Origin of the sequence: Faecalibacterium sp. OF04-11AC, assembly GCF_003460645.1 — a bacterium.
Classification (GTDB): Bacteria; Bacillota; Clostridia; order Oscillospirales; family Ruminococcaceae; genus Faecalibacterium; species Faecalibacterium prausnitzii_I.
Map to the genome: position 1 here is coordinate 1 of NZ_QTVP01000008.1, position 56,681 is coordinate 56,681.

The 56,681-nt window shown below is 52.4% G+C and carries 55 protein-coding genes, 1 tRNA gene and 8 pseudogenes (1 of these 64 running past the window's edge); 20 read left to right on the forward strand and 44 right to left on the reverse strand.

Going from position 1 to position 56,681, the window contains the following annotated elements:
* Positions 1-206: pseudogene (locus DXA70_RS05585) on the reverse strand (mobilization protein); the annotation flags it as partial.
* Between the two features lie 597 nt (positions 207-803).
* Here DXA70_RS05585 and DXA70_RS13590 point away from each other — a divergent pair.
* Positions 804-953 carry a hypothetical protein gene (locus DXA70_RS13590; protein ID WP_158565137.1) on the forward strand — a complete coding sequence of 50 codons (150 nt, stop codon included), beginning with the start codon at positions 804-806 and terminating at the stop codon, positions 951-953.
* A 99-nt stretch (positions 954-1,052) separates the two neighbouring features.
* Here the strand turns inward: DXA70_RS13590 and DXA70_RS05595 are convergent.
* The 6 genes and pseudogenes from DXA70_RS05595 to DXA70_RS05620 all read right to left on the reverse strand — a co-directional run.
* A pseudogene (locus tag DXA70_RS05595) lies at positions 1,053-1,301 on the reverse strand (DUF3847 domain-containing protein); the annotation flags it as partial.
* A 57-nt stretch (positions 1,302-1,358) separates the two neighbouring features.
* Complete coding sequence (locus DXA70_RS05600) at positions 1,359-2,720, reverse strand: GH1 family beta-glucosidase (RefSeq protein ID WP_128117849.1); 1,362 nt, start codon at positions 2,718-2,720, stop codon at positions 1,359-1,361.
* A gap of 180 nt (positions 2,721-2,900) precedes the next feature.
* Positions 2,901-3,767, reverse strand: a complete 867-nt coding sequence (locus DXA70_RS05605) for a carbohydrate ABC transporter permease (RefSeq protein WP_128117850.1) — start codon at positions 3,765-3,767, stop codon at positions 2,901-2,903.
* A 2-nt stretch (positions 3,768-3,769) separates the two neighbouring features.
* On the reverse strand, positions 3,770-4,747 hold the full coding sequence (locus DXA70_RS05610; RefSeq protein ID WP_128117851.1) for a sugar ABC transporter permease: 978 nt from the start codon (positions 4,745-4,747) through the stop codon (positions 3,770-3,772).
* 98 nt (positions 4,748-4,845) lie between these two features.
* Entirely contained in the window at positions 4,846-6,291 is a 1,446-nt protein-coding gene (locus tag DXA70_RS05615) for a twin-arginine translocation signal domain-containing protein (protein ID WP_128117852.1), read from the reverse strand.
* An 80-nt stretch (positions 6,292-6,371) separates the two neighbouring features.
* A complete protein-coding gene (locus DXA70_RS05620) occupies positions 6,372-7,379 on the reverse strand; it encodes a LacI family DNA-binding transcriptional regulator (RefSeq protein WP_117529997.1) in 1,008 nt (335 codons plus the stop codon).
* A gap of 528 nt (positions 7,380-7,907) precedes the next feature.
* On the opposite strand from DXA70_RS05620, the pseudogene DXA70_RS05625 reads away from it, so the two are divergent.
* Positions 7,908-10,340, forward strand: a pseudogene (locus DXA70_RS05625) (glycosyl transferase).
* 314 nt (positions 10,341-10,654) lie between these two features.
* On the opposite strand, the gene DXA70_RS05630 reads toward DXA70_RS05625, so the two are convergent.
* Positions 10,655-10,849 (reverse strand): hypothetical protein, encoded by a 195-nt coding sequence (locus tag DXA70_RS05630; protein ID WP_243001133.1) that lies wholly within the window; start codon positions 10,847-10,849, stop codon positions 10,655-10,657.
* A gap of 43 nt (positions 10,850-10,892) precedes the next feature.
* Between DXA70_RS05630 and DXA70_RS05635 the strand changes: the two are divergent.
* The 4 genes and pseudogenes from DXA70_RS05635 to DXA70_RS05650 all read left to right on the forward strand — a co-directional run.
* A pseudogene (locus tag DXA70_RS05635) lies at positions 10,893-12,599 on the forward strand (type I restriction enzyme endonuclease domain-containing protein); the annotation flags it as partial.
* 99 nt (positions 12,600-12,698) lie between these two features.
* Complete coding sequence (locus DXA70_RS05640; RefSeq protein WP_243001135.1) at positions 12,699-13,229, forward strand: DUF6036 family nucleotidyltransferase; 531 nt, start codon at positions 12,699-12,701, stop codon at positions 13,227-13,229.
* Positions 13,226-13,765, forward strand: coding sequence for a transcriptional regulator (locus tag DXA70_RS05645; RefSeq protein ID WP_128117854.1), 540 nt, complete (start codon positions 13,226-13,228; stop codon positions 13,763-13,765). The genes DXA70_RS05640 and DXA70_RS05645 overlap by 4 nt, the downstream gene beginning before the upstream one ends.
* An 18-nt stretch (positions 13,766-13,783) precedes the next feature.
* Positions 13,784-15,265, forward strand: coding sequence for a recombinase family protein (locus DXA70_RS05650; protein WP_128117855.1), 1,482 nt, complete (start codon positions 13,784-13,786; stop codon positions 15,263-15,265).
* Positions 15,266-15,396: 131 nt separating this feature from the next.
* On the opposite strand, the gene DXA70_RS05655 is transcribed toward DXA70_RS05650, so the two are convergent.
* The 6 genes from DXA70_RS05655 to DXA70_RS05680 all read right to left on the reverse strand — a co-directional run bounded on the left by DXA70_RS05655 (position 15,397) and on the right by DXA70_RS05680 (position 19,522).
* Positions 15,397-16,305 carry a site-specific integrase gene (locus tag DXA70_RS05655; RefSeq protein ID WP_243001136.1) on the reverse strand — a complete coding sequence of 303 codons (909 nt, stop codon included), beginning with the start codon at positions 16,303-16,305 and terminating at the stop codon, positions 15,397-15,399.
* Between the two features lie 263 nt (positions 16,306-16,568).
* Positions 16,569-16,769 (reverse strand): helix-turn-helix domain-containing protein, encoded by a 201-nt coding sequence (locus tag DXA70_RS05660; protein WP_005927005.1) that lies wholly within the window; start codon positions 16,767-16,769, stop codon positions 16,569-16,571.
* A 132-nt stretch (positions 16,770-16,901) separates the two neighbouring features.
* Positions 16,902-17,714, reverse strand: a complete 813-nt coding sequence (locus DXA70_RS05665; RefSeq protein WP_128117856.1) for a DUF6551 family protein — start codon at positions 17,712-17,714, stop codon at positions 16,902-16,904.
* A complete protein-coding gene (locus DXA70_RS05670) occupies positions 17,705-18,379 on the reverse strand; it encodes a type II toxin-antitoxin system PemK/MazF family toxin (RefSeq protein WP_055186330.1) in 675 nt (224 codons plus the stop codon). The genes DXA70_RS05665 and DXA70_RS05670 overlap by 10 nt, the downstream gene beginning before the upstream one ends.
* A 68-nt stretch (positions 18,380-18,447) precedes the next feature.
* On the reverse strand, positions 18,448-18,675 hold the full coding sequence (locus tag DXA70_RS05675; RefSeq protein ID WP_015538297.1) for a hypothetical protein: 228 nt from the start codon (positions 18,673-18,675) through the stop codon (positions 18,448-18,450).
* Between the two features lie 358 nt (positions 18,676-19,033).
* Positions 19,034-19,522, reverse strand: a complete 489-nt coding sequence (locus DXA70_RS05680; protein WP_117527342.1) for a sigma-70 family RNA polymerase sigma factor — start codon at positions 19,520-19,522, stop codon at positions 19,034-19,036.
* Positions 19,523-20,406: 884 nt separating this feature from the next.
* On the opposite strand from DXA70_RS05680, the gene DXA70_RS05685 reads away from it, so the two are divergent.
* The gene (locus tag DXA70_RS05685; RefSeq protein ID WP_055186315.1) at positions 20,407-20,769 is read left to right on the forward strand and encodes a helix-turn-helix transcriptional regulator; all 363 of its coding nucleotides are present in this window, start codon (positions 20,407-20,409) and stop codon (positions 20,767-20,769) included.
* 122 nt (positions 20,770-20,891) lie between these two features.
* On the opposite strand, the gene DXA70_RS05690 is transcribed toward DXA70_RS05685, so the two are convergent.
* The 10 genes from DXA70_RS05690 to DXA70_RS05735 form a co-directional block, all read right to left on the reverse strand.
* On the reverse strand, positions 20,892-21,113 hold the full coding sequence (locus tag DXA70_RS05690; RefSeq protein ID WP_015564162.1) for a hypothetical protein: 222 nt from the start codon (positions 21,111-21,113) through the stop codon (positions 20,892-20,894).
* A 138-nt stretch (positions 21,114-21,251) separates the two neighbouring features.
* The gene (locus DXA70_RS05695; RefSeq protein ID WP_117527344.1) at positions 21,252-21,677 is read right to left on the reverse strand and encodes a response regulator transcription factor; all 426 of its coding nucleotides are present in this window, start codon (positions 21,675-21,677) and stop codon (positions 21,252-21,254) included.
* 502 nt (positions 21,678-22,179) lie between these two features.
* Positions 22,180-22,911 (reverse strand): ABC transporter permease, encoded by a 732-nt coding sequence (locus DXA70_RS05700; protein ID WP_179148991.1) that lies wholly within the window; start codon positions 22,909-22,911, stop codon positions 22,180-22,182.
* A gap of 13 nt (positions 22,912-22,924) precedes the next feature.
* Positions 22,925-23,656, reverse strand: a complete 732-nt coding sequence (locus tag DXA70_RS05705; protein WP_117527346.1) for an ABC transporter permease — start codon at positions 23,654-23,656, stop codon at positions 22,925-22,927.
* On the reverse strand, positions 23,649-24,572 hold the full coding sequence (locus tag DXA70_RS05710) for an ABC transporter ATP-binding protein (RefSeq protein ID WP_117527436.1): 924 nt from the start codon (positions 24,570-24,572) through the stop codon (positions 23,649-23,651). The genes DXA70_RS05705 and DXA70_RS05710 overlap by 8 nt, the downstream gene beginning before the upstream one ends.
* 17 nt (positions 24,573-24,589) lie before the next feature.
* Entirely contained in the window at positions 24,590-25,015 is a 426-nt protein-coding gene (locus DXA70_RS05715; RefSeq protein ID WP_117522863.1) for a DUF3887 domain-containing protein, read from the reverse strand.
* Between the two features lie 12 nt (positions 25,016-25,027).
* Positions 25,028-25,795, reverse strand: coding sequence for an ABC transporter permease (locus tag DXA70_RS05720; protein WP_128117858.1), 768 nt, complete (start codon positions 25,793-25,795; stop codon positions 25,028-25,030).
* 92 nt (positions 25,796-25,887) lie between these two features.
* Positions 25,888-26,811, reverse strand: coding sequence for a HAMP domain-containing sensor histidine kinase (locus tag DXA70_RS05725; protein WP_118697709.1), 924 nt, complete (start codon positions 26,809-26,811; stop codon positions 25,888-25,890).
* Between the two features lie 2 nt (positions 26,812-26,813).
* Positions 26,814-27,515 (reverse strand): response regulator transcription factor, encoded by a 702-nt coding sequence (locus DXA70_RS05730; protein ID WP_128117859.1) that lies wholly within the window; start codon positions 27,513-27,515, stop codon positions 26,814-26,816.
* Positions 27,508-27,696, reverse strand: coding sequence for a helix-turn-helix domain-containing protein (locus DXA70_RS05735; protein ID WP_117527352.1), 189 nt, complete (start codon positions 27,694-27,696; stop codon positions 27,508-27,510). The genes DXA70_RS05730 and DXA70_RS05735 overlap by 8 nt, the downstream gene beginning before the upstream one ends.
* A 147-nt stretch (positions 27,697-27,843) precedes the next feature.
* Here DXA70_RS05735 and DXA70_RS05740 point away from each other — a divergent pair, with 147 nt between their 5' ends.
* Positions 27,844-28,209 (forward strand): helix-turn-helix transcriptional regulator, encoded by a 366-nt coding sequence (locus tag DXA70_RS05740; protein ID WP_199522854.1) that lies wholly within the window; start codon positions 27,844-27,846, stop codon positions 28,207-28,209.
* A 230-nt stretch (positions 28,210-28,439) separates the two neighbouring features.
* Here DXA70_RS05740 and DXA70_RS05745 read toward each other — a convergent pair whose 3' ends face one another.
* The 11 genes and pseudogenes from DXA70_RS05745 to DXA70_RS05800 form a co-directional block, all read right to left on the reverse strand.
* On the reverse strand, positions 28,440-29,825 hold the full coding sequence (locus tag DXA70_RS05745; protein ID WP_128117861.1) for a relaxase/mobilization nuclease domain-containing protein: 1,386 nt from the start codon (positions 29,823-29,825) through the stop codon (positions 28,440-28,442).
* Positions 29,826-29,886: 61 nt separating this feature from the next.
* On the reverse strand, positions 29,887-30,165 hold the full coding sequence (locus tag DXA70_RS05750; RefSeq protein ID WP_128117862.1) for a hypothetical protein: 279 nt from the start codon (positions 30,163-30,165) through the stop codon (positions 29,887-29,889).
* A gap of 108 nt (positions 30,166-30,273) precedes the next feature.
* Positions 30,274-30,606, reverse strand: a complete 333-nt coding sequence (locus tag DXA70_RS05755) for a plasmid mobilization relaxosome protein MobC (RefSeq protein WP_128117863.1) — start codon at positions 30,604-30,606, stop codon at positions 30,274-30,276.
* A pseudogene (locus tag DXA70_RS05760) lies at positions 30,603-33,511 on the reverse strand (SNF2-related protein); the annotation flags it as partial. The pseudogene DXA70_RS05760 and the gene DXA70_RS05755, both read right to left, overlap by 4 nt.
* A pseudogene (locus DXA70_RS15345) lies at positions 33,511-34,032 on the reverse strand (type IV secretory system conjugative DNA transfer family protein); the annotation flags it as partial. The pseudogenes DXA70_RS15345 and DXA70_RS05760, both read right to left, overlap by 1 nt.
* A complete protein-coding gene (locus tag DXA70_RS05770) occupies positions 34,029-34,493 on the reverse strand; it encodes a PcfB family protein (RefSeq protein ID WP_128117864.1) in 465 nt (154 codons plus the stop codon). The gene DXA70_RS05770 and the pseudogene DXA70_RS15345, both read right to left, overlap by 4 nt.
* A 24-nt stretch (positions 34,494-34,517) precedes the next feature.
* Positions 34,518-34,955: a DUF3846 domain-containing protein gene (locus DXA70_RS05775; RefSeq protein ID WP_128117865.1), complete on the reverse strand. Its 438-nt coding sequence runs from the start codon at positions 34,953-34,955 to the stop codon at positions 34,518-34,520.
* Between the two features lie 135 nt (positions 34,956-35,090).
* A complete protein-coding gene (locus DXA70_RS05785) occupies positions 35,091-35,516 on the reverse strand; it encodes a hypothetical protein (RefSeq protein ID WP_128117867.1) in 426 nt (141 codons plus the stop codon).
* Between the two features lie 62 nt (positions 35,517-35,578).
* Entirely contained in the window at positions 35,579-36,505 is a 927-nt protein-coding gene (locus DXA70_RS05790; RefSeq protein ID WP_128117868.1) for a ParB/RepB/Spo0J family partition protein, read from the reverse strand.
* A pseudogene (locus DXA70_RS05795) lies at positions 36,462-37,294 on the reverse strand (ParA family protein). The gene DXA70_RS05790 and the pseudogene DXA70_RS05795 overlap by 44 nt, the downstream one beginning before the upstream one ends.
* Entirely contained in the window at positions 37,294-38,163 is an 870-nt protein-coding gene (locus tag DXA70_RS05800; RefSeq protein WP_128117869.1) for a DUF6017 domain-containing protein, read from the reverse strand. The pseudogene DXA70_RS05795 and the gene DXA70_RS05800 overlap by 1 nt, the downstream one beginning before the upstream one ends.
* A 399-nt stretch (positions 38,164-38,562) precedes the next feature.
* On the opposite strand from DXA70_RS05800, the gene DXA70_RS05805 reads away from it, so the two are divergent.
* Positions 38,563-38,635: transfer RNA gene (locus DXA70_RS05805), tRNA-Ala, on the forward strand.
* A 508-nt stretch (positions 38,636-39,143) separates the two neighbouring features.
* Positions 39,144-40,136 (forward strand): TRAP transporter substrate-binding protein, encoded by a 993-nt coding sequence (locus DXA70_RS05810; RefSeq protein ID WP_022257395.1) that lies wholly within the window; start codon positions 39,144-39,146, stop codon positions 40,134-40,136.
* A gap of 50 nt (positions 40,137-40,186) precedes the next feature.
* Here DXA70_RS05810 and DXA70_RS05815 read toward each other — a convergent pair whose 3' ends face one another.
* Complete coding sequence (locus tag DXA70_RS05815) at positions 40,187-40,495, reverse strand: hypothetical protein (protein WP_128117870.1); 309 nt, start codon at positions 40,493-40,495, stop codon at positions 40,187-40,189.
* 267 nt (positions 40,496-40,762) lie between these two features.
* Here DXA70_RS05815 and guaA point away from each other — a divergent pair, with 267 nt between their 5' ends.
* Positions 40,763-42,313, forward strand: coding sequence for a glutamine-hydrolyzing GMP synthase (gene guaA / locus DXA70_RS05820; protein WP_112147765.1), 1,551 nt, complete (start codon positions 40,763-40,765; stop codon positions 42,311-42,313).
* A gap of 135 nt (positions 42,314-42,448) precedes the next feature.
* Here the strand turns inward: guaA and DXA70_RS05825 are convergent, their stop codons facing one another.
* Positions 42,449-42,973 carry a helix-turn-helix transcriptional regulator gene (locus DXA70_RS05825; protein ID WP_347553501.1) on the reverse strand — a complete coding sequence of 175 codons (525 nt, stop codon included), beginning with the start codon at positions 42,971-42,973 and terminating at the stop codon, positions 42,449-42,451.
* 425 nt (positions 42,974-43,398) lie between these two features.
* Here DXA70_RS05825 and DXA70_RS05830 point away from each other — a divergent pair, with 425 nt between their 5' ends.
* The 6 genes from DXA70_RS05830 to DXA70_RS05860 all read left to right on the forward strand — a co-directional run bounded on the left by DXA70_RS05830 (position 43,399) and on the right by DXA70_RS05860 (position 47,885).
* Positions 43,399-43,584: a hypothetical protein gene (locus DXA70_RS05830; protein ID WP_055184318.1), complete on the forward strand. Its 186-nt coding sequence runs from the start codon at positions 43,399-43,401 to the stop codon at positions 43,582-43,584.
* 4 nt (positions 43,585-43,588) lie between these two features.
* Positions 43,589-44,665, forward strand: a complete 1,077-nt coding sequence (locus tag DXA70_RS05835) for a site-specific integrase (protein ID WP_128117871.1) — start codon at positions 43,589-43,591, stop codon at positions 44,663-44,665.
* Positions 44,662-44,991 carry a hypothetical protein gene (locus tag DXA70_RS05840; RefSeq protein WP_128117872.1) on the forward strand — a complete coding sequence of 110 codons (330 nt, stop codon included), beginning with the start codon at positions 44,662-44,664 and terminating at the stop codon, positions 44,989-44,991. The genes DXA70_RS05835 and DXA70_RS05840 overlap by 4 nt, the downstream gene beginning before the upstream one ends.
* Positions 44,988-46,112: a helicase RepA family protein gene (locus DXA70_RS05845; protein ID WP_128117873.1), complete on the forward strand. Its 1,125-nt coding sequence runs from the start codon at positions 44,988-44,990 to the stop codon at positions 46,110-46,112. The genes DXA70_RS05840 and DXA70_RS05845 overlap by 4 nt, the downstream gene beginning before the upstream one ends.
* Positions 46,113-46,197: 85 nt before the next feature.
* Positions 46,198-46,431, forward strand: a complete 234-nt coding sequence (locus DXA70_RS05850) for a complexin-2 (RefSeq protein WP_097778380.1) — start codon at positions 46,198-46,200, stop codon at positions 46,429-46,431.
* A 251-nt stretch (positions 46,432-46,682) separates the two neighbouring features.
* A complete protein-coding gene (locus tag DXA70_RS05860; protein WP_243001138.1) occupies positions 46,683-47,885 on the forward strand; it encodes a plasmid recombination protein in 1,203 nt (400 codons plus the stop codon).
* 299 nt (positions 47,886-48,184) lie between these two features.
* Here DXA70_RS05860 and DXA70_RS05865 read toward each other — a convergent pair whose 3' ends face one another.
* A complete protein-coding gene (locus DXA70_RS05865; RefSeq protein ID WP_128117875.1) occupies positions 48,185-48,712 on the reverse strand; it encodes a nitroreductase family protein in 528 nt (175 codons plus the stop codon).
* Between the two features lie 151 nt (positions 48,713-48,863).
* On the opposite strand from DXA70_RS05865, the gene DXA70_RS05870 reads away from it, so the two are divergent.
* Positions 48,864-49,193, forward strand: a complete 330-nt coding sequence (locus DXA70_RS05870) for a helix-turn-helix domain-containing protein (RefSeq protein ID WP_128117876.1) — start codon at positions 48,864-48,866, stop codon at positions 49,191-49,193.
* Between the two features lie 310 nt (positions 49,194-49,503).
* Here DXA70_RS05870 and DXA70_RS05875 read toward each other — a convergent pair whose 3' ends face one another.
* The 6 genes and pseudogenes from DXA70_RS05875 to sufC all read right to left on the reverse strand — a co-directional run bounded on the left by DXA70_RS05875 (position 49,504) and on the right by sufC (position 54,716).
* The gene (locus tag DXA70_RS05875; RefSeq protein ID WP_128117877.1) at positions 49,504-49,776 is read right to left on the reverse strand and encodes a hypothetical protein; all 273 of its coding nucleotides are present in this window, start codon (positions 49,774-49,776) and stop codon (positions 49,504-49,506) included.
* 17 nt (positions 49,777-49,793) lie between these two features.
* The gene (sufU, locus tag DXA70_RS05880) at positions 49,794-50,228 is read right to left on the reverse strand and encodes a Fe-S cluster assembly sulfur transfer protein SufU (protein ID WP_022256556.1); all 435 of its coding nucleotides are present in this window, start codon (positions 50,226-50,228) and stop codon (positions 49,794-49,796) included.
* Positions 50,225-51,454, reverse strand: coding sequence for a SufS family cysteine desulfurase (locus tag DXA70_RS05885; RefSeq protein ID WP_128117878.1), 1,230 nt, complete (start codon positions 51,452-51,454; stop codon positions 50,225-50,227). The genes sufU and DXA70_RS05885 overlap by 4 nt, the downstream gene beginning before the upstream one ends.
* A complete protein-coding gene (locus DXA70_RS05890; protein WP_128117879.1) occupies positions 51,448-52,527 on the reverse strand; it encodes a SufD family Fe-S cluster assembly protein in 1,080 nt (359 codons plus the stop codon). Before DXA70_RS05890 ends, DXA70_RS05885 begins: the two co-directional genes overlap by 7 nt.
* 16 nt (positions 52,528-52,543) lie before the next feature.
* Positions 52,544-53,961 (reverse strand): annotated as a pseudogene (gene sufB / locus DXA70_RS05895) (Fe-S cluster assembly protein SufB).
* The gene (gene sufC / locus DXA70_RS05900; protein WP_022256552.1) at positions 53,958-54,716 is read right to left on the reverse strand and encodes a Fe-S cluster assembly ATPase SufC; all 759 of its coding nucleotides are present in this window, start codon (positions 54,714-54,716) and stop codon (positions 53,958-53,960) included. Before sufC ends, sufB begins: the two are co-directional and overlap by 4 nt.
* 189 nt (positions 54,717-54,905) lie before the next feature.
* Here sufC and DXA70_RS05905 point away from each other — a divergent pair, with 189 nt between their 5' ends.
* On the forward strand, positions 54,906-55,193 hold the full coding sequence (locus DXA70_RS05905; protein ID WP_128117880.1) for a hypothetical protein: 288 nt from the start codon (positions 54,906-54,908) through the stop codon (positions 55,191-55,193).
* Positions 55,190-56,681 carry the 5' portion of an MMPL family transporter gene (locus DXA70_RS05910; protein WP_128117881.1) on the forward strand. 986 nt of this gene lie beyond the right edge of the window, so the window shows 1,492 of its 2,478 coding nt (coding positions 1-1,492); the start codon lies at positions 55,190-55,192; its stop codon lies beyond the right edge, outside the window. The genes DXA70_RS05905 and DXA70_RS05910 overlap by 4 nt, the downstream gene beginning before the upstream one ends.

A 56,681-nucleotide genomic window follows, 5' to 3' on the forward strand; every position in this document is an offset into this window, starting at 1 on the left:
GCAACGATGACCGTTTTCTCGATCTTGACGTTGTGGATGGCGCGGCGGATAAAAGTGGAGAGGGAGAGATTCAGGAGTTTGCAAGTGAGTTCCAGTGACGCTTTTTCCTCCGCTGTCACACGGAACTTGATGACGTGCGTTTTGTTGTTCGGCGTGTCGTGGCGCTGGGAATTGCTAGGAATCGGTTGAACATTCGTTTTGGTCATTGTACCTCCTGTCTGTTCGATAACTCCTCGGTGAAGTTATGTAAAGCACGACACGCCGTTGCTGTTCGCACCGTCAGGTGCGAACCATGAGCAGGGTTTGGGGCAGGCACGCCCCAACAAGATCACTTGGAAAACTCGCAAGAGTTTGAGAAGTGAAGTCCCGGATGGACAGAACATTTTCAAGAATTGAAAATTTGTGGCCACGGGACGGTTCTTGCCCTCTACCGCTACGCTCAAAACGTATTTTTAACAAACGTTTCCGAATTGTTAAGACGCAAAAATAAGTAGAGAGTTCCGCTGCTCGTGTATGTTGATCACCGTTTGCTCCGAACGAAGTTCCTGCCCCTGTTTGTACAGCGGCGTTGTCTGGCTCGCTCACGGAAAGTGTGAGGTCATGGCACGGTATCACGTTCAGACGGCTTATGAAGGATTCAAGGTACAGTATGAAGAAAGCCGGACGCAGTGCGGACACTATAACCTGCTTCTTTCAAGCACAAGAATAACACTTTGCGGTTGTGCAGTCAACAACCAAAAACAAATTTTGGAAGATTGAACAACTACATAAGATTTTATTTGTGAAAAAGAAAAATACCGCCCATGCAGCGCAGCGATGGATTTTGTCGGGTGAATCGGCGGCAAAATGAATCGGGTGTGTTGCGGGGCGGTACGTTCTTTCTGGGCAATCATCCGCTGAAAGTGGTGGTTATCACGGTGAGAACCACCACTTTTCGGCAGGATTTGGAATAAAGGGTATCATGGAAGCGTAGGTGCGTCAATATGGTTTTGCAAAATTTATCACGGTAAAGTGGCGATAGTAGGTGGTGTATAATTGCGCCCTTGTCTCCGTCAAGGGTTTTCGCCCTCGTCCGCTTCCTGCGTTTCTCTCCGGCTCTCAATCAGCAGATTCAGCTTCTTTTGAACCGCTTCGCTCTGGAAGATGAAGGTCAGCGGCTCCATCACATCCTCATCGGTCAGGACGGTCGGCTCTTTCAAAAAGATCTCCAACATTCCGGCACGAGTGCAAAGCCGATGGGTTCTCTCGCTTCTGGTCAACCGTTTCAGCTCGCTCTGCAATCGCTTCTCCTTGTGCTTGGCTACCCAACACAATTCCCGGACAGTGAAATACCGTCCGGGAATTTCTGCGTTTACGGCTCAGATGGACTGTCCATTGGTGGCGGCAACTTCACCGTACCAGAATGCGCTGTCTTTCGGGATGCGCTGCCCGGTGGCGTAATCCACATACACCAGACCGAACCGCTCCCGGTAGCCGCTGTGCCACTCGAAGTTGTCCAGCAGACTCCACTGGAAATATCCCCGCACATCTGCACCGGCATGGATGCCCTCCGACAGCTTTTCCAGATACCGTGCCAGAAAATCGATGCGGTCTGCATCGTGCACCTTGCCGTCCCGGTAGACCTTATCCGTACAGGACAAGCCGTTTTCGGTGATGAACATGGGCAGACCGTACCGCTCCTGCATCTGGCGGGGACCCCAGTTCAGGCATTCCGGCTCCACCGGCCAGTTCATGGCGGTATGGGCGTACCCGGCGGGGCGCTCTACATAGCTGGGACCGTTTTCGCCCATCTGCGCCGGGGCAGCGTTGTAGATGTTCAGCCCCACCATGTCCGGCTTGCCCAGAGGCAGGGCATCGTTGATGTACTGCGGCACAGCGGCGATGCTGGCGGCAAGTCTCGGTCCGCAGATGTCCGGTTCCGGCCAACGGCCCAGACAGACCGGGTCCAGTGCCATGGTGTGGGTGAAGGCCCAGTCGTCATCCGGGCAGGCGAAGGTCAGGACCCGGGCAGCGTCCACGTCTGTTTTTGCCTCCGACACCGGATAGCAGATGCGGCCGGTGGAAACAAAGCCCACCTTGTTTTCCGGGTCTGCATGGCGCAGCTCCTGTGCGGCAAGGCAGTGGGCGTAGATAACGTTCCGCCAGCAGGTAAACTGACCTTCCAGCGGCAGTTTCAGACCCGGGGCGTGCTCTCCGGTGCCGTAGCCCATTTTTACGATGCAGGCAGGCTCGTTGAAGGTGAACCACTGATGTACCCGGCCTTTGAAGTGCTCTGCCATCTTTGCGGCATAGCTTGCAAACGCGCGTGCCGTTTCCTCACTGCGCCAGCCGCCCTTTTCTTCCAGCGCCTGGGGCAGGTCCCAGTGATACAAAGTTACATAAGGCTCGATCCCGGCTTCCAGCAAGGCATCCACAAGGGTATCGTAATAGGCAAAGCCTTCCTCGTTCCAGTCTGTGCCGCCGTTGGGGGCAATGCGGGTCCATGCCACGGAAAAGCGGTAGGCTTTCAGGTGCATGGACTGCAGCAGTGCAAGGTCCTCTTTCCAGCGGTGGTAGCTGTCGCAGGCAACGTCACTGGTCTCGCCCCGGTAGGTGCAGCCCGGTGTGTGGGAAAAAACATCCCAGATGCTCAGTCCCTTACCGCCCTCTGTGGCACCGCCTTCGATCTGATAGGCCGCTGTTGCAGCACCCCAGACAAATTCTTTTGGAAATTCAGCCATAATAGTTTTCCTTTCTGTCATTCAAACTTGTGTGCACAGGCATTCCACTGTCATGGTAACGTTAAAGCAAAAGACCAGAGTTGTAAAGCCTTTTGACTAAATAACTCTGGTCTTTTTGTTGGGCTTGTGCAACAGCCCCATTGCATTTTCACAGGAGGGGCTTTGGCGCCGGTCGTAATTTCAGCCCTTGACGCCGCCCAGAGCCACGCCGCGGACGATGAACTTGGACAGCAGCAGGTAGACGATGATGACCGGCAGAATGGCGATGGCTACCATCATGTACACCTTGCCCATATCGAACTTCAGGAAGTCCGCGCTGCGCAGCTGGGCGATCAGGATGGGCAGGGTCTTTTTGTCGGCGGTGTCCAGTACAAGCGCCGGAATGAAGTAGTTGTTCCAGCTTGCCACGAAGGAGAAGATAGCCTGCACAGCCAGCGCCGGCTTCATGATGGGCAGCACGATCTTATTAAAGGTATAAAATTCGCCTGCGCCGTCAATGCGGGCAGCCTCCACGATCTCCATGGGAAGGGAGGCATCCAGATACTGCTTCATGAAGAAGAACACGGTGGGTGCCGCAATGCTGGGAACGATCAGAGGGATGAAGCTGTTTTTCAGCCCCATCTTGGAGATCAACTGCAGAAAGCCCAGTGCGGACACCTGTGTGGGCATGGTCATGATGAGCAAAATCAGAGCAAAGGCGGCCTTTTTGAACTTGAAGTTATAGGCGTAGATGCCGTAAGCCGTCAGTGCCGAGAAGTAAACGCTGAGCGCTGCCGAGCAGGCGGACACCAGCAGGCTGTTGCGGATACCGCTCATCACGGGGATGTTGGCATCCGTAAGCACGTTGCGGAGGTTTGTGACGATGGACTTGCCCGGCACAAGCGAGAACCCCTTCTGGATCTCGAAATGGGTGCGGGTGGAGTTGATGACCAGCACATAGAAGAAGAACAGGCACAGAAAGCTGATCAGCACCAGCACCAGATAGCACCATGCACGGCGGGCGGTCAGGATCGCCTTTTCGGACTGGTTTTTAGGCGTATGTGCCATACTTATTTCCCTCCTTTGGCAGCAGCCTTTTTGGTTGCCTTCAGTTCCTTGCGCTGCGCCTTTGTCAGGCCGTCATCCTCCTTGGTCAGCGAGAAGTACACGATGACGCACAGCACCGCACACACAAGGAACAGCACCACAGACACCGCACCCGCCATGCCGTAGTTCTTGCTGAACAGGTGGTTATTCAGGTACATGATCATGGTGGTGGATGTGCGGTCGGGGCCGCCCTTACCGTTGGTCAGGATCTGCGGCACATCGAACATCTGCAGGCCGCCGATCATGGAGGTGATCATGACATAGACCAGAATGGGACGGATGAGCGGCAGGGTGATCTTCCAGAACATCTGGTTCGGGGTGCAGCCGTCCAGCTCCGCAGCCTCGTACAGGGTGGGGTCCACACCCATGATGGCTGCCATCAGCATGATGGTGGTGTTGCCAAACCACATCAGGAAGTTCATCAGGCCCACAAGACCACGGTTGCCCCACACGGTATTCAAAAAGCTGATGGGTGTCTTGATCCAGCCCATGCTCAGCAGCACCGCGTTCACCGGGCCGTTATCCGAGAACAGGGCGAAGAACAGCATGGCGAAGGCCGAAGCCATGATCAGGTTGGGCATATAGATGACCGTCTTGAAGAAGGTCTGCCCCTTCAGCTTCAGCCGCAGGTCGGTGAACCATGCCGCCAGCAGCAGCGAGACGATGATCTGCGGGACGAAACCGATGATCCACAGGATCAGCGTGTTGCCAAAATACTTGGGCAGGTCGGTGGCTAACAGGGTGATGTAGTTTTTCAGGCCCACAAAATTGGGTCCGATGATCTTCAGGCCGCTGCGGTAATACTCAAAAAAGCTGTAATAGATGGTGGATGCCAGAGGGACCAGCTGGAATACCGCGAAGATGATAAAGAACGGTGCAATGAAGATATAGCCCCATTTCGCGTAGCTGATCGACCCTTTCTTTTTTGTTTTCTCTCCCATGAGATCCTCCCTCCTGCCGGGTCACAGCAAAAGCAAAGGGGCGGGCGAGATACGCCGCCCGCCCCTTTGCTTTGATTTTCAGTTCGGAGTAAAACCGCTTATGCGGGCCAGACCACCTCGGTCAGCTCGGGGTACTTCTCCTTGATGGCGGTCTCGAAGTTTGCCTTGGCGGCATCCTCCTTCACGTTGCCGGTGAAGTAATCCTTGAAGGCGGTCTGGAAGCTCTCGTTCAGGCCCTGATCGTAGGGGCCGGCGTTGGACATATCGATCTTGGCTGCAGCCTCTGCAAACAGCGCGATGTGGTTCTGGCCACCGAGGAAGTCGGACTTGAAATCGCTGTTGGCAATCTCGTTCATAGCCTTCTCGTTGTTGGTGTAGTCCTGCGTATCCATGGTGATCTGCTTCATGATGGCTTCATCGCAGGTCAGTTTCAGCATGACGTCCTTGATGGTCTCAAGGTTGTCGCTGCCGGCTGCGCCGCAGATCCAGGTTCCGCCCCAGTAGTAGGGCTGAGGGCCTTCGCACACAGCGTAGTCGCCGTAGATGCCGTTTCCAACCTCTTCCTTGCCACCCTCGGAGGTAGGCGTTGCCAGAGAGTTGCCCAGCAGGGTGAAGTTGATGCCCCAAGTGGAGTAGAAGAAGCCGAACACCTTACCGGTGGGGCCCTGATCGGAAGCCCACTGGCTGTCCCACAGGCTGGACTTGTTGTTGTAGCCCTTGTCTGTATACTCCTTGGTCTGGTCCACCCACTTCATCAGGTTGGGATCGACGGTAACGGTAGTGCCGCTGACCCAAGGTGCGGACACGTTATTGGAGAAGGTGCGATAAGCATCGTCAAAGCCGGACAGCATCTTGTAGCCCTTGGCAGCAGCCTTGGCCGCTACATCGTTGAACTTATCCCAGTCGGACAGGCAGCTCTGCACCTCGGTGGGGTCGTCGGTGCCCAGCACTGCCTTTGCAATACTGCGGCGGTATGCAAACAGACCCGGCGTTGCCTGCCATGTAGTGCCGCGCTGGCTGCCGTCCACCGAAACGATATCCTTGGTGTACTGGTACTGCCCGGCCAGATCGGAGTCGGTCAGACCGATATCCTTCTTGACATCTAGAACGTAGTCGGAGTCCACATACTTCAGGGCGTAGTCAGCCTCGATCAGGAAGATATCGATCTTGCTGTCATCGGCGGCGGAATCCTGATTCAGCAGCGCCTCGTCCAGCTTGTTCTGGTAGTTGTTGTTCTCGTTGGCGTTGATGGTCCACTTTACAAGGGTGCCGTCCTTCAGGGTGGTGGTAGACTTGTCGGCTGCGATCTCCTTGACCTCGGGGTAGTAGTCGTTGAAGCGGCTCTGGAATTCATCGTTCCAGCACCAGATATTCAGCACCTTGCCCTCTGCGGAAGCAGGCGCATCGGAAGCGGCTGCAGAGGATGCGGGAGCGGAGGAAGCAGCAGCACTGGTAGAAGAGCTGCCGCCGCAGGCTGCCAGAGCAGCACCGATCGTCACGACACCGGAAGCGAGCAGGAAATTACGACGAGAGATCTTTTTCATAAGGGTAAACCTCCTTCATGGTTTTCCATCAAATAAAAATCATTCTCAAAAAACTCCGCGCTGGGAGTTGTGGGCCTTTGTCAAAGGATGCGGACGGAGCCGCCGTCCAGCAGCTTGCCGGACACCCGAATCTGCTCCGGCAGGGTCACACGCGGATGCTCGATCAGCTCGATCAGCTTATCCGCCGCCAGCCTGCCAAGGGCTTTGGTGTTCTGCTGGTAGGTCACCAGCGAGGGTTTGACCACCCGAGAGAGATAGATGCCATCGTATCCCATCACTGAGATATCCTCCGGGATGCTCAAGCCCGCCTCGGCCAGGGCGTTGTAGCCGCCCAGTGCGGAAAAGTCATCCGGGAAGATGATGCAGGTGGGGCGCTGCGGCAGCGCCAGCAACGCCCGGGTCTCTTCAGCGCAGCGATCCACGTCGTGGTACACGCCGCAGCGGACGTACTGCTCCGGCACCTTCAACCCCAGCTCCTCGCAGGCCTGATAGAAGCCTGCCAGACGGTTCTCGGTAACGGCGGTCTTTTCGCCATGGATAAAGGCGATGCGCCGATGTCCGCAGGCCCATGCCTGCTGCACCAAGGCCTTTGTGCCCACCACGTTGTCCGAAAGGATCGCCATCCGGTTGTTGAACACATGGTCGATGGTCACCACCGGCACATCGCCGTTGACCAACTCCACCACTTGCGGATCGTAAAAGTTCACACAGGCGATCACCACGCCGTCCACACCCCGGTAGTGGCAATGCTCCAGATAGCTCATGGATCTGCCGCTGATGTTGTGGTTGATAAAGGTGATATCATAGCCGCGCTTTTCTGCTTCAACCTTGAAACTGTCCAGCACTGCGGAGAAGTACTCGTGGGTCAGGCCGCTCTGTTTTTCATCCACAAACAGAACGCCAAGGTTGTAGGTGCGGTTGGTCTTCAGCGCCCGAGCCGCTGCATTGGGCAGGTAGCCCATGCGGCGGGCCGCTGCGTGGATCCGCTCCCGCGTAGCCTGAGCAATGTCCGGCTGGTCGTTCAAAGCTTTACTGACAGTTGCGACGGATACGCCGCACTCTTTTGCCAGATCCTTCAGGGATGGCATTTTGTAGCCTCCTTCCGATGAAAGGAGCTGCGGGATGTTTCTCGCAAGTCACTTAATCGTTTTCGCAACTTCAATATAGCGCATTCTGCACCAAAAATCAAGCGCTAATGTAAAAGTTTTAGTCTAACTGCATCACTTTCGGCATTTTGTTCCAATGCGACCTGTAGAAATTGTGCATCTCGATTTACTTTCGTTACATTTCGATTAAAACCGAAAAAATTTCGTTGCAGTTTCGTTATGTTTTTCGGTGAAAAAGGTCGTATGTATATATTACTTTTAAAATGGGGTTTCGGGGCTTTGGTTCTGTACTCTGCCGGTGTGCACGCCCCAAAATTACGCCAAAAACTACCGGGACTTCGCAGATTATTTTTAAAAATCTTCCCGGATTTTTGCAAAAAGCCCTTGCATTTTTTTGCGAGATACGGTATGCTTAACGTGATAAGATTGCTTCTTTCACAGTGCCTTAATCGTTTTCGCCCATCGATGTGCTGCCCACCCTACAAGGCGCAGTTTTAAGGAGGAAGCATTATGAAGTTCGGATATTTTGATGACCGGAACAAGGAATACGTCATCACCACCCCGCAGACGCCCCTGCCCTGGATCAACTACCTTGGCAGCGAGGACTTCTTCAGTCTGGTCTCCAACACGGCGGGCGGTTACAGCTTTTACCGGGATGCTCGGATGCGCCGCCTGACCCGCTACCGCTACAATAACTCTCCGCTGGACATGGACGGTCACCGCATCTACATCAAGGACGGCGACACCGTGTGGAACCCGGGTTGGCAGCCCACCAAGACCCCGCTGGACAGTTACAGCTGCCGCCACGGTCTGGGCTACACCGTTGTGGAGGGCAAAAAGGACGGTGTGACCGCCCGGCAGGAGTTGTTCGTCCCCAAGGGCGACGCCTGCGAGCTGGATCGGGTGACGGTGTGCAACGAAAGCGCCGCCGTCAAGGAGCTGGACCTGTTCAGCTATGTAGAGTTCTGCCTGTGGGATGCCGTGGACGACAGCTCCAACTTCCAGCGCAACTACTCCACTGGCGAGGTGGAGGTGGAAGGCAGCGTCATCTACCACAAGACCGAGTACCGCGAACGCCGCAACCACTACGCCGTTTTCTGGGCAAACTGCCCGGTGGACAGCTTCGACACCACCCGGGATGCCTTCTGCGGGGTATACGGCGGCCCGGCAGACCCGCAAGCCGTCCGCGCCGGGCACTGTTCCGGCAGCATTGCTCACGGCTGGGCACCGGTGGGTGCGCTGCACATCCACCTGAGCCTTGCTCCCGGCGAAAGCCGCAGCATCCTGTTCGGTCTGGGCTACATCGAAAACCCGCAGCAGGAAAAGTTCATCGCGCCGGGTGTCATCAACAAGACCCGCGCCCACGCCATGATGGCGCGCTACGCCACCGACGCACAGATCGATGCCGCCCGCATCGCCCTGCGCACCCACTGGGAGGAGCTGCTGTCCACCTACCATCTGGAATCCGGCGAGGAAAAGCTGAACCGCATGGTCAATATCTGGCATCAGTACCAGTGCATGGTCACCTTTAACATGAGCCGCTCTGCCAGCTATTACGAAAGCGGCACCGGACGCGGCATGGGCTTCCGGGACAGCTGTCAGGATCTTTTGGGCTTTGTGCACATCATCCCCTCCCGTGCCCGGGAGCGCATTCTGGATATCGCCGCCACCCAGTTCGAGGACGGCAGCGCCTACCACCAGTACCAGCCCCTGACCAAAAAGGGCAATCGGGACATCGGCACCGGCTTCAACGATGATCCGCTGTGGCTCATTGCCGGTACCGCCGCCTACCTGCGGGAGACCGGCGACTGGTCCATTCTGGAGGAGCAGGTTCCCTTTGACAACGATGCCGCCAAGGCGCAGCCCCTGATGGAGCACCTGCGCCGCAGCTTCAACTTTACCTGCACCCATCTGGTCCCCACGGTCTGCCGCTCATCGGGCGTGCGGACTGGAACGACTGCCTGAACCTGAACTGCTTCTCCGAGCACCCGGGCGAGAGTTTCCAGATCACCGGGCCCAGCGAGGGTCCTGTGGCGGAGAGCGTGTTCATTGCGGGCATGTTCGTTAAGTACGGCCACGAATACGCCGAGCTGTGCGACCATCTGGGCCTTGACACCGAGCTTCCGCCGCCCGCCAGAGCATTGACGCGGTGGAGCAGGCCGTCCTGACTGCAGGCTGGGATGGCGCGTGGTTCCGCCGTGCCTACGATGCTTTCGGCAACCCCATCGGCAGCAAGGAGTGCGCCGAGGGTCAGATCTTTATCGAGCCACAGGGCATGTGCGTCATGGCGGGCATCGGCAGGGAGACCGGACAGGCCGCGCAGGCGCTTGCCAGCGTGGAGGAGCGGCTGGACACCAAATACGGTGTGGTGCTGCTGCAGCCCGCCTACACCGGCTATCAGCTGAATCTGGCGAGATCTCCAGCTATCCTCCGGGATACAAGGAGAACGCCGGTATCTTCTGCCACAACAACCCGTGGATCAGCTGCGCCGAGGCAACGCTGGGTCACGGCGACCGCGCCTTTGCGGTCTACCGCAAGACCTGCCCCGCCTACATCGAGGACATCTCTGAGATCCACCGCACCGAACCCTACGTTTACAGCCAGATGGTGGCAGGCAAGGACGCCCCCACCTTCGGCGAAGCCAAAAACAGCTGGCTGACCGGCACGGCAGCATGGACCTTCTTCAACATCAGTCAGTACATTCTGGGCATCCAGCCCACCTTGGACGGCCTGCGGGTGGACCCCTGCATCCCCCACACCCTGACCGGCTACACGGTCACCCGCCGCTTCCGTGGCGCAGAGTATCGCATCACGGTGGACAACGCCGCCGGGGTTCAGCACGGCGTCAAGGCGGTTACCGTAGACGGCAAGGCCATCTGCGGCAATGTGCTGCCGCTGGCTGCCGCCGGGACCGAGGTAACGGTGCAGGTAACTATGGGTTAAACCGACTTTTTCTGCTTCCTCATATTATTCTCCTTTTCATAACCAACGCGCCGCGCACGCCCCCCCCCTGCACGGCGGCGTTGGTTTCACAGCTTATCCGACCGTACAACGATCAAAAATGCGCTCCGCGTTGCTCTGCGCATAGATAGCGGAATTATTATTTTAATTTGCATGGGGCTGTTGCACAAGCCCAACAAAAAGGCCAGAGTTATTTAGCCAAAAGGCTTTACAACTCTGGTCTTTTGCTTTAACGTTAACAGTGCAAAAATGAAACGGATAAAGCAAGAACAGCATATCGAAATTGAGGAGAAAAGTCAACAGTTAAAATTTCGAATCTTCGTAGTCTCCACTTTCACATAGGCATCATCAGGCACCTTGGGGAGATACATCATCAGGAAATCAACATCCTGCTGGATTCGCCGGACGGCAGCTTCCAGTGCAGCATAGTTGATTCCGTAGATTCGTTTCTGCGGAGCAGGGCGGTCCTCCGGGTGCAGAATCTCGTGCACGATCTGCTTGCGGTTCGAAAAATCGGCTCTGGCAAGGAGGTGCATTGATATTTACGACATGACGCAGGCGGTGGAGGATGGCGCAACGCGCCCTGTCTACTACGAAAGCCGCGTCATCAAGCTGCATCTGGATAAGGACACGCTGGCTCTGATTGATGCGACTTATGACGCATTGGAGCAGCAATCGGACACAGCGACCATTGAAAAAAGCAAGAAAATGTTGGGACAGATGGAAAGCGTGTTGGGCGCAGATTCTACGGTGCAATCGCTGTGCGAGGATATTGTCACCCACTACGAAAAATACCGTGCCAACCTGCTGACCGGTAAGGCGATGATTGTTGCCTATTCGCGCCCGATTGCCATGAAAATCTACCGGAAGCTGCTGGAACTGCGTCCGGCATGGAAAGAGAAAATCGGTGTGGTCATGACCAGCGGTAACAACGACCCGGAGGACTGGAAAGCGATTATTGGGACAAAATCGCACAAGGAGGAACTGGCGCGAAAGTTCAAAGATAACGATGATCCAATGAAGATCGCTATCGTGGTGGATATGTGGCTGACCGGTTTTGATGTTCCCTCGCTGGCGACAATGTACATCTACAAGCCGATGCACGGTTATAATCTGATGCAGGCGATTGCTCGTGTGAACCGTGTGTTCAAGGACAAAGAGGGCGGCTTGATCGTGGACTATGTGGGCATTGCATCTGCCCTCAAAGCTGCCATGAAGGAATATACCAAGCGCGACCAGTCCCGGTATGGCGATATGGATATTTCCAAAGTTGCATATCCGAAGTTTCAGGAAAAGCTTCAGGTGTGCAAGGATTTGTTGCACGGGTTTGATTTCAGCAGTTTTATTGACGGTTCGCCGCTGGTTATGGCAAAGCTGGTAACGGGTGGTGTGAACTTTGTGCTGGATGCCAAAGCACCCAAGCGCAAGGACTTGTTCCTGCGAGAAGCAATGCTGCTGAAACAGTCGCACTCCCTGTGCTCCAGCATGACCACAGAACAGGAGCGTCATGAAGCCGCCTACATGGAAGCTGTGCGTTCTACCGTGGTGAAAATTACTTACGGCGGCAGCGGCGGAAAGACGCTCTCGCTGAAAGAAATCAACACTCAAATCAATGAACTTCTGAAAGCGAGTATCCAGAGCCAAGGTGTAATCAGTCTGTTTGACAGCAAGCAGGCAGATGAAAATATCAGCTTGTTTGACCCGGCGGTATTGGACGAAATATCAAAAATGAAAGAAAAGAACATCGCTGTGGAAATTTTGAAAAAGTTGATGGCAGAACAGGTATCACTTTACAAGCGGACAAATGTTGTGCAGTCGCAGAAGTTCTCGGAGAAAATTGCGCAGCTGATGAACTCCTATTACAATGGGCTGATTACAAACGAGGAAGTTATCAAGGAACTTCTGAAAACGGCACAGGAAATCACAGAGTTGTACAATAATGGTGAGAAACTGGGGCTGACGCAGGAAGAGCTGGCGTTTTACGATGCTCTGACCAAGCCGGAGAACATCAAAGATTTTTACCAGAACAACGAACTGATCGACCTTACCAGAGAACTAACCGAGATGCTGCGTAAAAATCGGACGATAGACTGGCAGAAAAAAGAAACAGCGCGTGCCAGTATGCGGAAGATGGTGAAGCATCTTCTGAAAAAGTATAAGTATCCCCCGGAAGATTACGACACAGCAATCAGCACGGTTATCAGCCAGTGCGAGATGTGGACAGATAACATGACAGCGTAAAATGCGAGAAATATTGTTGATTTCCTCTTGACAATACACAGTCCAGCTCTTAAAATGATTTTAGAGAATACTATTATTGAAAATACGAAAGGCTGCTTTATGGGAAAGATGATTTTAGACGACCTCCACAAGCGTCTGGAACGGCTGGACGAAGATGCCGACCTGATGATCGACAACGACGACCGTTACCAGATGGTAATTGTTGGCGGAAGTGCGTTTATTCTGCTGGGCAAGCTGACCCGTGCCACCCATGACATTGATGCCTTGAGCGTCCCGAAAGAGCTGTACGGACTACTTGGCAAGTACGACATCAACACGGATGTGGAAGCCTATATTGATAATTTTCCGTACAACTTCCAAGATCGGCTTCAGCCGCTGCCTTTCGGTGGTACAAAGGTACAGTTCTACACACCCAGTCTGGAAGATCTGGTAATCGCAAAGCTCTGCTCTTTCCGTGACACTGACAAGGCAGACGTAGAGAGCGAGGCTGTGCGGAACTCTTTGGACTGGAATTTGCTGGAACACCTTGCAACCGATGAGGATGAGCTGAAAGCCAGCATTTTGAACGACTGGCGGTATCGAGATTTTTATATCCGTTATCAGGAGTATGTGGAGAGGTGGAGACCGTGAGAAAGCTGACATTTGAAGGCTTTTTGAAGCAGTATGTGGTAGAACTTTCCGGGGTTCAGACGGCAAGTGTCCATAAGCTGGCAGATTGCATGACAGAAAATCCCCGCCTGAAAGAGCCACTGTATCTCTATGCGCTGGCCTTTGATAAAGTGGATTTGTTGCTCCGCTATACCGTAAACAGGGCTGTTGCTGCGGAGTATGAGCAGCTTTCCAATCGCTATTCGCTGGCGCAAATGCTGCTGCTTCTGGAAAACCAGTCACCGGAACTGACAGAGGGCTATTTGAAAGTCTGGCGCAGCTATTGCTCGGTGCGGGATACCTCTCTTGCGGACAATGATACGAAAGCGTTGATTCATCGCCGAGTATTGGAACTTCAGCGGAAAAAGAAACTGACGAATTATCGTCTCTACACAGACTTGAAGCTGAATCCGGGCAATGTGAATGCATGGCTCAAACACAACGATTCCAGCAAAATGAGCCTTGACTGTGCGCGCCAAATCTACAAGTATGCAAAAAGCTACCCATCTGTTCGATAAGAAAAAGGAAGTGAGTCTATGACCGCCGTAATCTATGCCCGCTATTCCTCGGACAACCAGCGTGAAGAATCCATTGAAGGCCAGATTCGGGAATGCACCGCCTACGCCGAAAAGAACGGCATCACGGTCATCAAACACTACATTGATCGTGCATTCTCTGCCAAAACGGACAACCGCCCGGAGTTCCAGCAGATGATCAAAGACAGCGGTAAGAAACTATTTGACGTTGTTCTCGTCTGGAAATTTGACCGCTTTGCACGGAATCGTTTTGATAGCGCAAACTACAAGATGATCCTGAAAAAGAACGGTGTCCACCTGATTTCCGTTATGGAACCCATTGCCGAGGGCTCACAGGGCATTCTGGTGGAAACACTGTTGGAAGGTATGGCGGAATACTATTCCGCAGAGCTGTCCGAAAAGGTGATCCGTGGTCAGACCGAGAACGCCCTGAAAGGGAAATGCACTGGCGGCACAGGAACCATCGGCTACAAAATCGACGAGGACAAGTTTTATCACCTTGACCCGCTGACCTCGCCGCTGGTGCTGGAAGCCTTTCAACGGTATGACAACGGCGAGAAGATGGTGGAAATCGTAAACTTCCTTAACGACAAGGGTGTCCGCAATATGCAGGGCGGCAAAATGACTCACAGCAGTGTGAACACCATGTTGAAGAACCGCCGGTACATTGGAGAACTGTCTTTCCGGGATATCGTTGTGCCGGATGCGATTCCGGCTATCGTTCCGAAAGACCTGTTTGACCGGGTGCAGAAGCGTATGGACAAGAACAAGCGCGCCCCTGCCTGCGGCAAAGCCGACGAAGAATACCTGTTGACCACCAAGCTGTTCTGCGGCAAGTGCGGTGCACTGATGTTCGGCGAAAGCGGAACCAGTGCCACTGGGCGCACCTACTATTATTACAAGTGCGCCAACGTCAAGCGGCGCAAGGGCTGCAACAAAAAGACCGTGCAGAAAGAATGGCTGGAAGATCTGGTCGTCCGGGAGACCATGAAGCTGATTCAGGACGATGTGGTGATCGACAAGATCGTTCAACTGGTCATGGATGTACAGAATCAGGAGAACACAACGATCCCGCTGCTGGAAAAGCAACTGCGAGAGGTCAACAAAAAGCTGGACAACCTGATGAAGGCCATCGAGGATGGCTTGTACACCCGGACAACGAAAGAGCGTCTGGAAGCGCTGGAAATTCAGAAAGATGAGTTGACTGCAAAAATTGCAGATGAAAAGTTGAAGAAGCCCAGCTTCAACGAAGATTTTATTCGATTCTGGTTGCTGAAATTTAGAAAGTTCGATATATCGCAGCAAAAGCAGCGGAAAGCGCTAATTGAAATTTTTGTGAATGCCATTTTCCTGTATGATGACCGAACCTTGATCACGTTCAACTACAAGGATGGCACCCAAACCGTCCGATTTGAGGACACTTTGACCGCCGATTCGGCAGAGGAAAAAAGTTCGGATTTGTCCAGTCTTCCTGGACCATAAATCCAACGATTTCACGTTAGAAATCGTTGGATTTTTTTGTTTATAGGCTGGCCTCATTTGGTTTTGACCACAATTTTGACCACAATGCCAAAGATTTTATCTGGTCTAATTAGTGCCGTTCCGTCCAATTTTCAGGCCGAAAACGCCTCACTGAACAACTGGATCGCACTCTGCCGAATGGATTCCTGAACATGGAGATAATGCTCAGTCATCTCGGTGTCGGCATGGCCTACGATGCTCTGGATGGTCTGGATATCCACGCCCAACGCCTGCATCTGCGATACATAGGTGTGGCGGCAGCTGTGCGGTGTGAGCAAGCGGACATCGCCGGCTTCTTCCAGAGATTTGCGGAACACATCCCGGAAATGGGTGGGGTTGCAGGGCAAGCCGGTCTTGGGGCTTTCCCAGATGAACTGGTCGGTGGTATCCCGCAGCTTGATGGCGCACGGGCGGACATTCAGCGGCACCGGAATATCCCGGATACTGTCTTTGGATTTCGGACTGCCGATGCTGACCGTACCTTTTACGACCTTTACTGCCTGCCGGATGTGAATGACAGAGCCATCTTCTTCAATAAACTGCGGCTCCAAAGCCAGAAGTTCCTGCATTCTCATCCCAGTGCCGAGCAAAAGCCGAATACTCAAGCCCATGCGGTCATCGGGCAGCACCTTCATCAGGTGTGCGACTTCCGCTGTGGTAAAGGCTTCCTTGCGCTTTGCGGTTCCGGTTGCCCGCATCTTTTCAGCAAGCCGGACCGGGTTGCGGCGCACAAGGTCATTGGCTTCTGCCTTTTGAAAGATCTGGTAGAGCATCCCTCGTGCCTTGCTGATGTAAGAATCCGAGCGGCCATCGCGCCGCATCCCTTTCAGGAAGTTTTCAATGTCGATGGGGCGTATGACGGTCAAGGGGCGATGATAAAATCCCTCTTTGAGCATTTTCAGGCAGTATTTGTAGCTTTCCTGTGTCGTGGGAGCGATATTATCCCTGTGACCCTCGAACCATGTATCAGCCCAATCCTCAAAGTACAGGATCGTGTCCAACTGGACACCGCTGATAAGCGCATCCTGATACTCTTTCAGTTTGAGCTTGACCTCCTTCTGGGTTTTGCCATAGAAGGTCTTGAAGCGCGGCGAACCATCTTTCTGGTAGCGTCCATCATACGTAATTCCCAGCGACCATCGCTGCGGTGGCGAAGCGTACCCTCGCCGTGTGAACGTTTGCTTGGCATATTGCCTCCTTCCTGATGTCAAGTCGTTTCGGGAATAGTATAGAAAAAGAAACCTCTTGAATCAAGGATGTCAGATTAGCCGTTTACGCTGTCCGTGATCCACTGAAGAAAGCGGTCTTTAGGAACGACCATCCGCTTTCCGATGTGGAGCGTGGGAAAGCCGTCCGAACGGAGCAGGATGTAAGCGTTGGCGCGGGAGATGCCCAGCGCAGCAGCGACATGATCGGCTGTCAGGGTGATGGGAAGCTGCTCATACGAAGTGAACTGAGAGCGCATAGAATACCTCTTTTCTCTGTATATTGTATTGAATGAGCCTGTAAATCGTATATATAGTGGTCTTAATATGTAACAAGGGGCATCTGCGGTTTGCAGATGCCCTTGTGTATATGGGAGGTATGCCTGAAAATATCAGAATTTCATCGGCAGTGCGTCTTTTCTGCACTTGCCATTGTAGGCGGTGTAGATGGGGAAAACGTACTTTTTCCATCCGCGCAGTTTTGCGGGGTCGTCCTGTCCGATGCGGTAGATATCGACCGGGTGGATGCTGCCCAGCGCACGGAGCAGCCGTTCCTCTCTGAACTCGCCGTGGTACAGCTCCACGAAGTGCATCATGCCTTTCAGAACAGATGCCCGGAACGAATCCGGTTTGCCCTCCCATGCTGCCACGATGAGCCGCATCGTTTCACAGTAGAGCGGTTCGCCCATCTGCTTGTAGAGCCGGAAAGCCGTACCAACGCAGCCGATGCGGTAATCGGTCAGCTGCTGGCTGTCATAATTGAGGCTCAATCCCACTCGGTTGGTGGCTGCGAGAAAGGCTTTGGAGATGGCATCGCCGCCCACCACCTTGGCACGGAGCTTGATGCCTGCCGTCAGCGGCGCAGAGAAGCCGTTCTGCTCGGCAAAGAGCAGGGCTTCCTGCTCCACGGTCATGCCCGTGTACACCTTGCAGAGAATCGGCAGATCTTTGCCACCGTTGCGGAGGATGCGCCCCTCGATGGTGTGCTGCCCATCCGTTACGATGAACTGACCGTTGCGGAAACTGACCTTCGGCTCATTTGCCACATATTCGTTGAAGTGGGCGGCAATCAGTTCCACACGCTTGCGCTCCACACCACGCTGATACAGTTCGCGGGGATAGACCAGCTTGCTGCTGTGGATGACCATGAGCTGGTACGGCGGGTTGACATGGATGAAGGGATTGGTGTTGTCTTTCAGGCGCATCGCATTTCCTCCTTGATCCTCCAGATGTACGTTTCGGCTTCTTTCAGGATTTCAGCAACCTGCTGTTTACGCTTCGGGATGGTGAGCAGACTGGGGTTAAATGTGAAGCTGTATTCCAGCCGCTGGATCATTGCGTGTACCGCAGCTTCCAGTTCGGTGTACAGCATCATGTCCTCAACGCTTCCAGCGTCCTCAAAGGACGATTTGATGGGTGTGTAAGGATAGATGGGTGGCTTGCCGTCAACCACCTCAGGCGGGGCGTAAGCCGCCGTAGAGCGGATGATAGGTGGAAGCCGCTGAATGCTTCCCATCGGGTTCAGGGCAAGGCTGGCACGGACAGCATCATCCACCCGGCTCATTTCCTCCGGGGTGAGGTGTCCGAGGAATTTCAGCACCCTGCTTTTGTCTATGGTAAAGATCTGCTCTGCCTGAACGATGGACGGAACGGAGAGAAAATCGTTCACCAGCAGGCAGTGGGTCGGCTGGGTATACTTTTTTGCAGCCTTGCTTGTCAATGTGGCCACGATCAGCGTGGGCGAGTAAAAATTCCCCACATCGTTCTGGAGAACGACTGCCGGACGATTCCCGCTTTGCTCTGAACCGGTGGCGTTGTCGAAACGGGTGAAGAAAATGTCTCCACGCTGGAATTTCCAGTTTTGGATCAAAAGCTGCCCTCCTTTTGCAATATGTACACCGCCCGCTGCACCTCCTTGGCAGTGGGCGGTGTGTTTGTTCAGCGGTTCATCACAACGTAGTCATGACCGCGCCGGGTCTGGCAGACAGTGCAAGTGTCCATGCTCCGGTCTGCGCTGGGAACAATGGCGATTTTGAACGCCTTGGATTCTACAAAACTACAAAGGCAGACACCGCAGAGCGTGCGGATGGACCGAATCATCTCCGGGGTCAGTTCCATTTCCTCGTAGATCGCTTGCTCTAAGGTGGTACGGTCGTTCTCGTTCATAAAACCTCCTATGTAGGACAAAAATGTGGATATATGGAATAAGTAAAAAGAACAGGCGTGGACGAAGACCGAAAACAGCATTCGGCCACGCCTGATTTAATAAGTTAAGGTCTCGCATATTCGCCCTCGGCTCCCTGCGAGTGGGGCATAAACATCTGGCAGCGGACTTGTACCGCTTCATTGGCATTTCAGCCACCCCGTCTGCTTTGTGACCGGGCCGCGAATTACGGAAGTATCATTATCGGAGTACCAGATGACGGAACTATTCAGTTTTCAAAGAACAAGAGTGTAGACATTTCGTTCAGCGGCTTTCGCCATCTGGTGAATTGCCCTTACACTTACGAGCCATCGAGAAGGGTCAATTCGTAGCATTAAAATTGAAGTTTTTCAAAAATTTAGTAATTCTCTTGATTTTTATGCTAATAGTGGGACGGGATACGCCGTAGACTTTAGATATTTCAGTGATGTCGTATCCCTCGTAAGCGTACATGGTGATGATTTCCAAATCTTCGACTTTCAAAGTTTCGAGTGCAGTAAGCAACTGTTCGTTCTCAATCTCACCAATCCATGCAAAACGGCTTTTGGTTTCGTGGTAGGTATCCGTTACGGTAACGGCTTTTTCATACTGCTTGAAGTCGCTGGTTTCCTTGGCTGCACCATCATCGGCAACACCAGAAACCGTCATTGTGTTAGTGATGTAGGCACGTTCGCTATTAAGAACACCCAAATCAAACTCGTACATAGCCTGAATTGCATCTTCGCTCATTCCTGCTTCGCGGTACTGCACACGAAGATGCTCCCACTTTGCGTTCAGCTTGCGACGTTCATTGCCATTATTGAAACTCATGTGTAACCTCCAAATTTTCGATAAAACGTGAAAAGTCGAAAATTCGGAGATGCTACGGATATTTCGCCGCTTGGGGTAGCCATGAAAAGAGGGCAAACATAAAACCTGCTCCTTTTCGGGAGCAGGCCATCTGAAGCTATAAAAATAGCCGGACAACAGCCGACCGAAAGATTGGAGATCTTTCAGTCAAGCTGCTGCCCGGCTATTTGGTGCTACGTTTCATACATCACCCGGAGGTGACGGCCCGTTGCTCGGTGCTAACAGTCCATATTCAGAGTGCGTTGCACCCGATTTTTATGAAACCAATGCTTACTTGGCTCGAATGGAAAGGTTGAGCCATAACATTTCCCGGCAACGCCAGCATTTTATGTGGATGAATCCAGTGCAGTCGGCGGTCATTCGATAGAGCTTTATATTGCACTTGGGGCAAAACTGCCAGTGTTCCGTAATCGCTTCCTTCTTATGATCGAGCATGACTTTCCCTCCCAAATATAAAGTTTGCTGCTGTATCATAGGAGAAACGGTGGACTGCGGCACTTTGGCTCCAAAAGCGCAAAAACGCCAGCCTCCCACAGTGGGAAGCTGGCGCAATATAACACATCGGCACGATTGTGGATGGTGGAACGGAACGATTGTGCTTGCTTCGGGGCGGTCTGGCTTACGGCAGCAGACAGGCTTTTTTTGATGCGTTACCCCAATAAAAAATCACAGTTACCTCCACAAACGGCAACTGTGATTGGATAGCGCGTGAAATCGCCCGGACGAGTTACCGTTTTTTTATAACTCGACCGGGAAACGCAAAAATCGGCACGATAGGACAAAATCACTGGAATGATGATGTTATACCGTTCTTTCCGCAAGAACGATACAATACTATTGAGGTGATGATGATGCCGAATGCGGATGCGATTGCTTTAGGAAAGCAGATAAAGGCTGTCCGAAAAGCAATGAAAATGACACAAGAGCAACTGGCACTGAAAAGTAATGTTTCGGTGAAGTATATCGCCAATATTGAAAATGGAAAACAGAATCCTTCTTTTGACATTTTAAGTTCAATTCTCCATGTTCTGCCACTTTCCTTGGATTCGGTTATCAACCCGAACTTATCAGAAGCAGAGCGCGAATGTCGAGAGTTAGAATCGATTTATTTTGCTTGTCCGCCAGAAATGCGGAAAACTCTGTTGGATGCCACAAGGTCACTCGCAATCCATTTGACAGAACTTTCAGAACAGAACAAAAACACCTAAGCTGCCAGAGTGGACGTTACGCTTCTCTCTGGCGTTCTTTTGTCTGAATACGCAATATTCTAACAGGTCATTCAATAAAATCACGTGAAAAGCAAACGAATTACACAATAATTTTCTCGTAATCAGTCTCGTTGTGGATTTTGAACCTCTTTTTCAATGGCAAGATCATTTTCTAGCGTATCATATAGTTCTTGTGGGGTACGGCATAAGACTGCGTAGAAGTTGATAGGAGCACCCTCATTAAAAAGCCGTACATACCCCCATCGACATGGGAGAACCTCTAAATAGGATGCCGTTTGCAAAAAATCTTCAAACTCTCTCAGAACATCTTCGAAGGATTGCATCTTACCGCCTCCTAAAATCTTTTTTCTATATTTTAGAAAAGATTATTTCCGATTGCAAGGATGTCAATTTTTATCTATCCAGCTAACGATAAAAGCATACTCAAGGTCTAAGTTACCCATTGAGTATGGCTTTTATCGTTATAAGGAATCTTTTTTCACTGAAATGTTCGGCATAAATTGGTAGCCGAGGTTGGAAATCGTTCGAATATAGACAGGTACAGCTCTATCATCCTCGATTTTTTGCCGGATGCGTCCAATTGTATTGGTAACAGCAGTCAGGTAGCTTTCACTATCCTGATGCCACACGGCTTCAAATATCTGCTCTTTTGTAAACAATTGCCCCGGATGCCGTGCCATTAAACTTAAAACGCCATATTCGTAACGGCTCATGTACACTTCCTGTCCGTTTTTGAAAACACGACGGTGTTCTAAGTTTATTTCCAGACCGGGATAATTCAAGGTGTCTGGCGCAGCACGGTTCGTTTCAATCCACTCAAAAATCGTCTGCTCTTGCGGTGGGCAGTGATCCTTCGTGATGCGAACAACAACTTCAATTTTTTGCATACAATAGACAATCCTCCCCCAAAGCCAAATCTATATCACTCGATATGGAAAATCGGGTGTAGCTCGCATTTCCGCATTGACCGTGCACTACGATGCCGTGTGCTTTAGCCGCCGTCGTTTTTGGAATCCCGAAAGTTCAGAGCTGCCATCAGGCATCCAAACGCACCCGCCCAGAGAAGGCCGGTATAGAGCCATCCTTGGAGAATGGCGCAAATCCCCCCTGAGATCAGCAGCAGGATGCCAGCCGTTAAACAGCAGACGTGCCGATAACTGCTCCATCTTAGGTATCCCTTTCTGTGCGAAGATAGTGCTGCACCCGGTGGACGTTCCCGGAACGAACTGCAATGTACCACAAGGATTGAGTCACTGCTCCGGTAGGCATTGGTGTATTCAGCGGCACCAGAAGCAGTGCCGCTCGCACCTTGTAGGGAATATTGTTTTCCGCCATACGACGGCTTTTTTTCTTTTGCCGTCGTCCGGCAGATCATTAGATATATTGCATTTATTTAGTCTTGCGGTTCAATCCTTTCAAAATTAACAATGACAAAATCACACAAACCATCAGAATTACAACGCCGATTAAAACCTGAAACATATTTGCATTATAATAACCAGAGATATTGAAAACGGCTGTCATGGGATATACCGTCTTTAACTGCTGGGACATACTCGCAAATAATCCAGCAAACGAATAAATTTCTGCAAATACCAGAGCCAGCCAATACCCCTTTTTCATCCGCGCTACCAGAGCGATAATAGGCGAAATTGCAAAGAATACGCCTACCCCATCCAGAAAATATATTTTCAGATTTTCTAACACAAGGCCAACGGAAAGTGCTTCTAAATGCAAAACTGCCTCGACAAGAAAGGTAATTGCAAAAAGTAAAAGGTAAATCAGAACGCTGAACACAAAGGCAAGTATCATTTTGGCAAGTGTCAGTTTCACTTCATCTACGGGAATGAGCCGCAGAGATTTTAAGGTATCCTCCTGTTCCTCCCGGCAAATCATATAACTTCCCAATAGGGCAATTACAGCAGGCAGAACATAAAAGGTAGCAAGGGATTGGGCCGCTGTCATAAACCATCCAGCCCCGTCAATATATCGGCGGTCATAGAATGTAAACTGTCCCTGTGCAAAGACGATTAACCCTACCATGACTGTTGCAAACCCAGCAATCCAGAGTATTTTGGAACGGTGGAGTTTCTGGCTCTCCGCCCAAAGCAAATCTTTCATCATTTTTTGCACCTCACTTTCTCCGAACCAATGCCACATTCGCCAATACAGCCGAAGCAGCAGCCCATACACCAATACACAGAAATGCGGCTGGAATATTTAATGGCTGATCGAATACAACACCCGGAATATCATACATAACAATAGCGGTCATACTGGACAGCGGATGTAGGTACATATTCACCATCAAGAGGATAAAGCCGAGGAATGTATAAATCAGCGTCAGGCAAACAGGGAGAATATAGCCCTTTTGCGCTGCGGCAACCGCCAGTACTGGTAACACTGCAAAGGCGGTCAACAGAGAAATTTCCATACACTTCCACAAAAGATAAAGGACACTTTCACCGTCAAATGGAATATAACCGGATAGTACGCCGGTCAGAATGGACGCCGTTGCGGTGACTAGCATAAAGCAAATGGAATACACCAGCACCACAGCAAACTTGCTGAAAAAGTATGCCATTTTATTGACCGGTACAATCCAAAGCTGTTTGAGCATATCATACTGGTTTTCGTTATACATCAGCATGGTACACAACATCCCCAGCACTACCGGTAGGATGATCCACGGGGTATAGCTGAACGCTGTCCATTTGTAAAACATAATGGGGTCCACACCGGTTCCTTTAACACTTGAAAAGTAAAATACGGCAGCCAGTGGCATAAAGAGCGCCGCCAGCAGCATGAGCCAGATAAACTTTCTCCGGCGCAGTTTTAGAAATTCAACTTGTATAAGTTTAAGCAATTCCCTCTCCCCCTGTGATCTGTTTGAAATAATCCTCAAGGGTATCATTGCAGATTTGGGAGCTGATAACAGCTACATCCTGCACCACAAGGGCCTTGTTGATTGCCGCCATATCCAGTGCGGTGTCATAAAGCCGCAGGTTGTGTTCGTCCTGCACCGCATAATCGGTCACATGGAATTGCCTTTCCAAAATTAAAGAGGCTTTTGGAATATCCGACACTTGAAGCTGGATGTATTTCCGATTTTTCTTTTCTAATTCATCCATGCTGCTTTCTTCCAGCAGAACCCCGTGGTCGATAATGCCTATATCATCTGCCAACAGTGAAATTTCGGAAAGTATATGGCTGGAAATTAGGATGGTTTTGCCACGCTCCACACTTAAATTCTTAATAAAGTTCCTCACTTCGGCTATACCGATAGGGTCAAGTCCGTTGGTCGGCTCGTCCAAAATCAAAAGCTCCGGGTCATGCAGAATAGCGTTGGCAATACCGAGGCGTTGCTTCATGCCGAGGGAATACTTACTGAACAGCTTTTTGTCCTTGTAGGGCAATCCCACAACTTCCAGCGCGTTCTTGACGGCATTGGGCTGGGGTGTCCCTCGCAACTTCGCAAAAATTTCAAGGTTTTCTGTGCCGGTCAGATTCGGATAAAAACCGGGAGTTTCGATGATGGCCCCAATACGGGGATAAATGCGTTTCTCATGGCCTTTGATGTTCTGTCCGAACACATCCACTTCGCCGGAAGTGATTGGTGTAAGGCCCAAAATCATTTTCATAATTGTGGTTTTACCGGCTCCGTTGCGTCCTAAAAGTCCATAAATCCGACCCGGTTTCACATGAAGATTCACAGAATTAACGGCAGTTTGTTCCCCGTAAATCTTTGTCAGCTTTTTGGTTTCAATCACAAGATCACTCATAAAAATACCTCGCTTTCTCATTTTGTTTCGTTCTTCCAGATAACATAGTTGTAAAGGCTGCCATCCGGGAAATAGTTGATGAATACTTTGAAATTGCCTTTGTCACAAGGAATGACAAATTCAACACGGATTTGGTCAGAGTGTTCCGGCACATAGCAGGACACATCCGGGGAAGTGTTCTTCGGCAGCCCACCCAGCTTATCGACTTCTTCTTCCCATGTTTCCTGTATCGTTTCCGCAGAAATATTGTCCTGTACGCCCTGCGGCAACGCATTGAAGAAAGTTTCAAAATCTCCATCCATCATTTGGTTAAAGTATTCGGTTGCTTCTTCCGTAATGGCCTGTTGGTCGGGAGCCTCGCCGGAAGATGGAGCGGCCTGCTGGCAGGCACAAAGAGAAAAAACAAGCAGAATACCGAGTAATAAACAACTCAATCGTTTCATAGGTCTTTCCTTTCAGTAAGATTGCTTTTTTAGAGCCACTACGGATGCGGCGGCAAATGTAGCACCGATCAAGAGCAGCGAACCGACACAAACAAGCGGCGAAGTATTGAATAAAACGCCTTGCATCAGGCTTTCTACCATAGCTGCGGCCGCTTCGGAAATATGGGGATAAATCCCCATCACGCTTGCCAGCGGGTGTATTCCCGTAAGATAAGCCGGGGCAATGACTACGGGAATCAGATAAAGCAGCGTTGCGCCAATGGGCAAGATATATCCCTTTGACAGCGCGGAAAGAAACACAATCGGAAGCATGGCTATGGGAATCAGAATACCACCTGCCAGATACAAAAGACCAGCGTCCATCAGTGTTTGGGCGTTCAGATCGGGAAAGCCTCCGGCAATCAGCCCACCGACAACACACAAAAGAAAAGTAATCAGGCACAGTCCTACGGACATCAGAATAACCACAGCGACCTTTGAAAAGTATAGCTGTGCTTTTGTAATAGGGATGATAAGCAGTTCTTTTATCGTGTCATTTTTGTGTTCATCGAAAAACAGTGTCGTTGCAAACATTCCCAGCACAATCGGCAGAAACAGGCTGGACAGATTCTTAAAGGCCAGTGTATAAAGGTCGCCAAAACTATCCATAAAGGGACTGCTCCTTGAAATGCTGCAAGCCCTTTCAATCGCAAACACTCCAAGCAGAAGTGTTAGAGCCAAAATGCACCAGACAATTTTATTCCGTTTCCATTTCTGGATTTCAGTTGTAATAATCGTCATACGGTTTCCTCCTTTCATGGTTCCAATTATAAAACGCAAACCTTGCCATAACCTTGCCGAGATAAAATTTTTTCAAAAAAAGCTCTGTGGGATCACAGAGCTTTCGGAAGTATGATGATAAAGGTTGTTCCGTTTCCGGGAACACTAGCGGCTGTAATCGTTCCTTTATGAATACTGACTAACTCTTTGGCAATCGAAAGGCCCAGCCCGTTCCCTTTGGCAGAACGGGAGTGATCGCATTGATACATCCGTTCAAAGATATGCGGGAGGTCAGAGGCGGCAATCCCGTTGCCGTTATCAGCAACAACGATTTTTGCCTGCTGCTCAGTTTCAGTCACGGTCAGGAAAACTTTGCTTGCATCACTGTGCGTCAGGATATTTTGCAGTAAATTATTGAGAATACGAGTGTAGGCGGTAGAGTCAACACGTGTCATGTATTCTGTTTCGGGTATCTCAATTTCATAGCTAAGATCGTGGTTTTCCAGCAGCGGCACCCAATCAGCCATGATGTCACGGGAAAGCTCATTCAGGTCGCAGACCTCAAAATGAAAAATCTGTTCCCCGGCATCCAGCTTCACCCATTCAAACAGGGCGGTCACAAAATCTTTCAGGTGGTGGGCTTTTTCCATAGCCACCCGAATGTATTCTTCCTTCTCAGCTCCTGTTACCATCTTGCTTTCCACAGCCTCCAAATATCCAACCAGAGAAGCAAGAGGGGTTTTTACATCATGGGAAAGGCTTGTCATAAGCCGTTTATAAGCCTGTTCGGATTGCTTTTGCTGTATAAGCCGAGATTGGCTGCTCATGGCAATCTCGTTAATATCATAACAGATTTGTTTTGTCAGGTCGCTTTCCCGCGCCAATACACGGCGGTTCAAATTCCCGGCTTTTATATCGTTTAGGGCATCCCTAATAAGAAAAAGCTGACCACGGACGCGGTGAAGTTTTCCCAAAAGATAGCTGATTACCAGCAAAGCAATCAATAAGGACAACAATAGATAAAGGTTAATTTCCATGCTCATGCCTCCTTGTTAAAGCGATACCCTACACCGCGGACAGTCTGAATATAAAAAGGTTGTTCTGGATTTGGCTCGATTTTTTTTCGCAGTTTACTGATAAATGCCATGAGGTTATTGTCGTCAAAATCATATTCTTCTGTCCACACCTGCGTATAAAGTTGTTTTTTAGTAAAGACCCGACCCTTGTTGGACGCCAAAAATAGAAGCAAATCAAACTCTTTGCCGGTCAAGTCTACCGGGAGATTTTGAACCGTTACGGTTCGGTTGATTTTATCAATTAACATATCTTTCAGAAGCATGGTGGCGGCTTCGTTTCCGGTCACAGGGTTTAAGGTGGTATAGCGCCGGATTAGAGAATTGACACGAGCCATCAGTTCGTTAATTCCAAACGGCTTTGTCAGATAATCGTCCGCTCCCAGCCGCAGACCAGAAACCTTATCTTCTTCGTCGCTTTTGGCGGTCAGCATCAGCACCGGCACATTGTTTTTCTCTCGGATTTTCTGCAATACTTGAAACCCGTTCATATCTGGCATCATCACATCCAGAATAATTAGTGAACAGGTATCCTTGTTTTTTTTCAATAGCCTCAGACCCTCTAAGCCGCCATGTGCTACTACCGCAGATAAATTTTCTTGTTCCACACATTTTTTCATCAAGGCACAAAGTTTCTTGTCATCGTCTATAATCAAAACACTATTCATGTTTCAGCAACCTCCCTTGTTTTGTCCGGCCATCAATCGGCTTTTCCGCAGCTTTAGGGATCAGCCAAACACCAGCCATTTTCACAGCGCCGGGGATACGCCCACCGGCGCAATAATAATTTACCCTACGAGGTGTCACGCCCCACTTCTCGGCGGCCTCTTTCAATGTCATATAGTCCATTTCGCACCTCCACAGAGTACATTATAGTTCTTTATCTCGAATAGTACAAGTTGGAGGCTGCATATTGATGAAATGAAATACTACTTTGTGTAAAATCTCATTACATTCTCATAACCCGACCCGAAATGTACAATGATATAGGGTGATATGAGAATGAACCAAGAAGAAAGAAGGTTTGACTTTCACGGCCTCGGGGCGGCTCTCAAACGAGCCAGAGAAGAAAAGGGATGGACACAAGCCTATGTTGCGGAATTAGTAGACCGTGACTCCCGTACCATTATGAATATTGAGAACAAAGGTCAGTATCCCAGTTTCGACCTTTTTGTTAAACTCATTACCATGTTTGACGTTTCAGTTGACCAGTTTATTTATGCGGACGGAGGGGCAAGGTCAAGCTCTTGCAGAAAGCACATTGATGTGCTCCTAAATTCTATGAATGAAAAAGAGCTTGTTGTAATAGAAGCCACAGCCGAGGGCATTAAGAAAGCCAGAGAAACGGAAGTTCCAGAATAAGGGCCTCTGTTTTTTTACGCCATTTTAAGGGCTGTCGCTAAGTGGCAAGCAGGGCGTCCGTATATACAAACGCCATTTTTGCGTTGCAAAATGCTTGTTGGGATAGTCCCAAACCCTTTGTGTACTGCATCCGCCGGATGCAGGCTGCGCATTTGTGCCAAATGCTTCTATAACGAAAAAGAACACCGAGGACTCTCCCCAAAATGGGAAGAATCCTCGGCGTTTTCTGTTTAGCGGGTCTGCGATTTTTCCTTGGGGTCTTTTTCCTCGGCGAAGAACAGCTCTACATTCTTCTGTGCTTTTTTCAATTCCTGCATTTCATCCCGTGCCTTACGGTAGGCTGGATAAGCAGCTTTCTTTTGAGAAAGCAGTGCAGCGTATTCGGCATCCAGTTCTTTTACCTTTGTCAACTTTTTCAAACTCGCTTCGTCAAAAGCGGCTTTTGCCGCCTTGTGCAGCGTGATTTGTTCCCGGTGTTCTTCCAAAAACTTCTTGCTGTACCAAGCCTTACGGTAGGCATCATACACAGGTCGTGTCCTAGCGTAGTTGACGATGTGCGCCCGCAGGACTGCAATCTCTGCCATACGTTGCTCTGCGGCCTTGATGAAATCGCCCAATTCGTGATACTGTGCAGTCGCTGCATTTACTCGCTCCTGCATTTCTTCGATGCTGCCGATTTTATTTTCCTGTAAGAAAATCAGGGTCTTGGACATTTCTTTCAGATTATAGCGTTTTGCCCACCGTGCGTAGCCTTCGCCTTTGCCCTCGGAGAGTTTTGCCTGAATGTCCACCAACAGGTGGAACGGCTGTTCTTTTGGCGGCTGCTTCTGATGTGGGCGGTGTTCTGCTTCTCCGGCGATGACCGCCTTGATTTCATCTTCGCTGTATCCTGCGCCCAATGTGCGAAAACGGATAAAGCGTTTCTGGCGTGCACCTTTGACCGAGGTGTGCTTTCCTCGTTTGACCTCATAACCTTGTTGTTCCAGCTTTTGAAGAAAGATTTCAAAGTCCACAGGCTTCTCGTTCAGTAGGATGCCGTCAATTACAGAACACAGCTTGTCACGATTGCTTTCTTTGGGTGGATAAAGTGTGCGCTTTTGCCGCTCCCGATACGGCTTGATTTCAATGACGGACAGCTGATGTTCCAGACAAATCAAATCGCTCAACCGCTGCACCGCCAGCCCGGACAACAAAAAATCCCGGAATTTCCGGGTGCTGTCCAGCGCAGTGGAGTTATAAATAATGTGGTTGTGGATGTGCTCCCGGTCCGTGTGGGTGGCAACGATAAACGCATACTTACCCTTGGTAAACCGCATGGCAAGCTCATAACCGACCTTGTTGGCTTCCTCGGCAGTGATCTCGCCGGGTTTGAACGACTGCCGGATCTGATAGGCAATCACGTCACTTTTTTGTCTGCGCCCAGTGACAAGTTCATACTGCCGTTTGGACAGCATGAATTCTTCATCCACCGTCAAAGGACTGCACTCATAGCTGCTGACCAACTCTCCCTTATTCGTTTTGTCAGGATTCTGCGCATAGTCCGTGCGGCTTTTCAGGCAGGCCGCAACCGACTTGCCCTTGTTTTTGTGCAGCGCAATCAGCCGTGTCGCGGCCATCCTAAATCACCCCCATAAAAGAAAAAGCCGCCCGAAGGCGGCAAAAGGTTGAAAATGCTCCTTACAGTTCGGCCAACCACTCACTGAACCGCCCGATGCCCTCGGTGATGGCAGTTGCACCGAAAAAGAGGATGAAGCAGATGAACTCGGCCACCAGCAGGATAAGAAATTGATCCCAAGTCTGGCGATAGGCAGTGTAGATGCCGCAACCAAAGATGTAGAGCATCAGCGGAGCAACTACATAGCTGGACAGGGTTAGCAGCCACCTTGCCATCAGAGCTAGAAAGGCCACAAAGAGAGAAATCGGGAAAAGAACAATTTTCTTCAGCATAGACATCATATCAAGCACTTCCTTTCTGTTCGCCTTTATTATAAAGGTGTCGACTACTACGTTGCAAGGATGTCAAGCATTATATGTACCCCCGCAGTCCTCCAACTGCGGGAATTTTTATAGCTCTGCCAGCTTGGAAAGAATTTGCTTGCCAATGTCAATCAGTTCATCCAGACGCTGCCGCAGATCTTCCATGTCGGCGGCGTAGACCTTGCCGCACTCGTTGGCACGCTTGGCGTACTGATTCAGATTGTTGCTGCAATTCTGGAGCAGATAAGCCATTCGGCGTAGCTGCGGCAGATCGAGATTCAGGCAGTATCCATCCAATGCCATTTTGCGAATATAGGCACTCAGGCTGCGGATGCCCATACTGAGCATCTTTTCATAGATACGGTTCTTTTCTGTTTTGCTCAAGCGCAGGATGATGGTTTCATCCCGCTTTTCTTTCATCGCGCATCACCATCCTTATCATAATAGCTGCGGAACGGTTTGACAGGCTCCGGCTGATTAGTCTTTTCCCCCAGTGCAGCCAGCACAGACGGACGAGTTGCAGGTGTTTCGGTTTCCTCGGTTTCTTCGGGAGCATCCTGCGAGGAACTGCGGTCACGGTCGATGTTCAGCAAGGCGTTCAATTCAGCAAGGCGGGCAGACTTTTCGGCCAGTTCTTCCTCCTGTGCAAAGGCTTTGCCACTTCGACCTCTGCGGCCCGCTTCTGCTGTTCAAGGTTTTGCAGAGCATTTTCGGCATCTGCAATACGGTCAGCGAAATTGTCAATGGCATTGTCCAGACGAATGATGTTGCCGCGCGCATCATCGCCCAGCGACACCGGGTAACTCAACTCTGCCCGGAGTACGGCCTGATGCTCATTTTTGAAGCTGTCGAATCGAATGTTCAGTTCAAAGCCACGGTAGGTGCCCAGCAGCATCATATCAGCATTGGGCATCTCCTGCCGAGCCAGCAGCAGCCGTTCGCCTGCAGCCTTTTTGTCATCGTACACCATGCCCTTGATGGTCATGCCGCAGAAGCTTTTCTTTGTCCTGCGGGTGTGCTGCTGCAATCTGTGAATCCTGTTGTAAAGCAGCAATGCGGGTTTTCTGTTTCTGGATCTCCTCTGGGAAAGTTTTGAGCAGCTTATCCTCCAGACGATATTTCTGATTCTGGAAGTCTCCGCGCAGCACCTTCAATTTTGCTACCTGCACGTCCAAGTCCATCTTTTCCCGGATGCGAGGGTCGCCTGCACACAGAGCCTTGATTTCTGCGTAAGATAAAGCCTGTTCGTCAATATCATCGCAAGATCGCATAGGCGATTTGCTCGTCATGATCTGTGAGATAAACTTCTGTTTATTCTCAAGGGTCTGATAGAGGTAGGCGTCAAATGTCGATTCCGTGACGTAATTATAGACGTACACTTGTTTGTTTTGATTGCCTTGACGGATGATTCTGCCATTGCGCTGGGTCATATCAGACGGACGCCAGCCTACATCCAGATGATGCACCGCCACAAGCAGCGTCTGGACGTTGGTGCCAGCTCCCATCTTTGCAGTGCTGCCCAGCAACACACGCACCTGTCCGCTGCGTACCTTGGAGAAAAGTTCTGCTTTCTTGTTCTCTGTATCTGCGTTGTGGATGAACTCGATCTCCTGTTCGGGCACACCGGCGTTGAGCAGCTTGGAGCGGATATCATCATAGACGTTGAACGAACCGTCCCCCTTGGGAGTAGACATATCGCAGAAAATCAGCTGGGTCAGCTTCTGCTCTTTGGTGTCGTTCCAGATGCGCAGGACGTTGTTGACGCAGGCATTTAACTTGCTGTTGGGGTCATCGGGCAGAGCGGAATTCATCAACCGCTGGTCAAGACCGATTTTGCGGCCATCCGACGTAATTTTCAACATATTATCCACAGAAGGGTCAACAGAACCGCTGTGGACTTCGGCTGCACGTTCGCTCAACGCCTGCACCATGTCCTGCTGGATTTCCGAAGGCTTGACCACTACGGTTTCAAATTTAGCTTGGGGCACTGGCAGGTTCAACTGGTCGCTGGTCTTGATATCCGCCGCTTCTTTGAACATCGCCATCAGTTCAGGTAAGTTGAAGAACTTCGCAAAACGAGTGCGTGCACGGTATCCGGTGCCTTCGGGCGCAAGTTCAATGGCCGTGGTCGTCTCACCGAAGGTGGATGCCCACGCATCAAAATGGGTCAGCCCTTTCTGCTGCAAGGTGTTGTACTGGAGATAGCGCATGAGGGTGTACATCTCGGTCATGCTGTTACTCAGGGGCGTACCCGTTGCAAAAATCACGCCACGGCCTCCGGTGATTTCATCCAGATAGCGGCACTTGCCGAACATATCGCTGGATTTTTGCGCCTCGCTCGTGCTCAAACCTGCGACATTACGCATTTTCGTGTACAAGTAGAGGTTCTTAAACGCTTGGCTCTCGTCTACAAACAACCTGTCTACGCCCAATTGTTCAAACGTAACCACATCATCTTTACGGTCTGTGCCTTGCAGCTTTTCCAATTTCTGTTTCAAAGACTTGCGCAGCTTTTCCAGCTGCTTTACCGTGAAATGCTCGCCAACCTGCGCTTTCGCTTCTTCGATGGCCTCCTCGATTTCATCCATCTGTTCCTGAATCAGACGCTCCTGTCGTTCTGCGGACAAGGGTATCTTTTCAAACTGGCTGTGTCCGATGATAACCGCATCATAATCACCGGTCGCAATTCTCGCACAGAATTTTTTGCGATTACCGGGTTCAAAATCTTTTTTGCTGGTGACCAGCAGCTTTGCATTGGGGTACAGGCGTAAAAATTCGCTGGCCCATTGTTCCGTCAAATGGTTTGGTACGACAAAAAGACTTTTCTGACACAAGCCCAGACGTTTCAGTTCCATAGCGGAAGCCGCCATCTCAAAACTCTTGCCAGCACCGACTTCGTGCGCCAAAAGGGTGTTGTACCCATACAGCACATGGGCAACCGCATTGCGCTGATGCTCTCGCAAATTGATCTCCGGGTTCATGCCCACAAAATGAATATGACTTCCATCATACTCACGGGGTCGGGTGCTGTTAAAAAGCTCGTTGTACTTTTTTACCAGTAGGGCGCGTCGCTGTGGATCTTTCCAGACCCAGCCAGCAAATGCGTCCTTGATGGCCTGCTGTTTCTGCTGGGCGAGGGTGGTTTCGTTTTGATTCAGCACACGCTTTTCTTTACCATCCTCCTCGATGGTATCATAAACGCGGCTATCACGCAAATTCAAGGTGTCTTCCAAAATCTTGTAAGCATTGGCCCTGCGGGTACCGTAGGTTCAGTGGCCATAATGTCACCAAAGCCAGTAGCAGATTTATTGCTGATCCGCCATTCGGGTCTGTTACCACATAGGAGCTGTGGCATTGTAAAAGGTTGGGCTTGAGCCAAAACCGGGTCTTGCCGCTGCCGGAGCCGCCCACCACCAGCACGTTTTTGTTCCGGGCGTTCTTGGGGTCCGGCGGGCGATTGCTCATCATCAGCCGTTCCGTTTTGGTCAGGATAATGTTGTCTGCAAACTTGGGTGCCATGAACGGCTCAATATCCTTGGTGGTGCCCCACCGGGCAGAGCCGTACTCCATGCCGTGGCGGTACTTCTTGGCGTTTTTACCACGCAAATAAACTGCCAGCCGTAACCCTGCACCGCAGCACAAGCCCACCAGCAGATCCAGCGGATGCAAGCTGGGCAGCGGGTTCGCAAATGCCAGCGGGACAGTGCCCATCATGGACATGATCTTATCGCCCAGTTCTTTGCCCTCGGCAAGCCGCCACGCTTCACCGAAGTTCGTTGCCGCCAGTCCCAGCAAAATATAGGGCAGATACAGCGCCAGCAGCTTTGTCAGCTTTTTCGTGGTCACAGTCCACGCTCCTGTTCCTTGTGCCGGACTTTGCCGGGGAGTTCTGCCGCTGCCTGCACCAGCTCATGCAGTTTTGCCAGCACCGAGGGGCGTTTGTCTTGGTTCAGCAGAGATGCCGAATACTCTTTGAACGCCGAGTGAAAGGCTTCCGCGTCTGGGGCTTTGAAAAAGACCAGATACCGGGGCGGCACCTCGGAGGTGTCCTTGCGGATGGCGTAGTCGATGCCGTACTTTTTGGCATAGCGTTCCAGCCCACGAATGCCGGTCTTGCTGATCTCCACGCTGGACACACCCCGGTTTTGCCGCAGAAGGGTGCGGACGCTTTGCTTACCTTGGGATGCTTTGGACTGGTACAGCCGAAACGCCGCCTTTACCGCCCGGAGGACAGTCCGGGCGGACAGCTTTGTGGTGGAGATCATAATGTTGAATGACTTCTGTTCGATTTCTTCCTGCACTGCCATCACCTCCCGTGCAGCAGGGTGATTTTAGCGGTCATGCTCTGCCGTGGGCTTGGTGCGGGGCTTTTCTGCCGGAGGTTCATCCGGCACCGGCAGCACCAGCAGACGGTTGCCCAGCTTCAGAAAGGCTTCCGGCTGATGGAAAAGCTGCTCATACTTCTGTGCCATCTCCGGGGTCAGGGATGCAAAATCCTCCTCGCCCAGACCCACCACCAGAAAGTCTCCGGCAACGGCATCATACATTTCTCCGTTTTCATCCCGAAGGGCACGATTCAGGGGCAGACCCATGAGCTTGCCGTCATCGTTATAAACGATGGCAACCGGATCTTCAAATGGGTAGCTTGCGCCGATGGAGCCGCCCACCGCCTGCTGCAAGGCTTTCAGGTCGTTATCGATCTCGACCTGCTGCGGATACTGCCCCGGTGCAATTTTCAGCACCGACAAGGTGTTCTCGTTCTGTTCCATTATCGTCCTCCTCGAATTTGATAGAGATCTCCTGCCCGGCATGGGCGGCGTTCAACAGAGCTGCAACAAAGAAGCCGAAAAAAGCGCCGGCTTCAAAAAATGCGAAACCGATAAAAAAGTTCAGCATGGCACACCTCAGTCGATACAGATGCAGGGCAGCTTCTGGCCGTCAGCCATCAGGGTAACGCTGTGGCGCATCAGGTACTTCTGAAAGAGGTAGACCTGATCGATCGTCAGCGAGATGAACTCGCCATCCATATTGGTGCGCACCAGAATGACCGGACCGGTCAGATAGTGCTTGCCCGCCAGTTTCAGCACCTGCGCCGGGTTGTAGCTGAGCAGCAGCGAGCTGTCGGGGATGTTCAGGTACGCATCATCCTCGTCAAAGCAGGGCAGAATGTCGGGAGCCTCGTCCAGCGTGATGACTGTCAGTTCCATATCCGGGGCGATGGCAGCAAAATAGATCTCGCCACTGCTCCTGCTCTCCGACAGTGCCGCACAGATGTGCATATCAATGGTGACTTCCTCGGAACGAATAATGGGATTAGAATCATTTTTCATTGGCATTTTCTCCTTTTTTCTAAAGAAAAAGACCCAACCGGGTCTTTCCAATTCATATCCTGTCAGCGTTCTTCACTGTGCTGACGCTTTTTCTGCCACTGCTCCAGCAGCTTGATGATGGTATCTTCCATCTGTTTGGGCGTATAGCTGCGGGGAAAGTATTTTCTCAGGGTGTCATTTTTGATGGTCACCGTATCAAGCTCGCTCTTTTTCTCCTCGCCCATAATGGCAACGACCGTCTCCGTTGTAAAAGTTCCATCCTGAGCCAGCTTCTTGATACGCTTTGCTTGTGAGACAGAAGGAAAGTTCTGGGTATCATCCATTGCCCGGATCACTTCCTGCTGTTGTTCAGGAGAAAGATAGGAAAGCTCCACAGCAGGATTGAAGGACACGGTTTTGTTATCCACCATGTCCAGCAGTTCTGGAATAAGGTTGGTCAGACGGATGAAACGTCGAACAGTCTCACGACTTTGATTATTCTCTGCGCCCAGCTTTTCATTGCTCCGCAACTTCGACACAACTTGTGTCGAAGTTAAATCTGACCTTGTACCTTGATTTTTCATGGCATCCAACTTCATTTTGTACGCAAACGCTCTCTCGCTGGGCAGAATATGCTCACGCTGCAAATTGCTATCTACCATGAGGATTATGGCAGCATCATCGTCCATCTGGCGCACAATGACCGGCAGGGTTTCCAGTCCGGCCAGCTCCGCAGCGTGTTGACGGCGGTGCCCGGAGATAATTTCATAGCCGCCCTTCGGTCTGGGGCGGGCAATCAACGGCGAAAGCACACCGTACTGCTTGACACTTTCCACGGTATCGCTCATAGAATCATCGTCCAGAACCTTGAAGGGATGGTTCTTGAATGGAAACAGCTCTCCAATCGGAATCTGCTGCACCTGCTCGCGCTGTTCTTCCTGCCGGGATTCTTCGGTGGAAAAAATATCATCGTAGCTGCTCAGACTGGCGTTTACGCTGCTTTTTGGCATCGGCCAGCACCTCCTTCGTCAGAGATTTATAGGCTTCTGCCACTTTGCCTTTCGGGTCATGGACAAAGATGCTCTTACCCGCCGCGCTGATTTCCGCTGCACGGACGGAGTGGGGAATCGTCTGACCGAACACTTTGATGTGCTTTCCGTATGCCTGCCGGATCAGCGTGTCGATTTGTCGGCCATAGTTGGTGCGGTTATCTGTCATCGTCAGCAGGATACCTTCGATTTTCAGCTTTGGATTGATCTGCCGATGCACCTTGTTGATGGTCTGCAAAAGCTGTTCCAGACCTTTCGCGGAAAGGTACTGTGCCTGTACGGGTATCAGAGCAGTGTCTGCCGCTGCCAGTGCGTTCACGGTCAGCATCCCAAGGGAAGGAGTGCAATCCAGCAGAATGAAATCATAGTCGTGCTTTACACTGTCCAGCACCTGTTTCAGCATCTTTTCCCGGTTCATGCAGTTGACAAGGGAAACTTCCAGCCCTGCCAGTTCAATGTTTGCCGGAATCAGGTCAACGCCTTCTGCGTGGTGCAGAATGCCCTCACCGGGCTGAATGGGTTGGTCATTCATGCTTTTGCCATCAGGGTGGAAAGGGTAGTGGGCAGTTCATCGGGCTGCTGCCAGCCCATACTGATGGTCAAGCTGCCCTGCGGGTCAGCGTCCACCAACAGGACTTTCTTGCCTTCCATTGCCAGCCCAATGCCAAGATTTTCACAGGTGGTGGTCTTGCCGGTGCCGCCTTTCTGGTTGACGATGGCTATTGTGGTTGCTTTCTTTGAAATTTTCATCACCTCCGCATCGCTAAGTCGTGGTTGGTTTGGTTCTGGTAGGAAAGCTGCATTGTAGTCGGTGCGTTATACAGAGAAGCAAGCAGATATTGTTTCATGTTTCGGATGGGGCTGCTGTTCTCTGCAAGGCACTTCAGCACAAAGCGGATATGGTCGGCGTTCAGCTTCATAAACCGGCTGCGTACCACCTCGGCGGGCTTATCGTCCCCGGCAATGTGCAGTAGCTTACGGTTGGTAGCGCAGGTATCCACCAGCAAATTCACGATTTGATAGAGGGTATCCTCATCATCCGGGTAAAGCCGGAGAAGAAGGTCTATCTCTATAGAATGTGAAAAATATTCTTCGAGCAGTTCACGATTCTTCATCTTCTCCGATTCGTCGGAAAGGATAAGATTCGTATTATTCATCTCTGTTTTATTCTCTTTCTTCTTAATACCTCGTGATTTTACCGGGTCTTGACAAGCGATTTTAGAGCCACAAGAATCGTCATTATCACGATTCTTGACACTCTCCTTTGAAGATTCTGACGAAAAGTTTTTCACATACACCAAACATGGCTTTCCTTGCCCTCGACGTTTTCGTTCAATCAAACCAAATTTTTCAAGCTCCCGAAGCAGTCGGGTCGCTTTGTTGTCTGCGCAACGCAAAGTCCTCTTGACATCCTCAATCGTGAAGATGATGAACACTCGACCTTTTTTGTCAAACCATTCATTTTTAACAGAAAGGCTCATGCGGTCAAGCAGGATGCCGTACAGAGTTTTGGCATCGGTTGACAGATCTTGAAACCGCTGCTCCTGAAAAAGAGCCTTTGGAATGCGGAAGAACGAAAAGAGTTCTCCGGCCTGTCCGTAAAAGTAGTCAAGGGTCATACAATTCTGTCAAGGATGAAAAAACAACGATGATGCATTGACATGGTTGACAAATCCTCCTTATAGATAATTCGTGCAAACAAAAAGCGCAACTTCGATTGATGAAAATCGAAATTGCGCGATGTAACTTAGCTGGGGGAGAAAAGTCATTTGTCGGGGTCGTTTGACCACAATTTGACCACAAAAGGAATGAAACGTCTTGACATCCAATGAAACAGAATGGTATAATACATTTGAAATTTAACGATACTGAGTCTAGGCAGTATCGGATTGTACATTGTGTTTTCGAGAGAAGCACAATGGGGTTCAAGAGGCCGTGAGTTCGATTCTCGCCACTCGGACCAAATAAAAACGATCCGAACTGTTTCTCGCAAGGGGAGCGGTTCGGATTGTTGCTATGGGCCTATAGCTCAGTTGGGAGAGCGTTCGGTTCGCATCCGAGAGGTCAAGGGTTCGAATCCCTCTAGGTCCACTTTTAGCAGCAGCGTAATTTTAACGCTGCTGCTTTTCTTTTGTATACACATAAGTCACGCACTGGCTTTGGGATCTAGAGGGATTCGAACAGCACGGCCCTGCCGTAGGCAGGGCAAGCAATCAGCCAGTGCAACGGCGACGACCGCAGCCAGTGGCTGAAACAGGGAGGAGCTGTTGGGGCCGCGTTCTGATTTTTCAAAGCCCCGCCAAGGGGCTGCGGAAAAATCAGCTAACGCAACTCGTCGCTGTTGCTTCGTGCGCGGGTCCCGACCAGTAGGAATGTCTACCGGGGAGATTTTCGTTTTTGCCGCATCGTTTTGTACGATGCGGCGTTTTTTATGTCCGAAAAAACTTTGGCAGACCGTGCCGGGCTCCGAACCCTGAAGTCGGATGCGAACCGGGCGGGATTTCCGGGAGGTGTACCGGGGACGGGAGATCTTCAAGCCGCAAAATCAGGCTTGCACAGCCCGGCCCGGATGCGCTATACTACCCTTGAGGTGATAACTATGCGCAGGAAATTCTGGCTGCTGGCGGCGGTCTGCCTGCTGGTCTGCCTGCTGGCGGGCTGCGGGAGCAAAGAACAGACCGTCACGCCGGATTTTGTGCTGACCTATGCGGACAACCAGCCCGCTGATTACCCCACCACCCAGGGCGCGGAGCGGTTTGCGGCGCTGGTCAAAGAGCGCACCGGGGGCAAGGTGGTCATTCAGGTCAAGTCCGGCGGGGAATACGGCACGGAGCAGGAAGTCTGGCAGCAGCTGTCCATTGGCGGCATTGATTTTGCCCGGCTCTCCCTCTCGGTGCTGGCAGCTGACCTGCCCAAGCTGAACGTGCTCCAGCTGCCCTGCCTTTATGAGGATGCCGCCCACATGTGGCGGGTGCTGGACGGGCCCATTGGGGAAGAGTTTCTGCGGGTGTTTGCAGAGCGGGATATGGTGGGCCTGAGCTGGTACGACGCGGGTGCTCGCTCGTTCTACTCCGACAAGTCCCTCCGCAGCCTGGAAGACCTGCAGGGCATGACCATCCGGGTGCAGGACGCCAATGTGGTCATTGATATGGTCAAGCTGCTGGGCGGTGACCCCGTGACACTGGCCTACAGTGACGTCTATGCCGCCTTTGAAACGGATAAAATTGATGCGGCCGAGAACAACTGGCCTGCCTACCTGGCCATGGAACACTACAAGGTGGCCCGGTATTATCTGGTGGACGAGCACAGCCGTGTGCCGGAAATTCAGCTGGCCAGCGGCAAGACCTGGGCAAAGCTGCCGGATGAATACCGCAGTGTCCTCCGGGAGTGTGCCCGGGAGTCCGCCCGGTATGAGCGGGAACTCTGGACCCAGCAGGAGGCCGCCGCCCGCAAGACGGTACTGGCCGCGGGCTGCCGGGAAATTCAGCTCTCGGACGAGGAAAAGGAACGCTTCCGCGAGCTGGTTCAGCCGCTGTATGAAAAATACGCCGGGCCGTATCTCGAACTGGTAAAGAAGATTCAACAAGGGTAAACGAAAAGGCTCTCTCTGCCGCGGCAGAAAGAGCCTTTTAAAAGATCGTTTTATGCCACCAGGCACCACAGCGGGGTGGTGATGAGGGAGAGCGCTGTAGAAACGGCCACGCACTTGCTGGCAAAGGCGGAGTCGCCGTTGTATTTTTCGGCCACGGTGCAGGGATGCCGGATGGTCTTGAGGATAACGGCTTTCCGGTGAGCACGCTTTTCTTCCGGAGTGGTGGGGGCAGCTCCGGCACCTTGCATAAAGTAGCTCACGCCCATTGACCGCATGGCCATCCGCTGGGGGATGAGGAAGATGGAGGTGAGCATCAGGCCCTCAGCACCAAAGATGCCCTCCGTGATACTTCTCCTCACTTTTGGACGCGGCCCCGTGTGTTGAGATTCTGATTCAAAGTATAAAAAATTCTTTGCCGCAAATCAAGGCTTTCACCATGCAACTTCCGGAGAAATGGTATGAAAGAACGGCATGATGTGCCCGCAAACGCCCCAAAAGCGGGTGTCTGGAGCGAAACTGCGGATTTCTCGGAAAACTTTCACAAAAGATGTCGCTTTTCTTTGGCAGATGTGCTATACTAACAATATCTATCAATCATTTGTGAAACAGCAGGGAGGAGAACATTCATGCAGCATGAAACCGTGATCGTGCTGGACTTTGGCGGCCAGTACAATCAGCTGATCGCGCGCCGTGTCCGCGAGAACAATGTCTACTGTGAAATCTATTCCTATAAGACCGACCTTGCCACCATCAAGGCCAAGAATCCCAAGGGCATCATCCTTACGGGCGGACCCAACAGCGTGTATCTGGAGGATTCGCCCACCATCGACCCCGAGATCTTCTCCTGGGGCGTGCCGGTGTTGGGAATCTGCTATGGCAGCCAGCTCATGATGCATCTGCTGGGCGGCCATGTCTGCCGCGCTCCGGAGCGTGAGTACGGCAAGACGGAAGTCTTTGTAGACAACAGCAGCAAGATGTTTGCGGACGTGCAGCCTTCCACCATCTGCTGGATGAGCCACAACGACTACATTGAGCAGGCAGCTCCGGACTTCAAGGTCACGGCGCACACCGTCAACTGCCCGGTGGCAGCTGCGGAAAACGAGGCCAAGGGCCTGTATGCTGTCCAGTTCCACCCGGAGGTGCTCCACACCGCTGAGGGCAAGAAGATGCTCCGTAACTTTGTGTACAATGTCTGCGGCTGCGTCGGCGACTGGAAGATGGACTCTTTCGTGGAGCACAATGTGCAGGCTCTGCGGGAGAAGATCGGCAGCGGAAAAGTGCTCTGCGCCCTGTCCGGCGGTGTCGATTCCTCCGTGCTGGCTGCCATGCTGGCCAAGGCCATCGGCAAGCAGCTGACCTGCGTCTTTGTGGACCACGGCCTGCTGCGCAAGAACGAGAAAGAGGAAGTCTGTGCCGTCTTTGGCCCGGGCAATGCCAACGGCTTTGATATCAACTTCATCTGCGTGGATGCCCGCGAGCGCTACTTCAGCAAGCTGGCAGGTGTCACCGAGCCGGAGCGCAAGCGGAAGATCATCGGCGAGGAGTTCATCCGTGTGTTCGAGGAAGAGGCCAAGAAGATCGGTAAGGTAGATTTCCTGGCACAGGGCACCATCTACCCGGATGTGGTCGAGAGCGGCCTGGGCGGCGAGTCTGCCGTCATCAAGAGCCACCACAACGTTGGCGGCCTGCCCGACACCGTGGACTTCAAGGAGCTGGTGGAGCCCCTGCGCAACCTGTTCAAGGACGAAGTCCGTCAGGTTGGCCGTGAGCTGGGCCTGCCCGAGTATCTGGTGAGCCGTCAGCCGTTCCCCGGCCCCGGCCTGGGCATCCGCATCATCGGCGAAGTGACCCCCGAAAAGGTTGCCATTGTGCAGGATGCCGACGCCATCTGGCGCGAGGAAATCGCCAAGGCCGGCCTCGACAAGGAAATCAATCAGTATTACGCAGCTCTGACCAACATGCGCAGCGTGGGCGTCATGGGAGATGAACGCACCTATGATTACGCCGTGGCCCTGCGCGCCGTCACTACCACCGATTTCATGACCGCTGAGAGCTATAACATGCCCTGGGATGTCCTGGGCACTGTCACCAGCCGCATCGTCAATGAAGTCAAGCATGTCAACCGCGTCTTCTACGATTGCACCGGTAAACCGCCGGCAACGATCGAGCTCGAGTAATCTGCAAACCCTGAAAAGTATTGATGCAATGCAATATTTTGAGAGTCAAAAGGCTCTGTGATACTGCTTTGATACTATCAAGCGATTATTCATAAAGAGAGACATGAGAATGCCCTCTGAGAAACGGTAAGTTTTTCAGAGGGCATTTTTGTGTCTTTTATTCTTTACGCCACTTTTTCTTCGGCTCGTACCGGCCGCAGTCGTCGGCGGTCTGGGGCCAGTTGAGCTTCCATTCCAGATACTCTTCTTTGGTGATCTCGCCCTCCCGGAGCTGCTCTTACGGAGCTGCCACTCCTTTAAGAAATCATCCAGCAGACGATAGCGGAAGCTGACTGCCATGTGCTTTTCCGGGAAATCTGGGTCGGTGGTGTCTATGACTTCGTAGAGCCGGGTGCCGGGATAGTGCTCGTCCAGCTCGAACAGAGTGTACATCACATCCTCTGCGGCGTACAGGGTCGGCTCATAGAGGGAACGGTAGTTCACGTCCAGCACCTCCGCAATCTTGCGGAGCAACTCTTCTTTAGGAGTGCGGGTGTTGCTTTCGTATTGTGCGATGCGGATGTCTGCGCTTTTCTCCTCAAACCCGATGGCAATGCCCAGTTCTTTCTGGGTCATACCTCGGAGGTTGCGGGCACGTTTGATGCGGTCACCGACTGCCATGCGATTACCTCCTGACTTATTGCAGTCCAACTTTTGATTCGTTGACAACACCGTTGGACTGCATATCGCAAATAGGTTGGTTTTGTCGTAAGGTGCTTTAACCTTGCGATAAACATTTTTGTTAAGTATAGTATAGCACAGAAAAACAGGAGGTGCAATAGAAAATAAACAAAAAAGTTTAAGATTTTACCCGAAAACCTCTTGACTTAACGGAATGTGTTTAGTATAATGAGAACACGAAAAGATAAGCAAAAATGCTTAGTAAAATTGAATGACCGCCAAACTGACCCAAACCGCCAAGACCTTCCGAAAGGAAGTGAGCGCTCCGTAAGGGGACGGCACAGCACCGCAAAGGGGATATGCCTGCCGGAAGTCAGCGAGGATGAAGCGGCACCGAAACGAAACCGACAAGGAAAGGACAAAAAATGGCAAACAGCATTTTTATCAAGGCAGACGAGCTGGCAAAGGAGCTGGACATCTCCCAGGGTCTGGCGTACAAGATGATCGCCCAGTGGAACGAGGAACTGAAGGCCAAGGGTTACACGACCGTAGGAGGCCGGGTGAGCAGGAGGTATTATCAGGAGAAGATCTACGGGGCAGGAGAGGAGTGATAGGATGCCAGCCTACAAGGACAGCAAACAGGGCACATGGTACGCTTCCTTCTACTTCGAGAACTGGCAAGGTGTGAAGCAGAAGAAGCTGAAACGGGGGTTTGCCACCAAGAAGGACGCTCTGGCGTGGGAGCGGGAGTTCCTTCTTCAGCAGGCAGCAGACCTGACCATGACCTTTGAAGCCTTCGTGGAAATTTATATCACAGACAAGAAAAAGCGACTCCGGGAAAACACATGGTTTACCAAGGAGCATATCATCCGAACGAAAATCTTGCCGTACTTCAAGGAAAAACGGCTCAGTGAGATCAGGCCGCGGGATGTGATCGCATGGCAGAACGAGATGCTGAACTACCGGGACAAAAATGGCAAGGCCTACTCGCCGACCTACCTCAAGACGCTGCATGGACAACTCAGTGCCATTCTGAATCACGCCGTCCGGTTCTACGGGCTGAAATCAAACGCAGCAGCCACAGCCGGGTGCATGGGGTCAGAAAAGCACAAGGAAATGCTTTTCTGGACAAAGGAAGAGTACCTCAAGTTCACAGAGGTCATGATGGACAAGCCGCAATCCTACTACGCCTTTGAAGTCCTCTACTGGTGCGGCATCCGGGAGGGCGAGCTGCTGGCTCTGACTCCGGCAGACTTCGACTTGGACAAGGGGCTGCTCTCCATCACCAAATCCTATCAAAGGCTGAAAGGCCGGGATGTGATCACTGACCCGAAAACGCCCAAGAGCGTCCGGGTCATTCAGATGCCACAGTTTCTGACGGACGAGATCAGAGACTATCTGAAATCCCTCTACAAAGTCCAGCCAGACCAGCGGATCTTTGAGGTGACCAAGAGCTACCTGCACCACGAGATGGACAGGGGAGCCAAGGCAGCCGGGGTGAAGCGGATCCGAATCCACGACCTGCGGCACTCCCATGTGTCGCTGCTGATCGAGATGGGCTTTTCGGCTCTGGCAATCGCAGACCGGGTAGGGCATGAGAGCGTGGACATCACCTATAAGTACGCCCACCTCTTCCCCTCAAAGCAGCAGGAGATGGCGCAGAAGCTGGACATGGAGCGAAAGGAGGGATGAAGATGGAACGAGTACTCGACCAGCAAGGCCGCTGGCGGAACAAGGTGGTAGCCTTCCGAATGTCCCCGGAAGAGGACGAGGTTCTGGAAGCCAAAGTAAAGCTCTCCGGGCTGACCAAACAGGAGTATATCATCCGCCGTCTGACCGACCGGGAAATCATCGTAGTAGGCAACCCAAGGGTCTACAAAGCCCTGCGAGACCAGATGAAGCTGATCTATCAGGAATTGCAGCGGCTGGCCGTGGATGAAGAGGTTCCGCCGGACTTGCTGGAGACCCTGCAAATGGTGGCTCTGACGTTGAACGGACTTAAGGAGGAATGCGAATGACGGACAATAGAAAAACGACCGTACCGGGTGCATCTGTTGGCGCAGATGCGGTACAGTCGTCTGATAAAATTACCATCAATATTATAACAAATTCGGACAAGCAAATCAATCTGCAAGCCGCGAAAAAGTCAAACAATTTCGGGCTGAACACGGTATCAATGACCGAGCTGTACGACACAGTGTATCCACCTCGGAAACCCATCGTGAACGACTTGCTGTACAGTGGCACCTACCTCTTCGTAGGTGCGCCCAAGGTAGGAAAGTCCTTCTTCATGGGGCAGCTCGCCTACCATGTGGCGATGGGGCTTCCGCTGTGGGAGTACGAGGTGCATCAGGGCACCGTCCTCTACCTTGCATTGGAGGACGATTACGCCCGGCTGCAGCGGCGGCTCTCCCGGATGTTCGGGGTAGAGGAGACCAGCAATCTCTACTTCGCAACGCAAGCTAAGTCCGTGAGCGAGGGACTTGACCAGCAGTTGGAAGGATTCATCCGGGAGCACCCGGATGTACGGCTCATCATCATCGACACCCTGCAGAAGGTGCGGGAGATCGGCGGTGACCGATACAGCTACGCCAGCGACTACGAGATCGTGACCAAACTGAAAACTTTCAGCGACAGGTACGGCATCTGCCTGCTGGTGGTTCATCACACCCGGAAGATGGAAGCCGAGGACAGCTTTGATATGATCTCCGGCACCAACGGTCTGTTGGGTGCAGCGGATGGCGCGTTCATCATGCAGAAGAAGCGGCGCACGGACAACACCGCACTACTGGACATCGTGGGGCGTGACCAGCCGGATCAGGAGCTGACATTGGAGTTTGACCGGGAACGCTGCGTGTGGGAGTTCCAAGGAGCCGAAACGGAACTTTGGAAGCTGCCGCCCGACCCGCTTCTGGAAGCGGTGGCAAAGATGCTCACCCCGGAACAGCCGGAGTGGAGTGGTGCGCCCACGGAACTGCTGGAACGTCTGCCGGGTATGAGCATACAGGCAAACATCCTGACCCGGAAGCTGAATGTGAGTGCCGACAGGCTCTACAACGACTATGGGATTCGGTACGAAAGCAGGCGCACCCATGAGGGCAGGGTGGTCAAATTAACGCTGGAAAATTCTGGGGCGTGACGATTCGTGACGGTTGTGACGGTATTTTTGCTACTATGTAAAATACCGTCACAATCGACACAACCGACACGGGATGGTGATAATGATGAAAAATGTGCAGATTTCGCAGGAACTTTTCGTCGCCTTGCTGCATTATCATTTAAGCGGCGAAAATGAGTACGAAGAGGTCATTGAGCAGGGCTTGGAGCAAAAATTGGATGCGATGTTGCGGCATGAGCTGTATGCCCAGTACAAGACAGCACCCACCGAGGAACAGCGGGAGCAGGCTCGGCAGGAGTATCTGGACAGACGAGGCGTGCCAGAAAGCTTCCGCTGGTGAGTCCCTCTATTGGCAAAGTACAGGAGCGTGTCACGCTCCTGTGAATGCAATCACGCAGGAAGGTGGTGTTGGACCGGGCAGCGGCGAGGTACAGCGTAACCCCGTCCGCAGACGGAAGCCCCCGGCAGCGCAAAGGCATCTTTTGATGGACGGAACGTCTGTCAAAAGTGCTTTTGCGTTACTTTCGACGAAAGTAACAAAGCCTTTGCCGTGTCCGGCACCAGTTACTTCCACAGAGAAAGGACGTGCGATTGAAAAGAACCATTTCCGCAATGCGGGATCCCGGCTCCCTCAACCATAACCGGAGAAGTTTCACCGCTGAAAACGTAGACCCGAAGCGCAGCAGCCTGAATGTCGTGTACCGGGATGAGTCGATTCAGAAGGTGTACCACGAACTGTTTGACGAGGCAGTGAAGCGTTACAATGCCAAGCAGAAGCGCAAGGACCGCTGTATCGACGACTACTATGAGCACCTGCGGACAGGCAAGCAGGAAAAGCTCTTCCATGAGTTGATCGTCCAGATCGGCAACAAAGATGATATGGGCGTCCTGACCGAGAACGGCGCACTGGCAAAGGAACTGCTTGACGAGTATATGCAGGGGTTCCAAGAACGTAACCCGACACTGCGGGTGTTCGGAGCTTTCCTCCACATGGACGAAGCTACGCCCCATCTGCACATCGACTTCGTGCCGTATGTGTCCGGCTGGAAGGGCAAAGGACTGGACACCAAGGTGTCCCTGAAGCAGGCGCTGAAAGCCTTGGGCTTTGCAGGCGGTTCTAAACGGGAATCCGAGCTGAACCAGTGGATCAACGCCGAGAAAGAGCAGCTTGCCGCCGTGATGGAGCGGCACGGCATCGAGTGGGAACAGAAAGGCACCCACGAAGAGCACCTGTCTGTGCTGGACTTCAAAAAGCAGGAGCGTAGTAAAGAGGTAGCGGCTCTGGAAGCTGCCAAGCAGGAGTGCCAGACCGACCTGACCGAGATGCAGGAACAGCTGGAAACAGCGCAGACAGCCGTAGAAGCCGCTGAACAGCGGGTACAGAAAGCAGAGCTGACCTACCAGAAGCAGAGCCAGAAGCTGAACAAGCTGGCTCCCATTATGGAAGGTTTGGAAAACCTGTCAGCGCAATACTCCCAGCGGCCAGAAGAATGGGTGCCAGAAGCAGCCACATTTGAGACCGCCAAGAGCTATCGGGAGAAGAAGGCCATGCCGCTGATCCAGAAGTTGGTGAAGGTACTCTTTGCCCTCCATCGGAAGTACTGGGAGGTCAAGGATGAGCGGGATAAGTATCTGCACTTCTATCAGGACGAGAAGAAAGCTACCCATCATCTAAGCCAGCGGCTGAAAGAGGTGGAGGCTGAAAACTCTCAGCTCTATGCGATGAAACGTGATTTCAGGCGAGTATGGAACTATTTCGGTGCCGAAAGATGCAGCAGGTCATTGGGCTTATGAGGGAGCAGGAGCAGACTGCGGATAGAAGCCAGAAGAAGAACAGGCAGAACAGCGTAGAGCTGTAAGCATAGCAGACCCCCGTCAGCGAATGTTGGCGGGGGTCTGTACATTATAGGGGCAACTCTTCGGAAAATCCGAAGAGTTCAGGGCAGTTGTTAAGCGTTGCTTAATAACTTGGGCAGTCTGTCAACTATCCGGGATTTTTGGATGGTTCGAGTTTAGCAGTTGGAACTATTAAGAAAAACTTAATGGTTGGACGTGCCAGAGAAAATAGAATGATATAAAGATATAATTTTAAGTTAAAGCTTCTCGAAAGATACCATGGCAGAAAGAGAGTTTCTCATTTTTGCATGGCGATCTGCGGACAGAGCCTTTTCACGAGAGGTGTCGGCGTAGCCGAGGACAAGGATGTTGACCGGTTCAAGGTTGTCGGGAATCTTAAATTCAGCCTTCAGGATGTCCGGCTTGAAATAGCATACCCATACGCTTCCTAAACCTAAGTAGGTGGCTTCCATCATCATGTGGTCGGTAATGATGCTTGCATCAATATAGGTCAGCTTTTTACCATCAAAGGGACGTGTCCAGACCTTATTTGTATCGCTGCAAACGATAATTGCCAGCGGCGCACCATAGATATTTGTGGCCTTTCCAATTTTACGAAGGCCCTCATCACTCTGCACTACAATCAGGTGTTGAGGCTGGCAATTACCACCCGTGGGTGCAACGTAAGCTGCCTCTAAGATGGCATCCAGCTTTTCCTTCTCAACCTTCTGCTTTGTGTAAGCGCGTACACTATACCGTTTCTTTGCAAGTGTCAAAAAATCCATAATGTGATGGTCCTTTCTGAAAGTGTAAATTTGTGTAGGGTCTTGATAATTCAGTCGGCCTATGCTATGATTTTATCAGTCGTTTTCAAAAAAGCAAGAACGCACTTTTTTGTTATATACTACCTAAAAAGATAGTGTAGGGAAGAGAAAAATGAAATGTCCAAGTACCTTTAGCTGCCCGGTTGAAGCAACCCTCGATTTGATTGGTGGGAAATATAAAGCACTTATTCTGTGGCATTTGATTGATAATACCTTGCGCTTTAATGAGATAGGAAAGTTGATTCCCAAGGCTACGCCTAAAATGCTGACACAGCAGCTTCGGGAGCTTGAAAATGATAACTTGGTTATTCGGAAAGTTTATCCTGTTGTGCCGCCAAAGGTAGAATATTCGCTCAGCGACTTTGGGAGAAGCATCATTCCTATTTTGGATGCGATGTGTAAATGGGGAGAAAACTATCTGGCAGATGCAAGCAAGAAGTAATCCTTAAAAGACAGTTGCTTCCTGAACGTAAATACGTTATAATAATCACAGAGATCCCGCTGGTTGTGTGATACTATCCTGATACTAAAAAATCAGCAAGCCGCATCTACCACGGTAATCTCATGGAAAAATGAACATCCCCAAATAGCATCACTAAACAAATTTGTTTAGTTAAGATCTAAACTTACCGAGCTCGAGTGATCGAAGAATAATTTGAAAGCCCCGGAAAGGTTCGAGAAATCGAAACTTTCCGGGGCTTTTTTGACATCATGACATCACAAAACGGGCCGTGACATCACCTGTTTTCAGCCTAGCCGAGTGACATCAAATCAGAGTCATCGTTGTTAGAAGTGGGGGAGCCGATGGCCTCCAGCTTCGACACAAGCTCCTGCTGCTTGTTGGGGTACAAATGGGCATAAGTTCGCATGACGACGGGAACAGTATCGCCGATGCGCCTCGCCACCAGAACGATGGAGTAGCCCAGCTCAATGCAGAGGGAAACGTGGCTGTGCCGAAGATCATGGACGCGAATGTCCGGCAGATAGGTTATATAAAAAATGAGAGGGCTCGCAAGTCCTCTCATTTTTGCGTATCCGGAAATCAAATTTTTCCCTCGCCGTCCAGTGCCTCTTCCAGCGTGTGCCAGGCCAGTACGGCGCACTTGACGCGGGCGGGGACATGGGCAATGCCCTGCAGGGCGGCCACGTCTTCCAGATCATCCAGCTGCTCCGGCGTGATTTTGCCCTTGATCATATCAAAATACAGGCCGATGAGGCGGCGGGCGTCCTCCACGGTGCGGCCCTTGACCAGGTCGATCATCAGGGAAGCAGAGGCCTGGGAGATGGCGCATCCTGTGCCGATGAAGCCGGCATCCTCGATCTTTCCGTCCATGACCCGGAGCTGCAGGGTGATGTCATCGCCGCAGCTGGGGTTGACGCCCTCTAGGCTGTGGGTGGCACCCTCCACCGGGTGGCGGTTCTGCTTGCTGCGGCTGTTTTCGGTAATGATCTGTGTATAGAGCTCGTTCAGGTTCATAAGCCCATCACCTTTCGTACGTTTTCCAGATTATTCAGCAGGGCGTCCACGTCTTCTTCCGTGTTGTAGAGGGCAAGACTTGCCCGGCAGCAGGAGCCGATGCCCAGGAAATCCATCAGGGGCTGGGCACAGTGGTGTCCGGCACGGATGGCCACACCGCCTGCATCCAGGATGGTGGCGACATCGTGAGGGTGGACATCCTGCACGTTGAACGACACCACGCCGAACCGCTTGTCCGCCACGGGTTCGCCGTAGACGGTCAGCCAGGGCATGGAGGCCATTCCCTGGAGCATTCGCTCCAGAAGGGCATGTTCGTGGGCCATCATGGCATCCCAGCCAATGGCGTCCATATAATCCAGTGCGGCTGCAAAGCCGACCTCACCGCCCACGTTCCGGGTGCCCGCCTCAAACTTGCGGGGGCCCTCGGCCCAAGTGGCCGTATGCTCATGCACGGCACCGATCATGTCACCGCCGCTGAGGAACGGGGGCATCTTATCCAGCAGCTCCTTGCGGGCATAGAGGGCTCCCATGCCCATGGGGGCGTAGAGCTTGTGGGCGGAGCAGGCCGCAAAATCCACATCCAGCTTTTTGACATCAACGGGCATGTGCGGGGCGCTCTGGGCGCAGTCCAGCACCACCACAGCGCCCACCGCGTGGGCCCGTGCCACAATTTCTTCCACCGGGGCACGCAGGCCCAGCACATTGGACACCATGCCGATGGCGACCAGTTTGGTCTTGGAAGTGATCTTTTTGTCCAGCTCCTCGGCGGTCAGGTGGCCGTCCGGGCCGGGGTAGAGGTACACGAGCTTGGCACCCGTTGCTTTCACCACCCGCTGCCAGGGCACCAGATTGGAGTGGTGCTCGGCCACAGAGATCACGATTTCGTCGCCCTCATGCAGGAAATGCAGGCCATAACTGTAGGCCACCAGATTCAAGGATTCGGTGGTGTTCTGGGTGAAGACGATCTCATCATCCTCGGCCCCAAAGAACCGCGCCACCCGGTGGCGGGCTCCTTCGTGGGCGTCGGTGGCACGCATGGCCAGCTCATACACGCCCCGGTGGGGGTTGGCATTGTCTTTCTGGTAGTAGTGCAGCACGGCATCCAGCACCTGCTGGGGGTGCTGGGTGGTGGCGGCGCTGTCCAGATAGACCAGCCGATTGCCGTTTTCGTCAGCGGCCAGAATGGGGAAATCTTTCACCCAAGGGTTGTTCTGTGTGGTCAGCATGTCTCATCCAGCCTCCTTGCTGCTTCGGTGCGTACTTCCTCCCGCAGAGCTTCCAGCGGGATCTTTTCAATGGCGGGGGCAAAGCGGGCGTCCACCATCAGGCGGCGGGCCTGGGCCTCGTTCAGGCCACGGGAGCGCAGATAGTAGAGTTTTGCTTCGTCCAAGCGGCCAATGGAGGCCGCGTGCTGGCCCTCGACTTCTTCCTCTCCGCAGAGGATCAGGGGAGCGGTGCGGTTGCGGGCGTGGGGGCTGAAGAGCAGCACATCCTCGCTCTCATGGCCGACGCCCCGCTTGGCGCCCCGGCGGAAATCAATGGTGCCGCGCAGGATCTTATCGGTATTGCCGGTCAGGACGCCAGCGGTGTGCATCTCGCACAGGGTGTCCTTAGCAGTGTGGATGGAGACATCATTGTAATCCAGCACGGCATCCTCGCCGCCAAAATAGACGGCGTCCAGGTCATATTCACTTTTGGGAGTGCCCAGCATGGCGCGGGTGCCGCAGGCGGAAAGACTTCCGCCCAGCTCCACACGCACCTGCTCCACTTTGGCACCGGGGCCCTCTTCCACGGCCACGGCGTTCCAGCGGCGGGCCTTGCTGCCCAGCAGCTGAATCTGTACCAGTTTGACATGGGCACCCTCTCCGGTGCGGATGCGGGTGAGGGAAGCGGCCACACCGTTTTCGGCGTCGCCACGCACCACCTGCACCAGCGTCACGCTGCTGTGGGCTTTTGCGTCCAGCGAGAACACGCTCAGGGCCGTGGGGTGGGCGGCGTCCAGTGTGACTTCAAACTGGACGGGGTCGTTTACCTCCACGCCCTCGGCCACGGTGAGGGCCGAGCGGACATTGGCGTTCCCCAGCAAAAATGCATCGGTCTCTGCACCCATGCCGCTCTCGGCAAAGGTGGTAAAATCTTCTTCGGCTTCCCCCACACCGGCGGGCAGGGTAAAGGCAAGGTTCACCTCGCCCCAGTCGTCCGCCGGGACAGCGGGCAGTGCCGCCGCTTTGGGGGCGGAATTGACACCGCACTGGTTCCAGGTGGGGACAGGCAGGCGGTTCATGTTTAAATCATTCATCGTTCCCGGCCTCCTTTCAGCCAATGCTGCCTTTCATTTCCAGATGGATGAGGTTGTTCATCTCCACGGCGTACTCCACGGGCAGCTCCTTGGCAATGGGCTCTGCAAAGCCGCCCACGATGAGGGCCCGGGCGTCCTCTTCCGAGAGGCCGCGGCTCATCAGGTAGAAGACGGCTTCCTCGCTGATGCGTCCGATCTTGGCCTCATGGCCCACATCCACGGCATCGCAGCGAATGTCCATTTCCGGAATGGTATCGGAGCGGGAGCGGTCATCCAGCATCAGGCTCTCGCAGGAGACAGCCGACTTGGAGCCCGTGGCATTGGGCAGCACGGTGACAGAGCTGCGGAAGTTGGAGACGCCGCCGTCCCGTGCAATGGATTTGGTGGTGATGTGGGAGCTGGTGTTGGGAGCAGCATGAACCACTTTTGCACCGGTGTCCAGATCCTGTCCGGCACCCGCAAAAGTGATGCCGGTAAACTCCATCCGGGCACCCTCGCCCGCCAGAATGCTCATGGGGTAGAGGCAGGAGGTGTGAGAGCCGAACGAGCCGGACACCCACTCGATGGTGCCGCCCTTTTCCACCTTGGCACGCTTGGTGTTCAAGTTGTACATGTTCTTGGACCAGTTCTCAATGGTGGAGTAGCGCACCCGGGCGTTCTCACCAACGTAGATCTCCACGCAGCCTGCGTGAAGGTTGGCTACATTATATTTAGGAGCGGAGCAGCCTTCAATGAAGTGGAGGTAAGCGCCCTTGTCCACAATAATTAAGGTGTGCTCAAACTGGCCGGCACCCGGCGCGTTGAGCCGGAAGTAGGACTGCAGCGGAATCTCCACACTGACACCCGCCGGGACATACACGAACGAGCCTCCGCTCCAGACCGCGCCGTGCAGGGCGGCAAACTTGTGGTCAGTAGGGGGCACCAGCTTCATAAAGTGGGTACGCACCATTTCGGCATAGGGGCCGTTGAGGGCACTCTCAATATCGGTGTAAACCACGCCCTGTGCGGCCACCTCGGCCTTGACGTTGTGGTAGACCACTTCGGAGTCATACTGGGCACCCACACCAGCCAGCGAAGCTCGTTCGGCCTTGGGGATGCCCAGCCGCTCAAACGTGTTTTTGATGTCGTCGGGCACCTCGCTCCACTTGCCCCGCATCTCAGTCTTGGGGCGGACATATGTGACGATATTGCTCATGTCCAGCCCCTCGATGGAGGGCCCCAGTTCTGCACCGGCATGGAGTTGTAGACGCGCAGGCTCTTCTGGCGGAAAATGCGCATCCACTCGGGGTCATTCTTTTCCTCGGAAATCTTCTCGACGATCTCCGGGGTCAGGCCGGAATGGACCTCAAAGGCAGCGTTGGGCTTGTCCTTGATGTCGTAAATGCTGCGGTCCACCTCGGCAACGTCGGTCTTTTCTGTTTCAAAGGCTCTCATTTGGCTTCGTCCTCCTTCAGCGCGCGGAAGCCCTCCTCGATGATCTCATTGACCAGGCTTCCGTCGCCGGTGCGCACGATGTGGGCGTCGTCCAGCACATGGACGTAGTCCACATGCAGGCCCTCCAGGATTTTGGCGTTGTGGGTGATGATGATAAGGGCGTTGTCCTTGTTGTGGTAAGCGCGCACGCCCTGTGCTACCGTCTTCACGGCATCCACGTCCAGGCCGGAGTCCGTCTCGTCCAGCAGGGCCAGAGAGGGTTTGAGCATCAGCAGCTGCAAAATCTCACTCTTCTTCTTCTCGCCGCCGGAGAAGCCTACATTCAAATAGCGGTCGGCATAGCTCTCATCCATGCCCAGCGCTTCCATCTGCTGGGCCAGCTCCTTGCGGAACGCAAACACTTTGACGGGCTTGCCGGTAATGGCGTTCTGGGCCGTGCGCAGGAAATTCTCCAGCGTGATGCCGGGGATCTCTTCGGGGGTCTGGAACGAGAGGAACATGCCCAGCTTTGCCCGCACATCGGCAGGCTCGTGGGTCACATCCTGACCCTTGAAAATGATCTGGCCGCGGGTAACGGTATAACGGGGGTCGCCCATCAGGGCGCTCATCAGGGTGGATTTACCGGCACCGTTGTGGCCCATCAGAACATGGGTCTCACCGGGATAAATGGTCAGGTTCAAACCGTCCAGAAGCACTTTCTGCTCCTCGCCTACGGTAACCTGCAGATCTTTGACTTCCAGCAGGGGACTGCTCATGGAATACACCTCCAAATGATATCAGGGACTGCATGGCTTGGGATTGAATCCCGAGTGATGCGGTAGGATTACTCTCTGGCCTTATACTATACCACTCCGCTATGGATTTCAAGCCCCGTCAAAATTTGTTAACACTCTTTGGCATTCGGCACAAGAAAAAAAGAGCCCGGTGCAGGTGGTTTGTGCAAGATGGCAGAGGGCGAAAAACGCCTGAGGCAAACGTATGGCAAAAGATTTTTGTCCGCCATCCTTTTTCATCATTTTGCCGTTTTTGTCGCTTGCTTTTTAAAAAAAGTTGGGTTAATATTACATTTGTACAAATTTTGTCTGCTTTTCTTTTGCAAATTCACAAATAGGAGGCACCCTATGAAGAAACTGTCACGGCTGCAAAAGGCCGTATCAGCTGCCGAAGAACCGCGCGGCGGCCCGGGGATACTCACCCAGGCCCCAATTTGCCGAGAGGAGGGAACACGATGACCGAGCAGGAACAGCCCAAAAACGATTTTATGCACAAGCTCGCGCTGCAAATTGTTGAGCGGCGCAACCTTGTGTTCCTCATTGTCATTCTGGGGGCCGTCTTCACCATCTTCTCCCGCAGCTGGGTCAAGGTGGAAAGCGACTTGACCACCTATCTGCCCAAGACCAGCGAGACCCGCATGGGCCTGGACATTATGGAGAAAGAGTTTACCACCTACGGTTCTGCCGATGTCATGGTGGCAAACATCACGCCGGACGAGGCAGACCAGCTTAACGACGAGCTGGCGGGCCTCAGGGGCATCCAGATGATCGAGTACGATGATACCACCGCCCATTATAATAATGTATCGGCGCTGTACTCCATCACATTCGATTACCCCGAGGACGACGACCAGTGCCTGGAAACGCTGGAAAGCGTCAAGGAGTACCTGAAAGACTACGATATCTACGTTTCCACCTCGCTGGGCAATACGCAGGAGGAGACGATTGAGCGTGAAGTCAATGTCATCATGGTGTATGTTGCCGTCATCATTGTGGTGGTGCTGATCTTCACCTCCCAGACCTATGCGGAAGTTCCCGTGCTGCTGCTCACTTTCGTGGTGGGCATGATCCTCAACATGGGCACCAACTTCCTGCTGGGCACCATCTCGTTCGTTTCCAACTCGGTCACGAACATTCTGCAGCTGGCCCTTTCTCTGGACTACGCCATCATCTTCTGCAACCATTTTAAAGAAGAACACGAGACCCTGCCCTTGAAAGAGGCGGTCATCGAGTCGCTGGCCAAGAGTATTCCGGAGATCAGTTCCAGCTCCCTGACCACCATCGGCGGTCTGGTGGCCATGCTGTTCATGCAGTTCAAGATCGGCCCGGATATGGCCATCTGCCTGATCAAGGCCATCCTGTTCTCCATGCTGTCGGTCTTCGTGGTCATGCCCGGCCTGCTGATGCTGTTTGGCCCTTACATGAGCAAGACCAAGCACCGCAACTTTGTGCCCAAGATCTCGTTCGTGGGCCGCTATGCTTACAAAACCCGCAAGATCGTTCCCATCGTCTTTGCAGTGGTGCTGGTGTTTGCCTACCATTTCCAGACACAGTGCCCCTACGCCTATGGCTACGGCCCGATCAAGACGCCAGTGCTGAATGAGACGCAGATCGCCGATAACATGATCGACGAAAACTTTACCAAGTCCAACCTGGTGGCTCTCGTCGTACCAAAGAACGACGATTACCGGGTGGAAGCAGCCATGATCAAAGAACTGGAAAGCCACGATGAGGTGGACCACACCCGCGGCCTTTCCAACATCGAGGCCATGGACGGCTACATGCTGGAAGACCGGCTCACTTCCCGCCAGTTCTCTGAGATGGCGGGCCTGGATTACGAGCTGGCCCAAGTGGTCTACACAGGCTACGCGTTGGAAAATGATGAGTACGGCCAGGTCATTGGCAACTTCTCCAACTACAGTGTGCCGCTCATTGATATGTTCCTCT

Coding starts and splice junctions, on each gene's coding strand:
- DXA70_RS05870 (WP_128117876.1), top strand. CDS start 48,864: ATGAAATGTCCAAGTACCTTTAGCTGCCCGGTTGAAGCAACCCTCGAT.
- DXA70_RS05650 (WP_128117855.1), top strand. CDS start 13,784: ATGACCGCCGTAATCTATGCCCGCTATTCCTCGGACAACCAGCGTGAA.
- DXA70_RS05615 (WP_128117852.1), bottom strand. CDS start 6,291: ATGAAAAAGATCTCTCGTCGTAATTTCCTGCTCGCTTCCGGTGTCGTG.
- sufU (WP_022256556.1), bottom strand. CDS start 50,228: ATGAACCTGAACGAGCTCTATACACAGATCATTACCGAAAACAGCCGC.
- guaA (WP_112147765.1), top strand. CDS start 40,763: ATGCAGCATGAAACCGTGATCGTGCTGGACTTTGGCGGCCAGTACAAT.
- DXA70_RS05600 (WP_128117849.1), bottom strand. CDS start 2,720: ATGGCTGAATTTCCAAAAGAATTTGTCTGGGGTGCTGCAACAGCGGCC.
- DXA70_RS05850 (WP_097778380.1), top strand. CDS start 46,198: ATGAAAAATGTGCAGATTTCGCAGGAACTTTTCGTCGCCTTGCTGCAT.
- DXA70_RS05675 (WP_015538297.1), bottom strand. CDS start 18,675: ATGAACGAGAACGACCGTACCACCTTAGAGCAAGCGATCTACGAGGAA.
- DXA70_RS05660 (WP_005927005.1), bottom strand. CDS start 16,769: ATGCGCTCTCAGTTCACTTCGTATGAGCAGCTTCCCATCACCCTGACA.
- DXA70_RS05725 (WP_118697709.1), bottom strand. CDS start 26,811: ATGGAAATTAACCTTTATCTATTGTTGTCCTTATTGATTGCTTTGCTG.
- DXA70_RS05700 (WP_179148991.1), bottom strand. CDS start 22,911: ATGAAAGATTTGCTTTGGGCGGAGAGCCAGAAACTCCACCGTTCCAAA.
- DXA70_RS05845 (WP_128117873.1), top strand. CDS start 44,988: ATGACGGACAATAGAAAAACGACCGTACCGGGTGCATCTGTTGGCGCA.
- DXA70_RS05665 (WP_128117856.1), bottom strand. CDS start 17,714: ATGCGCCTGAAAGACAACACCAATCCCTTCATCCATGTCAACCCGCCG.
- DXA70_RS05800 (WP_128117869.1), bottom strand. CDS start 38,163: ATGACCCTTGACTACTTTTACGGACAGGCCGGAGAACTCTTTTCGTTC.
- DXA70_RS05740 (WP_199522854.1), top strand. CDS start 27,844: ATGAGAATGAACCAAGAAGAAAGAAGGTTTGACTTTCACGGCCTCGGG.
- DXA70_RS05605 (WP_128117850.1), bottom strand. CDS start 3,767: ATGGCACATACGCCTAAAAACCAGTCCGAAAAGGCGATCCTGACCGCC.
- DXA70_RS05720 (WP_128117858.1), bottom strand. CDS start 25,795: ATGACGATTATTACAACTGAAATCCAGAAATGGAAACGGAATAAAATT.
- DXA70_RS13590 (WP_158565137.1), top strand. CDS start 804: ATGCAGCGCAGCGATGGATTTTGTCGGGTGAATCGGCGGCAAAATGAA.
- DXA70_RS05730 (WP_128117859.1), bottom strand. CDS start 27,515: ATGAATAGTGTTTTGATTATAGACGATGACAAGAAACTTTGTGCCTTG.
- DXA70_RS05690 (WP_015564162.1), bottom strand. CDS start 21,113: ATGCAATCCTTCGAAGATGTTCTGAGAGAGTTTGAAGATTTTTTGCAA.
- DXA70_RS05785 (WP_128117867.1), bottom strand. CDS start 35,516: ATGAAAAATGATTCTAATCCCATTATTCGTTCCGAGGAAGTCACCATT.
- DXA70_RS05810 (WP_022257395.1), top strand. CDS start 39,144: ATGCGCAGGAAATTCTGGCTGCTGGCGGCGGTCTGCCTGCTGGTCTGC.
- DXA70_RS05620 (WP_117529997.1), bottom strand. CDS start 7,379: ATGCCATCCCTGAAGGATCTGGCAAAAGAGTGCGGCGTATCCGTCGCA.
- DXA70_RS05745 (WP_128117861.1), bottom strand. CDS start 29,825: ATGGCCGCGACACGGCTGATTGCGCTGCACAAAAACAAGGGCAAGTCG.
- DXA70_RS05695 (WP_117527344.1), bottom strand. CDS start 21,677: ATGCAAAAAATTGAAGTTGTTGTTCGCATCACGAAGGATCACTGCCCA.
- DXA70_RS05875 (WP_128117877.1), bottom strand. CDS start 49,776: ATGAGAGGACTTGCGAGCCCTCTCATTTTTTATATAACCTATCTGCCG.
- DXA70_RS05835 (WP_128117871.1), top strand. CDS start 43,589: ATGCCAGCCTACAAGGACAGCAAACAGGGCACATGGTACGCTTCCTTC.
- DXA70_RS05680 (WP_117527342.1), bottom strand. CDS start 19,522: ATGAGTTTCAATAATGGCAATGAACGTCGCAAGCTGAACGCAAAGTGG.
- DXA70_RS05830 (WP_055184318.1), top strand. CDS start 43,399: ATGGCAAACAGCATTTTTATCAAGGCAGACGAGCTGGCAAAGGAGCTG.
- DXA70_RS05905 (WP_128117880.1), top strand. CDS start 54,906: ATGGCAGAGGGCGAAAAACGCCTGAGGCAAACGTATGGCAAAAGATTT.
- DXA70_RS05750 (WP_128117862.1), bottom strand. CDS start 30,165: ATGATGTCTATGCTGAAGAAAATTGTTCTTTTCCCGATTTCTCTCTTT.
- DXA70_RS05685 (WP_055186315.1), top strand. CDS start 20,407: ATGATGATGCCGAATGCGGATGCGATTGCTTTAGGAAAGCAGATAAAG.
- DXA70_RS05790 (WP_128117868.1), bottom strand. CDS start 36,505: ATGCCAAAAAGCAGCGTAAACGCCAGTCTGAGCAGCTACGATGATATT.
- DXA70_RS05610 (WP_128117851.1), bottom strand. CDS start 4,747: ATGGGAGAGAAAACAAAAAAGAAAGGGTCGATCAGCTACGCGAAATGG.
- DXA70_RS05710 (WP_117527436.1), bottom strand. CDS start 24,572: ATGAGTGATCTTGTGATTGAAACCAAAAAGCTGACAAAGATTTACGGG.
- sufC (WP_022256552.1), bottom strand. CDS start 54,716: ATGAGCAGTCCCCTGCTGGAAGTCAAAGATCTGCAGGTTACCGTAGGC.
- DXA70_RS05735 (WP_117527352.1), bottom strand. CDS start 27,696: ATGGACTATATGACATTGAAAGAGGCCGCCGAGAAGTGGGGCGTGACA.
- DXA70_RS05640 (WP_243001135.1), top strand. CDS start 12,699: ATGGGAAAGATGATTTTAGACGACCTCCACAAGCGTCTGGAACGGCTG.
- DXA70_RS05885 (WP_128117878.1), bottom strand. CDS start 51,454: ATGCTGACCACACAGAACAACCCTTGGGTGAAAGATTTCCCCATTCTG.
- DXA70_RS05865 (WP_128117875.1), bottom strand. CDS start 48,712: ATGGATTTTTTGACACTTGCAAAGAAACGGTATAGTGTACGCGCTTAC.
- DXA70_RS05770 (WP_128117864.1), bottom strand. CDS start 34,493: ATGGCAGTGCAGGAAGAAATCGAACAGAAGTCATTCAACATTATGATC.
- DXA70_RS05715 (WP_117522863.1), bottom strand. CDS start 25,015: ATGAAACGATTGAGTTGTTTATTACTCGGTATTCTGCTTGTTTTTTCT.
- DXA70_RS05840 (WP_128117872.1), top strand. CDS start 44,662: ATGAAGATGGAACGAGTACTCGACCAGCAAGGCCGCTGGCGGAACAAG.
- DXA70_RS05825 (WP_347553501.1), bottom strand. CDS start 42,973: ATGGCAGTCGGTGACCGCATCAAACGTGCCCGCAACCTCCGAGGTATG.
- DXA70_RS05755 (WP_128117863.1), bottom strand. CDS start 30,606: ATGAAAGAAAAGCGGGATGAAACCATCATCCTGCGCTTGAGCAAAACA.
- DXA70_RS05775 (WP_128117865.1), bottom strand. CDS start 34,955: ATGGAACAGAACGAGAACACCTTGTCGGTGCTGAAAATTGCACCGGGG.
- DXA70_RS05890 (WP_128117879.1), bottom strand. CDS start 52,527: ATGAATGATTTAAACATGAACCGCCTGCCTGTCCCCACCTGGAACCAG.